Raw genomic sequence first — 45,513 nt, 5'->3', positions numbered from 1 at the left:
TGCGCTGGAAGACCCCGTTCCAGAGCATCTGTCATGCCTGGACCAAAGACCCAGACCGCTTCAAAATCGACCCGCACCACCTCATACCGGGACCATACACCTAGCCTACGATACTAGGTGGGAGTTACCGCCCGGTGCGGACGTGTGCCGGCGCACGCGGCACATGCGGATCTGCTGTTGCGAGAGGCCGGTTGCTAATGGGGGGCACAGGCCGTCGAATGTCCTTAGACTCAAGCAGTGTGTAGCTGCTGCTACGACCAATCTACGCTAGGCGCAACACCCTGATGCAAGCTTAGCAAATCGGATAGACGCTGATGAAGAATTATGTTGCTGTGCTCAGCGCGTCAATCTTTCTGGCCCAACTACTCGGTTCGGCACACGCGCAAACCGCCATGTTAGCTCCCGAATTCCAAGCCCCAGAGATCAGCGAAGACGCCGCTACCCCGGATCGCATGACTGATGTGGATCCGGCCATGCTGGCGCGCTGCGATGCTGAGGCCGTGCGGAGAAAGCTGAGGGGCGAGGTGCGCAGGGTGTTCGTCGAGTCCTGCGTTGAGCCGGAGGGGGACGATTGAGCCCACCTTGATGATGGGTGCATCCGAGATGCGGCTACTGGCGTGTTGGCTCAACGCTGGCGAAACCATCCAGGTTATCCGCCGGATCAAGCAGGGCGTGCTCGGAGTTGAGCTAGATGCCGATGAGGCGGCTTGATGTGGCCGGCGCGAGCTGTGGGAGCAGAGTATCCATGAGTACGGCGGGAGCCGATGAGGCTGAAGTTTTTGGTATACCTCAAGTGAGCCAGCATGCTGCGAAGCAAACATCGGCTCCGAACAAAGCATCAAAATCAAAGGGACTAAAAGCAAGCCGATCTGACAAGCGTAAGCCTGATCCAGTCGAATACATTTCTGAAGGTGCTAAAAAGGCGCGGCGAGCTGCGGAGATTATTATGAATATGGCAGGACCTAACAACAAAGATGTCTGTGAGCTTTATGACTTGTTTCTGCGTGTGGATCCTATTGAAGTTGCAGGCGAGCTGGCTGGAGCGTGCGAGAAGGTGAGGGGTCACGCTCTCAAATCCTGATACAATCTCCGGCTCAGTGGGCTCGCCGTAGTAGCGAAGTGGTGCGTGGCGGCCGGGCCAGAGCCGCACTCAGACCCGGCCGCCATCTACAGCGACCAGCGCGCCGCAGGCTCAAAGGCGGGCGCCAGTCGCTGCGTTCGCCCGCTCGGATCTGTGACGACGAGAGCGGCCGATCTCGGAATGGAGAGGAGCGGCGACCACGACAGGTCGGACGCAGCCGCCGCTCTCGCCGGTTCGGGGGCACCCTGTTCGGCTCGCCGGCAAGCTCGCGCGTCGCGGTTAATACGCGGTGCTGACTCCTGCCCGGCTTCGGGTGCAGTGCTTGCATAGCCTCAGGAGGCCAGGAACCACGATGGGATCTGACGACCTCAAGAACCCGCTGTTCCGCGTCCTAACCTATCGGGACGGGCAGGTGTCATCACCGAGACGGTGCAGACGCCGGAGGCTGCCCAGATCCGGTTCGCGTCGGCGGTCGACCTCTGCCGCACACGCGACGACGTGCCCGCGCACCGGGTCGAGCTCTGGCAGGGGCAGGAGCTGCTGGAGGTGTGGCGCGACGAGACGGACTAGGGCGCCGCGCGTGAGGTGTGGCAGCCAAGCCGGAAGGTCTGGATCACTTCGGCCCGGCCACTCAGACATGCCATCACCGCATTCCAGCCATCTGGCATGTGGCATACCAAGTTGCGTTGTGCAGCGCCATATATGTTGCATCGCACAACGCCACTCGGGAACGCGTGAGATGATTGCCCTCGCCCTGCTCAGCCTCGTCGCCGCCGCTGCCGTGAACGCGTCGCTGGTCCTGGTCGCCGCCGATCGCATGACCCCGAATGCTTCGGCCCCGGTCCTGCCGCTGGTCGCCAGCAACGAGAACGAGATCCTGGCCGCCAAGCTCGCGGCCTAAGCCGCGTCACGCCGCAACGGCTCACCAACCCCGCCCTCCACGGCGGGGTTTTGTTTTTCCAGCCCGGGCGACAGCGCGCCCTGATGCTCGGCAATCTCGATCGCCTCCTGCAGTCCGGGCCCGGCGGGGTGTCCATTGTGGTCGAGATACTGCTTGACCCGCGCGAGGAGGCGAAGCGTCCGGCTCTGGGGCTCGTAGCTCCGACACAGCAGGTCGGCGCTGATCTGGAAGGCGAGATCCTCTGCGAGGTCGGAGATCAGCGAGAAGCCCTCGCCGAGGCTGTCTGGATCACTCATGTACGCCACCCGGGTACTCAGAGCGCCATTGATTGGCGCCCCAGGCTTCGTAAGCCATTGAGCGGCATCGAGGAACGTTAGGCTACGTTAGGGCGGCCGGGCACGGGTGATCGGAAGGTCGTATCCGGCTGCCCACTACAGTAACCGGGCAGCGGATGCTCAGGAGCCTCGAAGCGTGTGGTCAGCCGCGGCGCATTGATGCCCACGCACTCGGCCGAACAGTGATCGACGGCGACAAACACCGCGACCGGGCCCTCGCCAGTCCAGGTGGTGGTCAGGTCGCTGCTCCACATCGTGTCCACCTTCCTCGGGATGGTGGTGCCTTCGTGGGTGCGCGGGCCGCGCGGCGCGCTGATTTGGAGCTTCGGACCATGAGGGCGACCGACGAATTCAGCCCATGGACCAGCGGCCGTCAGGATCTGCAGCATGCTGGCTGCCCCGCCAGGGCCAAGCCGGGACGGCCAGTGCTGAGCGAGCACACTCCGCGCCGCTCACCTTCGTCAGGCGCGCTGCACGGCGCTTCGCGGAAGTCCGTCAAGGAGCTCGCTTCGGCGCGCGTAAGCGAGGCCGGCGAGCAGCATTAGGAGTACGGCGGCGGGCAGCATCATCGGCACGGGATCGCCGGCCCGCAGGTGGCTACCAACCGCGCCGATCATGATCGCGGCCAGCCACAGTGCCCCGAGAGCCGTCCAGCCACGTATCCAGAGCAGGACGGCACCGACGAGCTGGCCCGCGCCGACGGCGTACATGAACCAGAGCGGGTAGCCGAAGCGGGCGAAGCCCGAGACCTCGAAGGGAACGGCGGCGAACTTCATCCCGGCCGCGAGCAGGAAGACGGCCGTGAGCAGGCCGCGCAGGACGAGGCCCCCGGTGCGCAGGCGGTTTGGTGTGGTCACCATCGTGAACTCCCCAGGATTGCGGCCGTGCTCCAGCCGCGTGATGCCGGGCCGGAGCGTCGGCGGGACTTGTCGGAAGGCTCGCCTCAGCGGCTGACCGCGAGCACAAGGACGATGTTGCAGGCGGGCAGGAAGGCGATGCCGGCCAGAACGGTGACGGCGAGCATGGCTACTCGAGAGCAGGGCCGCTCAGCCGATGTACGGCCAAGCCCGCAGGGGGCAGGTCATCTCCGCCGCGAACGGTACGTCAGTTGCCGGCTCGGTCTGCAGGGCAGCGACATCGGTCGCGGCGAGAGCGGGAGCAACGTGGCTCCAGACGACGAGCACGGCAGCCGCCGCGATGATCCGGATGATGTCAAGCATGAGCAGGTCCCCTTTCGCGGTCGTCGACGACCGTTCGTGGCGAGGATTTCTAAAGCTGGGCCGTTGCAGCGCGATTGCGTCGATTATTGCTCCGCTTGCGACGCTTCAGCATGCGCACTCGTGGCCCCTGCCACCCTGCGCGCCCTCAGCCTCGCCGAGACGGACGCCGCGGCCCGCGGCGGGTGCGCCGCATGAGCCGATCCGTCCGCCAGCCCACACCGCCCCAGAACCCCGTAGAAGCCGCTGTGCGGGCCTTGGACGCCCTCCTGCGGGCTGCCGAGCTTTCTCATTCCGGACCCGCCAGAGCCGCCTACGGGGCTGCTATTCGCCGCCGGGGTCTATCTCTCGCCGAGGCGGACGGTCCCGAGACCTTGCGCCGAGCCCTCGACCAGATCAGCATTGTTTCAAGGCCTCAGCGGCAACTGGACCGCCCACGTAAGCCTCAGACTTGGCAGGCTGGAAGCAGCGCAGGGAGTTCGGAAAGGACCTACTTCGGCGGTGGGCAGCAGGATCCAACGGACTAGGCCTTGACCGGGCTCCGCGCAGTTGGCAGCGCTTGCTTTTATGTTGCACGGCGACAAATACTGAGAATGTAAAATCCTACTTGACACCAACATGAGTGAAGTCAAGCCTAGCAGCGGGAGACCAGGATCTTTCGCCCAACGAGGCGGGGCATCAAATGACATGTCTTTGCGCTTGCTCGCGACCACGCGACGAGAAAGAAATTCCTACGCTTAGTTATCGCGCGTACTTGATGGACCTTGACGACCACATCATCGGCGTTGAACAAATAGACGCACAGGATGACGTCGAGGCGATGCTCAAGGCGCCCGCCTTCACCGCCAGCTCCGCCGTGGAGATTTGGGACCGCGCGCGGCGCGTGATCGGGCTTCGGCAGCGGTTCGGCAGGGTCAACACATCGGCCATCTAACCATAATACGTCAGCACACCCGGCCTGTACCAGCCAAGAAGCGACCGAAGGATCCGCGGGTGCGCCTCACCCCGCGCCTCGTGAGTCGTCAGTTGAGGCAGAAGTGCGGTGCGTTCGGCGTTGCAGGAAGGGGCATCGTGGCCCCCAGATCGAGGCCACCTGTGATGAGCCTATCCACTTCGCCTTCTCGCGCCGAGACCAGCTCGGCCGCGTCAGCCCAACGAGGGTTCCCCCTGGCCGGCCTGCTCTGGGCCATGCGCTTCGACGAGGCAGGACGTGGTCACCTCGTTGACCCCCCGGAGGACCTCTCAGACCTCGGCGGTTTCGGGCAGGGCTTCCTCTGGCTCCACTTCGACCTCACCACCGCCCAGCTCGACGCGATATTCAGGGACGGGCAACTCGGTCCGCCACGGCTCGCCACCTGCGTCTTCAGCACCGACGAGCACCAGCGCGTGACCGTCGAGGGCAGTTACATCGGCGGTGTGGTCGCTGACCTCACCCGGGACGAGGAGCGCGAGGCGGACGCGGGCACAGATGGGGTCACCGGCCGGCTGCACTTCGTGCTCGGACCGCGCCTGCTGGTCAGCGGCCGGCGTGAACGGGTGGAGAGCCCGGATGCCGCCCGCGCCGCTGCGACGGAGGGCGCACGGTTCACTTCACCGATCCTCCTGCTCGAGCGACTAATCGGGTACGTGATTGCCTCGATCGCCGCCTCGGGATCCAACCTCGCGGACGAGGTGGACGCGATCGAGGACCACATCCTCGAGGAGCGCGTGCGGGGCGACCGTCGGCGGCTTGGCCCCATACGCCGAGACGCCGTGCGCCTGCACCGGCAACTGCTCGGTCTGCGCGCGGTGTTCCATCGGTTGGAGGAGGATGGCACCACCGAACAGCTGCCCGATCTCGCCGTCACGACGGCCGCCCGGATCGCGCAGCGGCTCGACGCCCTCGACCGTGATATGAACCTGATCGCGGAGCGGAGCCGCCTGCTGCAGGAGGAGTTGTCGGCGCGCCTGGCGGAGCAGTCGAACCGGCAACTTTACACCCTGTCGATCCTGACGGCGTTGTTCCTTCCTCCGACGCTGATCACAGGGGTATTCGGCATCAACACTAAGGGGCTGCCCTTTGCTGAAAACGAGCACGGCTCCTGGATCGTGATTGGGTTGGCACTCCTGTCAGCCGTACTCGCGTATGGCGCCATCCGGGTTCTGGGCATTCGTGCGCCGCGTGAGTAGTGCGCCTCGGGATCTGCGCGACCGCCTCCGACGTGGAGGTGCTGGCGACGGTGCCCGACACGCCCGAGGGCGTCGCCATCCTCGACTTCGTGGCGGCGGCCACCCTGCGCGCCCTCAGCCTCGCCGAGACTGAGGCCGCGGCTCGCGGTGGGGACGCTGCATGACCAACCTGTCAGTCGATGGCTGCAGGCGGAACGATGTAGCCGTTTGCGTCGACGGCGATGATGCGCGGTTCGCGCGCGGGCGCCGTGAAAGCCACCCCGGCCTCGTCGCGCCGTCGCCATGTCAGGCGGACGCGCCACGTCCGCTTCTCTCGCTTGAACGTGAGATCGAACTCGCGCGGGAGAAAGAGCGTCCCATTCACGATCAGCTTTGCACCATCGCGAGACCTGTTCGGGATCAGGCAGTCGACGGTAAGATCGTTGAAGGCGATACTCCCCCCCAGGAAGGTCCGATCGCGCGGAGCATTTCGGCGCTCTTGCATGTGTTTCTACCTCGTTTCGAGACAGGGGCGTCGGCCTCCTCACCGTTGCGCAACCGCGGTGCCACCGGCGCAGCTCAGCCGCTGCCTGAAGAGAAGGCTGCTGTTCCTCGGCTACCAAGCCGAGGGTCTCACCGCGTCCGGTTCGTCGAAACCGCCGGGCCGTTCTCCATGCAGGCGGCCACCATTCCCGGCTGGCGAGAGGAGCCCCGATGAGCAGTACCGCCACCCCAGCAGCCGCATACCAGGCCGCCGTGCACGACCTGCTCGCCCTGGCCGAGGCGATCGCCGTGACAGACCCGCCAAACGCGGTTCGAACTGCCTGATGGAGGAGATCGGCGCCCGCCTGGCCAGAGAACCAGCGCGCTTCCGAGTTCTGGTGCAACTCGCCGAGTCGGGCGACGCTACGAACGATGCCACGAAGCCCTGGCCGGATGAGCGGAGGACGGTTGATCTTGGCACTCTGACGGTCAACAAGGTAGTGGCTGATAGCGCGAGCGCCGAGAAGGCACTGCTGCTCATGCCCAACGCGTTGACCGACGGGATCGAGGCGTCGGACGATCCACTGATCGATGCGCGGGCGCAGGCCTACGCGGTGTCATTCAGCCGCCGGTCGCAATAGGCGAACGAGCGTACCAATGAGCCGGAGAGGCCGGCTAGGTGTATGGTCCCGGTATGAGGTGGTGCGGGTCGATTTTGAAGCGGTCTGGGTCTTTGGTCCAGGCATGACAGATGCTCTGGAACGGGGTCTTCCAGCGCAACGACTTGAGATGCTTGGCGAAGTTGTAGGCTGTGACGAAGGCCAGGACGTGTGCCTTCAAGCTCTCCAGATCTTCATAGTGGAAGACTCTGACGGTCGCATCCTTGATGGTCCGGTTCATGCGCTCGGCTTGACCGTTCGTCCAAGGATGGTAGGGCTTGGTCAATCGATGCTCGATGCCGTGCTCGAGACAGACGCGATCGAAGATATGTGGACCGAGAAAGCGCCGACTCGGCCCAGTCCTGTTCTTCGGCAGGTCGGCGAAAGCCATGCCATTGTCGGTCAGGACCGTGTGTATCTTGTAGGGAAAGACTGCCACGACCTTCCTGAGGAAGGCTGATCCTTCCATCTTACCCGCGCTGTCGTGGAACTCGACGTAGGTGAACTTCGAGACGCGGTCGATGGCCAGGAACATGATCAGCTTGCCGTCGGCATGGCGCAGCTCGCAGCTGTCGATATGCACGTAGCCGATGTCGTAGGTCTTGAAGCGTTTGCGTGTCAGCGCCGTCTCGGCTGCCGGGAGGCGGGAGATGCCATGCCGTTGCAGGCATCGATGCAGGGCAGAGCGGCTCAGGCTGGGGATAGTCTCGCGCAGGCAGCCCAGGACATCATCGAGCGGCAGCAGCGTCCGCCGCCGGAACTCGACCACGATCGCCTCCTCGGCCGGCGTCATGACCGTGCTCCTGGGCTTCTTCGGCCCCATCGGCGCATCGGTCGTCACCGCCCGCCTGCGCCATTTGGCGACCGTCTTCGGGTTCAAGCCGTACTGGGCGGCAAGGGCGCGGCTACTTTCTTTCGACGCTTGGAGCTCGGCTCGAACACGCGGCGTCGTTCGGGCGCTGCCGTGAAGAACTCCTGCCATAGTGCATCCTCCACCAAACGCGTCAGCGCCGATGATGCACCATCACACTCCGGGACTGCACACCTAGCGGGTGATGGCCATTGTATCGGCAGCATCCGATGAGGCCCGCACGACACAGCGCTCGGGACCTGAGGTCACCGTGAAGGGGTGAAGGGTTGGAACGAGGCACCTTCACCCCTAAACAACAGCAGTCTTTATCCCGGGCGTCTTCAGGCGAGACGTCCTTGCTCCAGCACAATGGCCGAACCATGTCTGACAGCTTCACGGTCCACCGTCCCCGCTACCTCATCCCCGCGTTCGGCCGGCTGTACGACCGCCTCTCTGACGTGGCCTGGCTGGTTCTGCGGGTCACGGTTGGAGCGAGCCTGATCCCGCACGGGATGCAAAAGCTGTTCATGGCCTTCAATGGACCGGGTATGGACAAGTTCATCGCCAGCCTCGCCGGCCGGGGCTTTCCAGCCCCGACACTCATGGGGTGGCTTGTGGCGCTGACCGAGCTCGTGGGCGGCACGCTTTTGGCACTTGGCCTGCTGACCCGTCCGGCCGCCGCGGCGGTGTTCGTGTTCATGATGGTGGCGGTGTTCTCGGCGCACTTGCCGAACGGGTTCTTCTGGACCGACAAGGGCTTCGAGTACCCGCTGATGTGGGGCATCGCAGCACTGTTCTTCCTGATCCGTGGCGGAGGACCCTACTCGGTTGACCGAGCTATCGGCCGTGAGATCTGATCGATCACTCGCCCTCAACGCCGTGCTTTGATCCGGTGCTCTCGCCTGAGCGACTGGGAGTATTCCGATAATTCTAGCGCAGCTCCGTCATATTCTCAGATGTGGTGACGGATGAGCCGTGCGTTCCTTGGTGTGGGAAGTTGGTCCGGATTATCTGGACTGAGTCATCGGCGATTGCCATCAGTTATGACTGAGGTTCGCGCGCTCGAGCTACCTAGCCGGAGCGCGAGCATGCGTCCATGCTCACTTGACCGTTGCGACGCACGTGCGGCTGCGGCACTTTTCGCGAAAACAGGAGGAAGCGTCAGATGCAGTTCGCTCACCGGCACATGGAGCACTGAGGTAATGCGCTCGCTCCTGTTCGCCCTCGTGCTCCTCGCTCTGCCCGGCGCTGGCTTGGCAGAGGAAACGCCGCTCCAGCGCCTCGCGCTCGGAGACCTGCCGCTGGAAAGCGGCGAGGTCATCCGTGACTTCAGCATCGCCTACACTACTGAAGGCACGCTGAACGCGGCGAAGTCGAACGCTGTCCTGATGGTGACGGCCATCAGTGGAAACCACCACCGGATCGACTTCATGATTGGGCCGGGCAAGGGTCTCGATACCGACCGGCTATTCGTCATCAAGACGAACGCGATCGGCAACGGGCTGACCACCTCACCAAGCACGAGCACGAGCCAGCACGGGCCCGACTTCCCGCACTTCAGCATCCGCGACATGGTCGAGAGCCAACACCGGCTGCTTCAGCACCTCGGGATCACGCACCTCGTGGCGGTCGCGGGTGCCTCGATGGGCGGGATGCAGGTCCTGCAATGGGGCGTCAGTCACCCCGAGGTGATGGACGGGCTCGTCGCCCTCACGCCCATGGCCCGCACGACGGCGTGGTCCATCGCGGTCAACCACGCGACGCGCCAAGCCCTGATGCTCGATCCGGCCTTCCAGGGCGGTCGTTATACGAAGCAGCCCGAGGCGGGCTGGCGGATGCGGGCGGACGTGCTGCAGGTGCTCGCCACCCGCACGCCCGAAGCGATGCGGCGGCAGTTCGCCGAGCCGATGGACGTCGTCCCGTGGATCACCGCGCAGGAGGACGCGGTCGTGAAGTCCGGCTTCGACGCGAACGACTGGATCGCACAGACCTGGGCCTACGACCGCCACAACGTGGGAGACACAAAGGTAGAGGGTCGGGCGGTCTTCGGTGGAGACCCTTTGCGCGCGCTGCGCAGCATCAAGGCGAAGGCGCTGCTGATGTCGGGCATGCTCGACCTCTACAACCCGGTCGAGAACGGCATCGAGGCGGCGCAGGCAATCCCGGACGGGCGGCACCTCACGATCCCGAGTGTTCAGGGGCATGTGGCGGCCTCGCCCGGCTTCAAGCCCGCCGACCTCGCCTTCATCAACGCTACGGTGCGGAACTTCATGCAGGAGGTCACCAAAGATTGGACTACGACGCGGTAACATCCAGGCGTCAAGCCGCCTCGGCGAGGAAGAGTTTGATCGTGCCGAGGAAGGTGGCGGATCGCGATCTGCAAGTCCACAAAGCCGTGGCGTGAACGTGATTTTCGTGTCCGGCGCGCGACCTCCTCGTGCTCCGGCTCGCATTCACGTCGAGCCGGAGCACGCGCGCACGCTGACCTCGACCGGAAAGCCGGCGACGCGGATGTGCTCGACTCAGGCTGCGCAGCACTCACAGCTCGGATCCTCCACTTATTGGAAGCCAGAGAGGCCGTCCACGCCGCCTTCCTCCGGCCGTTGCGGATCACCTCACCCGTGCGGGTTCATCGTTCCCAGCACGCCCACGTCGAGCAGCACCAGCAGGCCGATGACCTGCTCGGCCGCGATCGAGCCGACCAGGGACCGAAGGAGCAACGCGGAATTCGCCTCGCGCACCTGCGGCAGGAAGCGGAAGCGGTTGAGTGCCGCTAACCCGATCATGAGCGCCACGAGAGCGATCTTGAGCGCGAGGACGTGCACGTAGGCGTCGGTGAAGGCCACCGATGCGCCGAGCACGTGCCACGTGTTGATCGCGCCGGTCACGGCGATGCCGGCGACTGCTAGCATCGCGACATTCGAGAACCGACGCAGCGCCTTTTCGGCGGCCGGCAGGTCGCCGCCTTCCCGATAGGAGGAGCGCACGACCTCGGCCAGCGGCATCAGGCCCCCGAGCCAGAGCGCGGCGCAGAGGGCGTGCAGGGCAAGGCTCACGGACCCGAGCGGGCCCCACGCCGCGGCGTGTCCGCTCCAACCTTCGCAGGCCAGCAGCACCGCCGCAGGAACGGCGACGAGGCTCGGGCGGACGAGAGCCGCGAGGATCAGCACGAGTGCCGTTCCGAGCCGAACCAGCCAGACCACCCGGAAGCCGCTCTCGATCAGGACGATCTGCACCGTCGTGAGCACGTCGCCCGTATCATCCAGCGAAGCCGCGAAGGCCCACAACCACGCCAGGAGACCGACGAGGGCCGCGGCCGAGAGAACAGCCGCCTGCCCGCGTGACAGGGCATCCCGACCGGCTTGGCCGACGTAGAGGGGAAACACCGACGCGCCGAACAGGATGACGAGGGCGACGTAGTAGACCGCCCTCGCTGCCGGCACCACAGCCTGAACCGGGTCCACGGGTCAGGGCCTGATCTCGAAGGTGAAGCTTCCCTGGGTGCGATGCGTATCTACCGACACCACGTGCCATGTGACCCGGTAGGTGCCGGGAGGAAGGCCGCGGGCCAGCGCGACGCGCATCTCCGCGCCTTGCGCCTGGACGCGACCAGCCGTGACGGAGTGCCCGTCCGCCGCCGTGACCTCCATGCCGGAGAAGTGCGGCTCCACGCCCTCGCTGAAGCTCAGCCGCACCTCGCTCGGCGGCACGGGCACGGTGCTGCCGACCCGCGGGCTGGCCGTGACCAGTTCGGCGTGAGCCCAGGCCGGACCGCCTGCCGCGGTCAGGATCAGGGCGATGAGCAGGGGAGTGAGCCACCTCAGCATCGACGTGCTCCTAGAAGAGCGGGCGACCGATCGTGTTGGGGAAGATGTCATCGAGGTAGAAGTGGATCTGTCCGAGCACGCCAACGTGCCGGCCGCTCTGTCGGTTCACCGGGATCAGCACCTCCAGCCCGAACTGCACCTTCTGACCCGCCCAGATCACGCCGGGGTTGATCGTGCCGGTAGTGGGCAGCCGGGCGAAGTTGTTGCTGACCGGGGTGCTGAACGAGGCTTCCACCAGCGGGATCAGGTGGTTGAAGAAATCGGGTAGGCCGAGATCGACGACGTTCGCCTTGAGGTACGGCAGGCTGTACTGGAGCGTGGCGCCCCAAACGATGCTGCGCGGGTTGTACTCGGTGTCGAAGGTTGGCAGCCCGCTGTCGGCGTCGATCCCGCTGAACGTGACCGTCCTCGACACACCGGGGATCGCGTACCCGACCTGCCCGGTGATGGCGAACGGCCGCGCCCACGAGAGGCTGTCCGGCAGGTCGCCCGCGCCTTTCCCGAACCAGAGCGTGGGCGTGTAGACGTTGAAGTTCTCGGCCCCGATGCGGGTCGCACCGGTTCCACCCCACTCCACGCTGAGGCCGGCGGACAGGATGAACTCGTGCTCGGGATTAGTGATGGCCTGATACTTGAAGGTGGTCTCCAGGTTCTGCCAGCCGCTGCCGCCCGGGCGGATGTGCGACCACGTCTCGCCGAACGAGACGCCGAGGTACTCGGTGAAGCGCTTCGAGTACTCGAACGAGAGATCGACCTCGCGGGCGTTGTCGCCGTTCTTGAAGATCGCGAAGGTGGGCAGCGAGAGTTCGTCTGCCACGAAAGGATCATCGACGGCGAGCGTGGCGGGGAAGAAGCGATTGCCGACGACGCCGTGGGCGAAGGCTGATCCTGCGCTGGCGAGCAGCAGCAGACCGCCCCCGACGCTGGTCAGCCGGCGAGAGTTGAAGGGCATGGGAATTCACCTGTCGGTTCGCTGAAGGCACGGCGGGTGCGATCAGACGAAGCGCGGCGGCGCGCGCTGCTGGACAGGTGGCCGGGGGAGCGCGATCGGAGGACTGAGGCCGGGAGGAGCCCTGATCCGGTCAGCGGCCTGGGCGTCGTACCGCACGGCGGATGTGGGCGGGCTGATCGGCAGGGTCGCAGACGCGAGCCCACCGCAGCGGATGCAGCAGAGGTCGTGGTGCTCGGCGTGGATCGGCTGCGCGGGCAGCGACGCGGTGGCGTCGGCGTGGGCGGGGCAGATGACCGCGCTGACCTCCTGGGCGGGCCCGACGACGACGTGGCTGACGGTCGCGCGCAGGGCGAGCAGCCCTTGAAGCGCCAGCACGTAGGCCAGGACGATGGCCAGCATTGTTCGTGGCCAGCGCTTCGAGGGGGAGAGCAGCCGCATTCCGCCAGCCTTAGCCGTGGGGTGGCGCGGCACAACGCGGTTTGATGCTGGCTGCTGTTGAACGGCGGATGCGTGTTCGGGCCGCAACACCGCGGATGACCGCTCTTCCCCGGGCCGCTGTTGGTCACCTCACGCGTGCGGGTTCGTCGTTCGCGGCGCGCCCACGTCGGGCGAGGCCGCAGCGGCGGTGGCAACGGGGGCGAGGATAGTTGTGGGCAGCAGGGGGCGGCTCACGCGGGGAGGCTCGGCGAACGCAAGACAACGGTTCCATACGCCCGCGTTTCACGAATTGGCGCGAAGGCTGCAGGGGGGGTCGCCGATGTCGGAAGGTCCGTTGTTGGGTGGCGAGCGGGCATTCCGGCGACCATCATCGAAGGTCCGGAAGTGGCGGATTGTGTTGAAAAACTCGGGAAGCGGCCGATGCGGTGCTCCACACTAGGCCGCGCGGAGAAGAGCCATTCGCGCGGACGCGCGCAACCCGATGCAAGTCGGCGTATGGGGAGCCGGAAGGAGAAGCTTCTTCCACACGGCGAGGCATAGGGCGAGGCGTCAGGCGTCGCCTCTGAGTTTTTTCAATACGATCGGCGCGTTGCCGACCCACGACGTTCGTCGCCAGACCGTGCGTTCGCACCGTCCGCGGCCTGCGCGACGGGCCGCAGCGTCAAGCCTAGCCATGGCAGAGCAAGCCTCCACCATCCTCGCGGCCCGATGGAAGTCACGCGGGCTGATGGCACAACGGAGCGAGCCCTCACGCCCTTGCCGGTCGGATGCGGACGTACCCTGAACGGATAAGAGGAACGGCGGGGAACACCATGGGGAACATGGGGAACACCTCGACCACCGAGGTCAACCGAAGCAGCAGCGGGATCAAGGAGTTGGATGGAGCGGGCGATCGGGATCGAACCGACGACATTCAGCTTGGGAAGCTGACGTTCTACCACTGAACTACGCCCGCGCGGCCGCCGTGCGGCGCCGCCCGACCACGGAGCGCCCGAGGCGCCGTGCCGGATTGGTCGGGACCCTAAGCAAACTCGGCGGCTTTGTCCACGGGGGTTTTCGCCGTGGCTGGACGGCGGGCGCGAGATAGGGCAGGTGCGGCGCCGAGACGACCACCTTCACCGGAACCAGGGCGCGCCATGATCGAGTCTCCCCCCCCTGCGCCGGGCACGCGGCCGAAGCTCGTGCTCGCCTCGGGATCGCCGCGGCGCCTCGCGCTGCTGCAGCAGGCGGGCATCGAGCCGGACGCGCTGCTCCCCGCCGACCTCGACGAGACGCCCCTCAAGGGCGAGCGCCCGCGCGAACTGGTGCGCCGCCTCGCCCGCGCCAAGCTCGACGTGGCCCTCACGGCCGCCCGGCACGGGGAGGATCTGCGCGGCGCCTACGTGGTCTCGGCCGACACCGTGGTGGCGGTCGGGCGGCGCATCCTGCCCAAGACCGAGGTCTCGGACGAGGCCGAGGCCTGCCTGCGGCTGCTGTCCGGGCGCACCCACCGCGTCTACACCGCCGTCTGCATCGCGGGGCCGCGCGACCGCACCCGCGAGCGCCTCGTCGAGACCCGCGTGCGCTTCAAGCGCCTGAACGCCCGCGAGATCGAGGCTTACGTCGCGAGCGGCGAGTGGCGCGGCAAGGCCGGCGGCTACGCCATCCAGGGGCTCGCCGGCAGCTTCGTGGTCAAGCTCGTCGGCTCCTACAGCGCCGTGGTCGGGCTCCCGCTCTACGAGACGGTCGGCCTCCTCGAAGGGGAGGGATTCCCGGTGCGCGCCGCCTGGCGCGCCGCCGCCTGAGGCCCGCATGGGAGCCGACCCGCCCGCCCCCGAGGCGAAGCGCCCGCCCTGCCCGATCTGCGGCAGGCCGGCGGCGGAGCCGTTCCGGCCCTTCTGCTCGAAGCGCTGCGCCGATGTCGACCTGCAGCGCTGGCTGAGCGGCCGCTACGCCATTCCCGCCCGCGAGGACGAGGGGCCCGGCGAGGAGGACAGCGGCGAATCCTGACCGTACCGTCATCCGCGCTTCAAGCGCCGGTGCTTGAAACCCCGGCGCGGCACGGGAGGGGCGGATGACGGAGCGAATCACTCTGACGCGGCGGGAGACCGTGGCGGGCGCGGCGGCCCTCGCCCTGGCGCCGCGCGGCGCCGGCGCCCAGGGGGCGGAGGTCGGTGCGGAGGTCACCGGGGTCGTCTACGAGGACCGCGCCGGACGCGGCCGGCGCGGGCCCGACGATCCGGGCCTCCCGGACGTGCTGGTCTCGAACGGCCGCGAGGTCGTCCGCACCGACACGCAGGGCCGCTACCGCCTCCCGCTCTCCGACGAGGGCATGGTCTTCGTCATCAAGCCCAGCGGCTACGCGCTGCCGCGGGACGCGGACAACATCCCCCGCTTCGCCTACCTGCACCAGCCGAACGGCAGCCCCGCCGCGCTGAGCCTGCGCTATCCCGGCATCGCCCCGACCGGGCCCCTGCCGGCCTCCGTCGATTTCGGCCTCACCCCGGCGCAGGAGGGCGGCGATTTCGACGTGATCCTGTTCACCGACCCGCAGCCCGAGAGCCAGACCGAACTCGACTACGTGCGCGACACGGCCGTGACCCGGGCCATGGGGATCGAGGCGGCCTTCGGCATCACCGCCGGCGACGTGCTGTTCGACGACCTCTCCCTCTACGGCCGGCACAACCGCATCATGGGCCGGATCGGCCTGCCGTGGTTCCACATCGGCGGCAACCACGACCTCAACTTCGAGGCGACGGACGCGCGCCACAGCCGCGAGACCTTCAAGCGGGTCTACGGCGCGCCCTACTACGCCCTCCACCACGGCGGCGTGCTGTTCCTGCTCCTCGACAACGTCCACTACCTCGGCGCCGCGACCGGCACGCCGGAGCGGGGCGGGCGCTACGAGGGCCGGTTCGGCGAGGCGCAGCTCGCCTTCGTGGAGGCGGTGCTGCGCGAGACGCCCCGCGAAAGCCTCGTGGTCGTGGCGATGCACATCCCGCTCGCGACCGATCTCGGGCCGGACGACCCGTCGCTGAGCACCGTCGACCGGCAGTCCCTGCTGCGGCTGCTCGCGGGCCGCCCCTGCTTCAGCGTCTCGGGCCACACCCACACGACCGAGCACCACTACCTCGACGCGGCCGGCCGCCCCGGCGCCACCGGGCCCGACGCCCATCATCACCACGTGCTGACCGCGGTGTCGGGCTCCTGGTGGAGCGGCCCGCCCGACCGCCGCGGCATCGCCACCGCGGACAGCCGCGACGGCGCGCCGCACGGCTTCCACGTCCTCAGCATCCGGGGCGGGCGCCACTACACGACCCGCTACGTGCCGGCGAGCGAGGATGCCGGGCGCCAGATGCGCATCGTGCTGGAGAGCCAGTTCCACAGCGACGACCTCGCGCGGCTGCCCGACACGCGGCTCTACGCCCTGTTCGGCTCGCCGGTCCCGGCCGAGAGCGCGGCGGCCTCCCTGCTCGTCGTCAACGTCTTCGACGGCGGTCCGCGGACCAGCGTGCGCTTCCGCATCGGCGACGGCGCGCCGCTGCCCATGACCCGCACAAGGCGGCCCGACCCGTTCGTGGCCGCCCTCTACGCGCGCTTCTCGGCCGCGCGGAAGTCCTGGGTGAAGGCCGAGCCGTCCTCGCATATCTGGACCGCGCGGCTGCCGCGGGACATCGCCCCCGGCACCCACCGCCTCAGCGTCGAGGCGACCGACGAGTACGGCCGCCTCCACCGGGACGGGATCGTGCTCGAAGTGGTCGCCGGCGAGGGCCGCCCGCGCGGCATCTGACGGCCTGCCGTCAGAGCCGGCTCGGCAGGCTGATGACCGCGTCCACCGTGTCCTTGATCGCCTTGCCGGCGGGCGCGAAGTCCGGGATCGGCACGCCCAGGAAGGTCCTCTCCTCCGGGGCAGCGGGCGCGGCCTCCGGGGCGGCGGGCGCCGGCTTGGCCGCGGCCACGCGCGCGGACTCGGTCCTCTCGCGCTTGGCCGCCTGCTTCGGCACCGGCTTCGCGGGCTTCGCGGCGGCCTTGGCCGGAATGGGTGCGGGCTTGACCGGGTCGGGCGCGGCCTCGCGCATCGCCTCGGCCTTGGGCGGCGCCGGAGGCGACGCGGGCGCCTCCCTGGGCGGGGCGGCCGGTTCGGGTGCCGGGCGCTCGAAGCGCTGGGGCGGGTTGAGCGTCCCCGTGATGAGACTTTCGGCCCGGGCCGGGGCGGGCGCGGCCAGGGCGGGCGCGGCCGGGGCGGGCGCGAGCGGTGCCGGCGAGGGGGCCGCGGGCGCTTCGGCGGGCTTGGGCGTCGCGGCCGGCGCGAGCGCGACGACGCGCGCGGGCGGCGCCTCCGGCGCGATCGCCGGCGTCTCGGCGCGCAGGGCCGGCACGCCGTCCTTGATCTCCGGCATCTCCCGGATCGGCCCGACCCGGATCCCGCTCGGGCGCGGGGCGGTGAGCGCCGACAGGGCCGGGTAGGCGAGGGCGCCCAGGGTGGCGAGGCCCAGGAGGCCGGCCGCGCCGAGCATCAGCGGCCCGCGCAGCCGGGAGCGCGCCGCCGCCTGCGGGCGCCGATCCGAGGGATCGATCTCGACGGACATCATGCTCACTCGACTCCGACTTTTCCGTCTTTCCCCGCTTGACAGCATCACGGCGAATCAGGCGCGAAGATGTCGGGCGGTGGCCGACCTTCGCGAAATAGCGGTGACGCCTCACGAATCGGTTAGCGTGGCGGTTCGCCGCCCGCGGGCCGGCGTACTGTTTCGCGACATCGCGGCCTATCTCGGGTTCATGCAGTGGAGCGATGAGGGCCTCGTCCTCGGGGCACGGCGGCTGGGCGAGACGGGCGTGGTGCTCGAACTGATGACGGCCGCGCACGGGCGCCACCTCGGCCTCGTCCATGGCGGGCGCTCGCGCCGGATGCAGCCGGTGCTCCAGCCCGGCAACCGGGTGCGCGCGGTCTGGCGGGCGCGGCTCGACGACGGCCTCGGCAGCTTCGCGGTCGAGCCGCTGGACAGCGCGGCCGCCCGCCTGATCGGGTCACGCCTCGCCCTCTACGGCCTCGCCCACGCCGCCGCGCTCCTGCGGCTCCTGCCGGAGCGCGACCCGCATCCGGGCCTCTACGAGGCCGCCCGGGTGCTGATCGACCACCTCGCCGACGCGGCGATCGCGCCACCCCTGATGGTGCGGTTCGAACTCGCCGTGCTCGCCGAACTCGGCTTCGGCCTCGATCTCTCGGCCTGCGCGGCGACCGGCTCCAACGCCTACCTCGCCTACGTCTCGCCCAAGAGCGGCCGGGCGGTGAGCGCCGCCGCCGGCGAGCCCTGGCGCGACAGGCTGCTCGCCCTGCCGGACTTCCTGGTGGCGCGCGAGGCCGGCGGCACCGGCGCGACGCCCACCGCCCGAACCGTTCGCCAGGGATTTACCTTGACGGGATATTTCCTCGACCAGCACGTCTGGGCGCCGCGCGGCCTCGCGCCGCCCGAGGCGCGCGAGCGATTCGTCGCACTCGGCACCGCGGATGCGGGCTGATGTTCGTGTTATGTTCCGCGCTTCCGAGCCGGACATCGTAGAGCTGAGGGGGGACAAGCGGGAGTCATGGGCAAGCCGTTCGAGCCGCCATCCGACCGCGACGGGATCGAGAACGTCGAGCTGAAAACGGCGCTGGAGGAGCGCTACCTCGCCTACGCGCTCTCGACGATCATGCACCGCGCGCTGCCGGACGCGCGCGACGGGCTCAAGCCCGTCCACCGGCGCATCCTCTACGCGATGAGGATGCTGCGCCTCGACCCGGGCACCGCGCACAAGAAGTGCGCCCGCGTGGTCGGCGACGTGATCGGCAAGTACCACCCGCACGGCGACACGGCGGTCTACGACGCGCTGGTGCGCCTCGCGCAGGATTTCGCGCAGCGCTACCCGCTGGTCGACGGCCAGGGCAATTTCGGCAACATCGACGGCGACAACCCGGCGGCCCAGCGCTACACCGAGTGCCGGATGACCGAGGTGGCGCGGCTCCTCCTGGACGGGATGGAGGAGGACGCGGTCGATTTCCGGCCGAACTACGACGGCCAGGAGGAGGAGCCGGTCGTGCTCCCGGCCGCCTTCCCGAACCTGCTCGCCAACGGCGCCCAGGGCATCGCGGTCGGCATGGCGACCTCGATCCCGCCCCACAACGCCGCCGAACTCTGCGACGCGGCGCTCTACCTCATCACCCACCCGACCGCGACCTCCGCGCAGCTGACGAGCTTCGTGAAGGGCCCGGACTTCCCGACCGGGGGCGTGGTGATCGACTCGGCCGAGGCCATCGCGGAGGCCTACCGGACCGGCCGCGGCGCCTTCCGGATCCGCGCCCGCTGGACGCGGGAGGATCTCGGCCGCGGCCTCTGGCAGGTGGTGGTCACCGAGATCCCCTACGGCGTGCCGAAGGCGCGGCTCATCGAGAAGATGGCCGAGCTCCTCACCGAGAAGAAGCTGCCGCTCCTCGCCGATGTCCGGGACGAATCGGCGGAGGATGTCCGCATCGTGCTGGAGCCGCGCTCGCGCACGGTGGACCCGGTCGTGCTGATGGAATCGCTGTTCCGGCTCACCGAACTGGAGAGCCGCTTCTCCCTCAACATGAACGTGCTGATGAACGGGCAGGTGCCCCGGGTCGTCGGCCTCGCCGAGGTGCTGCGCGAGTGGCTCGACCACCGCCGCACCGTGCTGCAGCGCCGCTCGCGCCACCGCCTCGGCCAGATCGAGCGGCGCCTGGAGATCCTGGGCGGCCTGCTCATCGTCTATCTCGACCTCGACCAGGTGATCCGGATCATCCGCGAGGAGGACGAGCCCAAGGCCGAGCTGATGCGCCATTTCCAGCTCACCGAGGTGCAGGCGAACGCCATCCTCGACACCCGCCTGCGTAGCCTGCGCAAGCTGGAGGAGATGGAGCTCAAGCGCGAGCAGGCTGCCCTGACCGCCGAGAAGGCGGATCTCGACGCGCTGCTCGACTCCGAGCCGCTGCAGTGGAAGTCGATCGCCGGCCAGGTGCGGGCGGTGAAGAAGACCTTCGGGCCCGAGACGGCGCTCGGCCGCCGCCGCACCACCCTGGAGAACCCGCCCGACACCTCCGACCTCGACCTCGCCGAGGCGATGATCGAGCGCGAGCCGATCACCGTGATCGTGTCGCAGAAGGGCTGGATCCGGGCGCTCAAGGGCCACGTCGCCGATCTCTCGACCGTGCAGTTCAAGGGCGACGACGCGCTCAAGCTGAGCTTCCCGACCGAGACGACCGCGAAGCTCCTGGTTCTCGCCACCAACGGCAAGGTCTTCACCCTGGACGCGGCCAAGCTCCCGGGCGGGCGCGGCTTCGGCGACCCGATCCGCCTGATGGCCGATCTCGACGAGGGCAGCGACATCGTCACGGTCTTCCCCTTCCGGGCGGGGGCGAAGCTCTTGTTCGGCACGAGCGACGGGCGCGGCTTCACCACGCTCGCGGACGGGCTGGTGGCGAATACCCGCAAGGGCAAGCAGGTCGTGGCCCTCGACGGCGCCGCCACGGTGACCCACTGCGTCGAGGCCGGGGCGGGCGACCACGTGGCGGCCTGCGGCGAGAACCGCCTGCTGGTGGTCTTCCCGCTCACCGAGATCCCCGACATGGCCCGCGGCAAGGGCGTCCGGCTGCAGCGCTACCGGGAGAGCACGCTCGCCTATCTGAGCGTCTTCAGGCTCGCCGAGGGCCTGAGCTGGCCCGACAGCGCTGGGCGCACGCGCACCGTCGTCGGCGAGGAACTGGCGAAGTGGGTGGGCCACCGCGGCACCGTCGGCGCGATGGCGCCGCGGGGCTTCCCGCGCAGCAACCGGCCGTAGCCGAGACGGAACCAGCGGTCATGGGACATGACCGCTGGGATCATCCGACATCCGGTTGATGGCTTCGCCATCTCCCATTTCGGCAAGGCGGATGTTGTCTTCGCTCAGGCGCCGTGCGGGCTCGTGATCCGGGATCCGCTTCGATCAAGCGGATCCCGGATCAGACCCGCACGTCCCCGCCCACGATGCGCCCGTGCAGCTCCGCGTCGAGCGGCACGTAGGCCCCCTGCGCGGCGTCGTCGAAATAGAGCGGGTCGCCCGTCCGCGCCGGATCGAACCCCGCCTCGACCAGCGCCTGCTTCTTCTGCTTGAAGGTCTCGGTGATCTCGAAATCCCGGCACAGCCGCAGGAAGAGCGGGCGCGCGTAGGCGGGCAGTTCGGCGGCGAGATGCGCCCGCAGGCCGGCGAGCTCGAAGCCCTCCGCCACGGTCAGCGCCGCCATGCCGGCGCGCCCCTCCGTGCCCGGGACGGCGACCCCGTACACCACCGCCTCGGTCACGCCCGGCGCCCGCGCGAGCGCCGCCGCCACCTCCGTCGTCGCCACGTTCTCGCCCTTCCAGCGGAAGGTGTCCCCGACCCGGTCCACGAAGCTGTAGAAGCCCTGCCGGTCGACCCGCATCAGGTCCCCGGTGCGGAACCACGCGTCGCCGGGGGCGAACACGTCGCGCAGGACCTTGGCCTCGCTCGCCGCCTCGCTGGTATAGCCCTCGAAGCGCTGGCTGCCGACCTCGCGCGCGAGGCGCCCGATCAGCTCCCCGGCCTCGCCCGGCGGGCAGCGCAGGCAGAGCCCGTCCGGGCCGCGGGCCGGCGCGCCGGTCTCCGGATCGTGCCGGACGAGGGCGGCCGGGGAGGAATGCGCCAGGAAGGGCGGCACCCGCCCGACCGCACCGACCCGGCCCTCGACGTTGCAGAGAGAGAGGGTGCCCTCGGTCGCGGCGTAGAATTCGAGGATGCGGGGGATCGCGAACCGCGCCTGGAACGCCTCCCAGATCTCGGGGCGCAGCCCGTTGCCGGTGGCGAGGCGCAGCGCGTGGGCGCGCTCCAGCGGGTGGGCGGGCGCGTTCAGCAGGTAGCGGCAGAGTTCGCCGATGTACTGGATGATGGTGCAGCGTTCCGCGACCACGTCGTCCCAGAAGCGACGGGCCGAGAAGCGCTCGCGCAGCACGGCGGCGCCGCCGCCCACGATCACGCTCCCGGGCGCCACCACGCCGCCGACGCTGTGGTACATCGGCAGGCAGCTGTAGAGCCGGTCCGTCGGTCCGGTCGCGTTGAGGCCCGCGAACCAGTGGCTCCAGGTCATCACCCGGTGGTGGCTCACCCGGGCGGCCTTCGGCAGGCCGGTCGTGCCCGAGGTGTAGATGTAGAGGGCGGTGTCCGCCAGCGTGACGCCGCGCTCCTCGGCCGCCGCGAAGGGGCCCGGGTCGAGCGCCGCGAGGGCTCCCGCGAGGTCGTCCGCCCAGAGCAGGCGCGGCCGCTCGGCGAGGTGCGGCGCGGCGCCCTCGCAGGCGGCCCGCAGCTCCGGCCCGACGATCAGGTGCGAGGGCGAGGCCGCCGCGATGCAATGGGCGAGGCCCGCCCCGGTGAGGTGGGTGTTGAGCAGGGCGACCCGCACGCCGACCCGGCTCAGCCCGAGCCAGGCCGCCATCGTGTCGGGCCCGTTCGGCAGCATCAGGCCGACCGCGGCGCCGGGCCCGAGACCCTGCGCCAGGGCCCAGCGGGCGTAGCGCCGGCACAGCGCGGCGAGGCCCGCGTGGCTGAGGCGCCCCCGCTCGCCGATCAGGGCCGGGGCCTCGCCGTGGCGCTCGCCGAGTTCGTCGATCACCCGCGGCAGGGTGCGCCAGGGCTGCTGGCCGATGCGCGCCGTGCGCTCCAGCGCCCCGAGCCACCCGCCCGCGGCGGATGAGCCCGCCCGGGCCACGGCCGCACCTGCGCTCATCATCCGCCGAACTCCCCGCCCGCACCCGCTGCCCCGACCCTGCGGCGCAAGGCTTAAGCAAGGCTTGCGGCGCGTGCGACGCCGCGCGCTCCCGCGCTCCGAGCGATCTGCGAAAGACATTCTTCAGCATGCGGCCGGTTCCCGCCCGACGAGCCCGGTTTTCCGCGCGGGCGGGAAGCAAGCCGCAAGGATATGGCGGTCAGTCTTCTGCCCGCGACGGCCTGCACCGGAGCGATCGTCCGATTCTGAGACATCCGGGTCGGTTCGGCGCTTGCAGGGCGGGGCGCACGAGGTTTCCCAAGGACGACGCCATGCGGCCTGAGACGATCGCGATCCATGCCGGCTACGAGGACGATCCGACGACCAAGGCCGTCGCCGTCCCGATCTACCAGACCGCCGCCTACGCCTTCGACAGCGCGGAGCACGGCGCCGCGCTGTTCAACCTGGAAATGCCGGGCTACCGCTACAGCCGGATCGCCAACCCGACCAACGCGGTGCTGGAGCGCCGGGTGGCCGAACTGGAGGGCGGGGTGGCGGCGCTCAGCGTCGCGACCGGCCAGGCGGCCCTGCACTACGCCATCGCGACGCTGGCCGATTGCGGCGGCAACATCGTCTCGGTGCCGCAGCTCTACGGCACCACCCACACCCTCTTCGCGCATGTCCTGCCCCGCCAGGGCATCCACACGCGCTTCGCCGCGAGCGACGCGCCCGAGGCGGTCGCCCGCCTGATCGATGCCGACACCCGCGCGGTCTATTGCGAGAGCATTGGCAACCCGGCCGGCAACATCTGCGACATCGCCGCCCTCGCCGAGGTGGCGCACGCCCACGGCGTGCCCCTGGTGGTCGACAACACGGTCGCGACGCCGATCCTGATGCGGCCCCTCGACCACGGGGCCGACATCGTGATCGCCTCGCTCACCAAGTTCATGGGCGGGCACGGCACCACGCTCGGCGGCATCATCGTGGATGGCGGGCGCTTCCCGTGGCTCGCCCATCCCGAGCGGTTCCCGATGTTCTGCAAGCCGGACGCGTCCTATCACGGCCTCGTCTACGCGGAGCGGTTCGGGGCGAGCGCCTTCGCCGAGCGGGCGCGCAGCGTCTACCAGCGCACGACCGGCGCGGTGCTGGCCCCCTTCAGCGCCTTCCTGCTGCTGCAGGGCATCGAGACCGTGGCCCTGCGGGTCGAGCGCCACGTGGAGAATGCCCGCAAGGTCGCCGAATTCCTGCGCGACGATCCGCGGGTCGCCTGGGTGAACTACGCCGGCTTCCCCGACAGCCCGCACTACCCGATGGCGCGCAAGTACCTCGGCGGGCGGGCCTCCTCGCTCCTCACCTTCGGGGTGCAGGGGGGCTACGCGGGCGGGGCGGCCTTCTACGACGCCCTCACGCTGGTCAAGCGGCTCGTCAATATCGGGGACGCGAAGTCGCTCGCCTGCCACCCGGCCTCGACCACCCACCGGCAGATGTCGCCCGAGGAGCAGCGCCACGCCGGGGTGCTGCCGGAGACGATCCGGCTCTCGGTCGGCATCGAGCACAGCGACGACATCCTGGCCGACCTCGACCAGGCGCTCGAGGCCGCGGGCCGCAGCCTGCTGCGCGCCGCCGAGTGAGCGGGAGCCGCCGCGCGATGCTCAAGCCCGCCACCCCGCCGCTCGCCCGGGCGGGCCGGCCGCGGCCGGCCGCGCCCCGCGACCGCCTCACCGTCGGTCTCCTCAACAACATGCCGGACGCCGCGCTCGCCGCGACGGACCGCCAATTCGCCGCCCTGCTCGGGCGCGAGGTGCGCCTGCTGCGCTTCCACCTGCCGGAGATCGACCGCGGGCCCGAGGCCCGGGACATGCTGGCGCCCCTCTCGGCGCCGGCCGACGCCCTGGAGGGCGCCGGGCTCGACGCGCTCATCGTCACGGGCTGCGAGCCGCGCGCGGCCGACCTGCGCGACGAGCCCTACTGGCCGGCCCTGGCCGGCGTGATCGACTGGGCGCGCGACCACACGGTCTCGACGCTGTTCTCGTGCCTCGCGGCCCACGCGGCGGTGCTGCACCTCGACGGCATCGCCCGGCGGCGCATGGCGCGCAAGCGCTCCGGGATCTTCGCCTGCCGGCCGGTGGCGGCCCACCCGCTCCTCGCCGGGATGCCCGCGGTGCTGCCGGTGCCGCATTCCCGCTGGAACGACCTCGCCGAGGCGGATCTCGCCGCGTCCGGCTACCACGTGCTGACGCGCTCGGACGAGGCGGGGGTCGACCTGTTCGTGAAGCCCGAGCGCAGCCTGCTGGTCTTCCTGCAGGGCCACCCCGAATACGACCCGGACAGCCTCGCCCGCGAGTACCGGCGCGACCTCAAGCGCTTCGGGCGCGGCGAGCGGGCCGAGCCCCCGGACCGCCCCGTCCACTACTTCGACCCTGAGATCGAGGCGGCGCTCGACGACCACGCCCGGGGCGGGTGGGCGGGCGAGCCGTCCTGCGCGCCGCCCGCCGCGCCGGCCTGGCCGCCGGTGGCCGCGCAGCTGTTCCGGAACTGGCTCTCCCTCGTGGCGACCCGCCGGGGCGCCCGGGCCGGCGCCGCGGCGGCGCCGTGACCGTCCGGCCACCCGCCCGGCTCGCCCGGCTGCTCACCGGCTCGGCGGCCCTCGCGGCCATCCGCCTCGGCGGCGCGGGCTTCGGCTTCGTCGCCCAGGCCTTCCTCGCCCGTTTCGTGGGCGCCCACGACCTCGGCCTGTTCTACGCGGCGACGAGCCTCGCGATCGTGGCCGGTCTCCTCGCGACCCAGGGCTACACGCAGATCGCCTCGCGCTTCGCGGCCCGCTACCGGTCGCCGGCCCGCCGGCGCCTGTTCGCCGCCTTCGTGGCGACGGCGCGCCGGGACAGCCTCGCGGCCGCCGCCCTGTTCTCGGGGCTGATCGCCGGGGCGAGCCTGCTCGCGCCGGGCCTCGACGCCACGACGCGCCATTGCGGGCTGCTGGCGGGCCTGCTCGTCCTGGCGACGACGAGCCTCACCCTGTTCACCAATCTCGCCGGCGCGATCCGGCTGTTCGGCCTGTGCTACGTGCCCGAGGGGATCGTGCGGCCGGCCGTCTTCCTGGTCCTCGTGGTCGGGCTGCGCCTCGCCTGGCCGGGAGCGACGGGCGACGCCGTCACGGCCCTGTTCACGGGACTGACCGTCCTGATCGCCGTGGTGCAGCTCCGGCTGCTCCTGCCCCACCTGCCGCCCCGGCGCGCGCCGGGACGGAGCGCGCGCCGGCTCAGGCGGCGCTGGCGGCGCGAGGCGCATTCCCTGATGCTGCTCTCGATCTACACCAACATCTTCGCGGATCTCGGCATCCTCTGCGTGACGCCGTTCCTGCCGAAGGCCGAGGTGGCGGTGTTCGGCCTCTGCCTCAAGCTCGCGCTCCTGGTCGGCTACGTCGTCCAGGTGACGCAGCAGATGGCGGTGCCGGACCTCGCCGATGCCCGCCGGGCCGGCGACCACGCGGCGATGCGCCGGATCGTGCGCCGCTCGCTCGCCCTGCCCGGCGCCGCGACGCTGGCAGCCCTCGCCGCGGTCCTGGTCGCGGGCGCGCCGCTCCTCTCGCTGTTCGGCCCCGAATTCCCGCACGGCGCCGCGGCGCTCGCCATCCTGGTCGGCAGCCAGCTCCTGCGCGCCCTCGCCGGACCGAGCGCCCACCTGGTGACCCTCACGGGCGCGCAGGGGCTCAACGCGCGGCTCTGCGTTCTCGCCCTGCTGGTCCTGGTGGCGGCCAATCTCGCGCTGACGCCCGCCTTCGGCGTGACCGGCGCCGCCGGCGCGGTCCTCGCGAGCTACGCCGCCTGGATCCTCGCCACCGCGCTCGTCCTGCGCCGGCTCGGGGAGATCCGCACCGACGCGCTCTCGCTCCTGCCGGGCGCGCGGAGGGCCGCGCCGACGCGGGAGGGCGTCCGGGGCCGCGCCGTCCTGAGCGGGGGGTGAGGGCCGGACGCGCCCGCGCGGCCGGCACCTCCGGGCGCGGCGCGCCGCCGCGCGCCGGGGAGAGCGGATCACGCCCGCCCTTGCCAGCCGGCCGCGCCTGCCTCACGCAGGGGCCGAGGCCGCCGGACCGGCGGCGGGGAGGGACGGTGATGAAGGCGCTCCTGTGCAAGACGCTCGGCGGGCCGGAGGATCTGGTGATCGCGGATCTGCCGGATCCCGTGCCGGGGCCGGGCGAGGTGCGCGTCCGGGTGACCGTGGCGGCCCTGAACTTCTTCGACACGCTGATCATCGCCGGCCGCTACCAGGTCAAGCCGGACCTGCCCTTCTCGCCGGGCGCGGAGGCCGCCGGGATCGTCGAGGCGGTCGGGCCGGGCGTCGAGGGCCTGCGGGTCGGCGAGCGCGTCATCGCCCATCTCGGCCACGGCACCTGCCGGGAGACGATCCTGGCCCGCCGCGAGGCCCTGAGCCCCATCCCCGACGGGGTCGGCGACGAGCAGGCCGCGGGCCTCACCGTCACCTACGGCACCTCCCTGCATGCCCTGCAGGACCGCGCCGCCCTGCGGGCGGGCGAGACCCTCGTCGTCCTCGGGGCCTCCGGCGGGGTCGGGCTCGCGGCGGTCGAGCTCGGCCACGCCATGGGCGCGCGCGTCATCGCCTGCGCCTCCTCGGCGGACAAGCTGGAGGCGGCCAGGGCCCACGGCGCCGACCTCGTCCTCGACTATTCCGAGGAGAACCTGCGCGAGGGCCTGCGCCGGCTCGGCGGCGCGGCCGGGATCGACGTGGTCTACGATCCCGTCGGCGGCGACTTCTCGGAGCCGGCCCTGCGCTCCCTCAACTGGAAGGGCCGGTTCCTGGTGATCGGGTTCGCGGCCGGGCCGATCCCCAAGATCCCGCTCAACCTCGTGCTCCTCAAGGGCATCGACGTGCAGGGCGTGCACTGGGGCGCCTTCGTGAGGAACGAGCCCGAGGCACACGCCCGCAACCAGGCCCGCCTCCTCGCCCTGGTGGCCGAGGGCCGCCTCACCGCGAAGGTGCACGGCGTCTACCCGCTGGAGCGCGCCGCGGAAGCCCTCGGCGTGCTCTCGCGCCGCGAGGCGGTCGGCAAGGTGCTGCTGCGACCCTGAGCGGGCGCCCGCGCGGCGTCCGGCCGGGCCCCGCGCCGCGCGGCTGCCGCCGGGCCGTCGCGGCGATGCGCCGCGGCGCTTCGGGACTTTCGGAAATTCCTGAAATGGCGAGATAGGACGCAGGTGTCGGCCTCGAACGGGGATACGTCATGCTGTCGACCTTGGACGCCCTGCTGCTCGCCCGGATCCAGTTCGGGTTCACGGTGGCGTTCCACATCATCTTCCCGGCCTTCTCGATCGGGCTCGCGAGCTACCTCGCCGTGCTCGAAGGCCTCTGGCTCGCCACCGGGCGCTCCGTCTACCTCGACCTCTTTAAGTACTGGGTGAAGATCTTCGCCGTCGCCTTCGCGATGGGCGTCGTCTCGGGGCTGGTCATGTCGTACCAGTTCGGGACGAACTGGTCGGTCTTCTCGGACAAGGCCGGGCCGGTGCTGGGGCCGCTGATGGCCTACGAGGTGCTGTCGGCCTTCTTCCTGGAGGCGGGCTTCCTCGGCGTGATGCTGTTCGGGATGAGCAAGGTCGGGCCGCGCCTGCACTTCCTGGCGACGCTGGCGGTGGCGGTCGGCACCTTCTTCTCGGCCTTCTGGATCCTGTCGGTGAATTCGTGGATGCAGACGCCGCAGGGCTACGGCAGCAACGCGGCCGGCCAGCTGATCCCGCTGGATTGGTGGGCGATCATCTTCAACCCGTCCTTCCCGTACCGGCTCGTGCACATGGTGCTGGCCGCCTACCTGACCACCGCCCTGGTGGTCGGGGCGGTGGGCGCCTGGCACCTGCTGCGCGACTGCCGCCGCGCCGTCGGCGGCCCGAGCGAGGGCGCCCGCACCATGTTCTCGATGGCGATGTGGATGGCGGCCCTGGTGGCGCCGGTCCAGATCGCGGCGGGCGACGCGCACGGGCTCAACACGCTGGAGCACCAGCCCGCCAAGGTGATGGCGATGGAGGGCCATTTCGAGAGCCACCCGGCCGGCGCTCCCCTGATCCTGTTCGGCCTGCCGAACCAGGCGGCGGGCCGCGTCGACTACGCCCTGGAGATCCCCCGGCTCTCCTCGCTCATCCTCAAGCACGATCTCGACGCGCCCCTGAAGGGCCTCGACACGGTGCCGCGCGAGAACTGGCCGCCGGTCCCGGTGGTGTTCTGGTCCTTCCGGGTGATGGTGGGGCTCGGCTTCCTGATCCTGTTCCTCGGCCTGCTCAGCCTCGTCGCGCGGCTGCGCGGCCGGCTCTACGAGTGGCCCCTCCTGCACCGCTTCGCGGTGGCGATGGGGCCGGCGGGCTTCGTCGCCGTGGTGGCGGGCTGGATCACCACCGAGGTCGGCCGCCAGCCCTTCACGGTCTACGGCCTGCTGCGCACGGCCGACTCCGCCTCGCCGCTCTCGGCGCCCGCCGTCGCGGGCTCCCTGATCGCCTTCGTGCTGATCTATTTCGCGGTGTTCTCGATGGGCGTGCTCTACATCCTGCGCCTGATGAGCAAGCCGCCCTCCTACGGCGAGCCCGGCGTCGAGGCCGGCAAGCCGATCCGCACGGCCGGCATCACGCCGGCCCCCTCGGTCGATCCCGACCGCGCCATGCAGCCGGCCGAGTGAGGAGGAATCCGTGGTGGAGCATCTCGACCTGACGGTCGTCTGGGCCTTCGTGATCGCCTTCGCGGTGTTCGCCTACATCGTGATGGACGGGTTCGACCTCGGCATCGGCATCCTGTTCCCGGCCTTCCGGCCGGGCGAGGAGCGCGACACCGCCATGAACTCGGTCGCCCCGGTCTGGGACGGCAACGAGACGTGGCTGGTGCTCGGGGGAGGGGGCCTGTTCGCGGCCTTCCCGCTCGCCTACGCGGTGCTGCTGCCGGCGCTCTACGCGCCGGTCATCGCCATGCTGCTCGGCCTGATCTTCCGGGGCGTCGCCTTCGAGTTCCGCTGGCGCGATCCGGGCCACCGGGCCTTCTGGGACCTCGCCTTCACGGGGGGCTCGCTGGTCGCGGCGCTGGCCCAGGGCATCGCCCTCGGGGCCATGCTCCAGGGCATCGCGGTCGAGGGCCGCGCCTATGCGGGCGGCTGGTGGGACTGGCTGTCGCCCTTCAGCCTCCTGGTCGGGCTCGGCCTCCTCTGCGGCTACGCCCTGCTCGGCGCCACCTGGCTGGTGATGCGCACGCGGGGGCCGCTGCAGGAGCGGGCGCGCCGCCTCTCGGCCCGGCTCGGCGCCGCCACCATCGCGGCGATCTTCCTGGTCAGCGCGGTGACGCCGTTCCTGGAGGGCCAGTACTGGCAGCGCTGGTTCGCGATGCCGCACGTGCTCCTGACCGCGCAGGTGCCGCTCCTCGTCGGCCTCGCGGCCTTCGCATTCTTCCGCGCCCTGCGGCAGGGGGCGGAGCGGGCGCCCTTCCTGATCGCCCTCGGCCTGTTCCTGCTCTCCTTCGTGGGGCTCGGCATCAGCATCTACCCGGACGTGGTGCCGGGCCGGATCTCGATCTGGGACGCCGCCGCGCCGCGCGCCAGCCAAGTGTTCATGCTGGCCGGGGCCTCCGTGCTGATCCCGATCATCCTGGCCTACACCGCCTACGCGTACTGGGTGTTCCGGGGCAAGGTCGACGCGACGGGGTACCATTGATGGCGGCGCCCCCCGACGCGCCGGCGCCGCTCTGGCGCCGGCTCCTCTGGTTCGCCACCCTTTACGGCGCAAGCCTCCTCGCCCTCGGCCTCGTCGCCTCGGTGCTGCGGGCCTGGCTCAGGGCCGGGTGAGGACGCCATGCAGCTGCCGCCCCTCGTCCAGACCTTCGTCCTGCATTTCGGCGAGATGGGCTCGCGCTGGGGCATCAACCGGACGGTGGGCCAGATCTACGCGCTCCTGTTCGTCGCGGAGCGCGCCCTCAACGCCGACGAGATCGTCGAGCGCCTCGGCCTGTCGCGCTCGAACGTCAGCATGGGCCTGAAGGAGCTGCAGGCCTGGAACCTCGTGCGGCTGCTGCACCGGCCGGGCGACCGGCGCGACTACTTCTCGACGCCCGAGGACATCTGGCAGATCGTCCGAACCCTGGTCGAGGAGCGCAAGAAGCGCGAGGTCGACCCGACGCTCACCATGCTGCGCGAGATCCTGATGCAGGAGCCGCGCAGCCCGGAGGAGCGGCACGCGCAAGGACGCCTCGCCGAGATGCACGACCTCTTCGAACTCTTCGCGAACTGGTACGGCGAGGTGCGGCGCCTGGAGACGGAGAGGCTCGTGCAGCTCCTGCGGCTCGGTGCCCGGGTCCAGAAGGTGCTGGAGGCCAAGGACCGCGTGCTCGGCGCGGTGCCGCGCCGCCGCAAGCCCGACCCGGCCTGACCGCTGCGTCATCCGCCATCCGGTTGATGGATTCGCCCTCTCCCATGTCGGCCATGCGGATGTCGGTGTCGCTCAGGCGCCGCGCGGGCTGGTGATCCGGGATCCGCGTCGATCGAGCGGATCCCGGATCACGCCGCACCCGCGAAACCCGTGCAGCGCGGGCTTGGCTGTGGCATGATCCGGCCATCCTTCCACGCCTGGATGCGAACGGGCATGTCGCCGATCGAACACGCTTTCTCGGACCCGAACAGCCTCGCGGCGGCCGGCGAGGCCGCGCTCAACGAGGCCCTGAGCCGCCTGCCGCAGGCGGAGCGCGAGGCCTACTGGGCCTCGGTGCGCCGCTGCTACAACGCCCCCTACAACGACGCCCCCGGCAAGGGCTCGGCCCCGCTCCTGGTGCCGGCGCGGCCCGGCGCGGAGATGCACGCGGGCTGAGCGCGCCGCCCTCGCGCGACCCACGCCCCCTCCGGCCCCGGAGGGGGCTTTTGCCGACGCCCCCTCCCGCCCCGGAGGGGGTTTTCGTTTGCGCGCCCCCGCGCCGGCGCCCGCTGCCAAGCCGCGCCGGATTCGACTGATTCGCGATTGCGCTTACACCGCGTTAACCATTTTTTAAGCTTTCTGGACGATAACCGGAGCTGTCCAGCCTTCTGGATGTCGAGTGGTCTCTGTCCACTCTGTTTGATGCCTCCCTGTACGACTCATCGCCGCCCTCCGGGGCGGCTTTCTTTTTGAGCCCGGGCCCGCCCCGCCGGCGCGGGAGCCGGGCGGGGTCTCGCGCGTTCCGATTAAGGTTAATCCTTCGTTACCGGGGCGGGACCGCCCGCGCGGCGCTATTGTTGCGACGGTCGGGACCGAGACAGGGCGCTGTCCCGCAGCGGGACGCGCGACGCCGAGGGCGGAGGAGGGATCATGGTCGGGATGGACGTGATGTTTCGGGACCCGCGCGACACCGTGAATTTCGGCGAGACCTTCGTGTCCTCCGAGGCCTTCCGCACCCTGTTCCGGGAGGGCATGACGCTGGTGGAGGAGACCGCGGCCTACCTGGACGGTCCCGGCCGCGACGAGTCGCGGCTGCTGTCGCGGCACGCCGCCCTGACCTACGCGAGCGAGAGCATGCGGCTGACGACGCGGCTGATGCAGATCGCCTCCTGGCTGCTGGTCCAGCGCGCCGTGGCGGAGGGGGAACTGACCCTGAGCGAGGCCCAGCAGGAGAAGACCCGCGTGCGCCTGGGCACGAGCGAGAGCCAGGACCTGCCGGCCGCGGCCGTCGCGGAGCTGCCGCTGACCCTCCAGGCGCTGATCGGGCACGCGAAGCGGCTCCACGCGCGCATCCGCCACCTCGACAGCCTGATCTCGGACGACCGTCCCACCCCGGCCCCCCGCGAGAGCCCGGTCTTCGCCCAGCAGGACCTCCTGCGCGCCGCCTTCCGCTCGGCGTGACGCGACGCGCGGGGAGGGGCCCGGCCGCCTTCCCGCCGGGACTGCGGCCCAACGAAAAACCCCGGCCGCTGGACCGGGGTTCTCTCGTTCCGGGGGCTCGGCCCGCCCGGACCTTACACCAACGGCTCAGGGTGCCGACGCGTCGGGCCGTTGCTCCATCTCGAATTTTCGATTTCAAGCCAAAGGCTTGGCGAAAATTCGAGAGCACCGCCACCGGTCATGAGAAACGAGCGGTGGGATTACTTCTTGCCGAAGGTCAGGTTGCCGAAGCGCGAGTTGAAGCGCGAGACGCGGCCGCCGCGATCCATCAGCTTCTGCTCGCCGCCGGTCCAGGCCGGGTGGGTGGTCGGGTCGATGTCGAGGTTGAGGGTGTCGCCCTCCTTCCCCCAGGTCGACCGGGTGGTGTACTCGGTGCCGTCCGTCATCACCACTTTGATGAAGTGGTAGTCGGGGTGCTCGGTCGGCTTCTTGGCAGCGGTCTTCGCCATGACGTGTTCCTCGATGCGGCCCACCCGCAAACGCTCCGCTGCGGGCCGCGGCCATTGATCGCGCGTAATCGGATGAGCGGCGGCCTATACCTCACCCGACGGCGCCAAACAAGCGCAGCTACCGGATTCACACACGTCCCATGGCTTCCGACGACACAGCCCGCTCCCGGGCCACGCTTCCCCGGGCCTCTCTCGGCGCGCTGAAACCGCTCATCCCCTTCGCCCTGCGCTACCGCGGCCGCATCGCCGCGGCCCTCGTCGCCCTGGTGGCGGCCGCCGGCGCCACCCTGGTCGTGCCGATCGCGATCCGCCGGGTCGTCGATCTCGGCTTCGCGCACCAGGGTGCCGCGATGATCGACGCCTATTTCGGCGCGCTGATCGGCGTCGTCGGTCTCCTCGCGCTGGCGAGCGCGGGCCGCTACTACTTCGTCGTGACGCTCGGCGAGCGGGTGATCGCGGACCTGCGGGCGGCGGTGTTCGCGCGGCTGACGGTGCTCGACCCCGCCTTCTTCGACCAGGCCCGCAGCGGCGAACTGGTCTCGCGCCTCACGGCCGACGCCGCGCAGGTGAAGTCGGTCTTCGGGGTCTCCCTGTCGATCCTCCTGCGCAACGCCTTCCTGTTCCTGGGCGCGGTCGCCATGATGGTGTGGACGAGCCCGCGCCTCTCGGTCCTGGTCCTGGCCGCGATCCCGGTCATCGTCTTCCCGCTCATCCTCTCGGGGCGGGGCGTGCGGCGCCGCTCGCGGGCCGCGCAGGACCGGCTCGCCGACGCCTCCGCCTACGCGACCGAGGCGGTCGGGGCCGTGCGCACCATGCAGGCCTTCGGGATGGGGCCGGCGACGGCGGCGCGCTTCGCGGCCGCCTCGGAGCAGGCCTTCCTCGCCGCCCGCGGCTCGGCGCGGGCGCGGGCGCTCCTCACCGGCGTCGCCATCTTCCTGGTCTCGGCGAGCGTGGTCGGGGTGCTGTGGTACGGGGCGCAGGGCGTCGCGCGCGGCACGATGACGGCGGGCCAGCTCTCGCAATTCGTCCTCTACGCGGTGTTCGGGGCGAGCGCCCTCGGCCAGCTCTCCGAGGTCTACGGGGAGCTCACCCTGGCGGCCGGCGCCGCCGAGCGCCTGGGCGAGATCCTGCGCACGGAGCCGGCCATCACCGCCCCGGCGGATCCCCTGGCCCTGCCGGAGCCGCCCCGCGGCGAGGTCGCCTTCGAGCGGGTGCGCTTCGCCTACCCGGCGCGGCCGGACCGCAGCGCCCTCCACGACGTCAGCTTCACGGTGGCGCCCGGCGAGCGCGTCGCCATCGTGGGCCCGTCCGGCGCGGGCAAGAGCACGGTGCTGCAGCTGCTCCTGCGCTTCTACGATACCGATTCGGGACAGGTGCGGGTGGACGGCGTCCCGGTGAACCGGGCCGATCCGGACGCGCTGCGGCGGCGCCTGTCCCTGGTGCCGCAGGATCCGACCGTGTTCAGCGGCAGCGTCCTCGACAACATCCGCTACGGCCGCCCGCAGGCCAGCGAGGCCGAGGTGGCCGCCGCCGCCGCCCAGGCCCACGCGGACGGGTTCATCCGCGCCCTGCCGGAGGGCTACGCCACGCTGGTGGGCGAGCGGGGCGTCACCCTGTCGGGCGGGCAGCGCCAGCGCATCGCCATCGCCCGGGCGATCCTCAAGGACGCGCCGATCCTGCTCCTCGACGAGGCGACCTCGGCCCTCGACGCGGAGAGCGAGCGCGCGGTCCAGGCGGGCCTCGACGAGCTGATGCGCGGGCGCACCACCCTGGTGATCGCCCACCGCCTCGCGACCATCCGGGCCGCCAACCGGATCCTCGTCCTCGACGACGGTCGCGTGGTGGAAGAGGGCACACACGACGGGCTGCTCGCCCGGGGCGGCCTCTACGCCCAGCTCGCCGCCCTCCAGTTCGGCGATGCCGGGGGAGAGGGCCGGGCGCGGCTCGTGGCGGTGTAGCGGGCGTCGCCCCCCTCGCGCGCTCCCGGCCGCCGCGGGCCCCGCCGCGGTGGACCCTGGCCGGGCCGATGCTTATCTTGGGGGAGCGAGGATGAAGCCTCAACCGCCCGGGCCTTGAACCCGGCTGCCGGAGAGAACCGAATGCCCACCAGTTTCAAGGTGATGTCGCTCACCGAGGCCGCCGCGGAGCGCGTCAGGCGGATCATCGCCGACGCCGACCGCCCGATCGCGGGGATCCGCGTCGGCGTGAAGAACGGCGGCTGCGCCGGGATGAGCTACACGATGGAATACGCCGAGGAGCGCCGCCCGGGCGAGGACGTCGTCGAGGATCGCGGCGTGCGCGTCTTCATCGATCCGAAGGCGGTGCTGTTCCTGCTCGGGACCGAGATGGACTTCCAGACCACGAAGCTGTCGTCGCAGTTCGTGTTCCACAATCCGAATCAGACCTCGGCCTGCGGCTGCGGCGAATCGGTCGCGATCACGCCGGCCAAGCCGGAGGCCCTGCAGGAAGCCGGGGCCTGAGCGGCCCGGACCTCACGCCACCTGCGTGAGGTCCGGCACCGCCGTGTCCACGACGACGCGGTTGCGCCCGCTGCGCTTGGCCGCGAACATGCACTGATCGGCCCGCTCCAGCAGCGACACGGCCGTGTCGCCGGGCCGGTGAGTCGCGACGCCGACCGAGATGGTCACGCGACCGAGCGACTCCCCGCTGGAGCGCTTGACGAGTTCCCGGCCCATGACGCTCGTGCGGATGCGCTCGGCCAGGGCGACGGCGTCGCCCTCGCTGCCGCAGGGCATGATCACGCCGAATTCCTCGCCGCCGAAGCGCGCGATGGTGGCGCGGCCGTCGACCATCTCGCGCATCGTCAGGGCGACGAGGCGCAGGACGCGGTCGCCGGTGAGATGGCCGTAGACGTCGTTGAACCGCTTGAAATGGTCGATGTCGAGGATGATGAGGGCGGTGGGTGCCGCGTTGGCGGCCGCCTCCTCCACCGACTTGCGCAGCACCTGCTCGAACAGCTTGCGATTGCCCAGGCCGGTGAGCGGATCGGTGAGCGATTCGACCCGCACCGCCTCCAGGGTCTCGTGCAGCGCCTGGATCTCCTCGCGGCTCTCGCGCATCCGCGCCTCGAGGGTGCGGTTGTTGGCGGAGACGTCCCGCGTCGCCACGATCAGCGAGGTCACGAGTTCCCGCAGCCGGCCGCGATTGACGGTCGGCGCGACGATGTCCTGGCTGAAGGCCTGCAGCGAGGCGCCGTAGCGGGCGGTGGAGCCGAGCGCCACGTCGAGCATCTCCAGCACCTGCTCCATCTCGCCGAGCAGGCTCGCGCCCGCGCGCTCCGTCTCGATCAGGTGGCGGCGCGGATCGATGTAGGTGTCGTAGAGGATGCTGATCGCGTCGTCGCGCAGGTGGCCGTGCTCCGCCGTCAGGCGCTTCACCGCCTCATTGAGCAGCGGCTGCTGACCGGACACGTAGGTGTACCAGACGGCGTAGCTGCGCGGGCAGGCCGAAGACCCGTAGGCCTTCATGAGCTCCAACGCCCGCTGGCCTATCGCGAAACTCCGGTCCGTGTCGGGTCGGGACACGTCGCTCATCCGGCTCCTCCGTGCACCGCACCGGACCCGAGGTCCGATTGGCCCAGAGGGTCTACGACGCGCGAGTGGAGAGACGGTTAAAGGTCGCGCGATCGGAGACGCGCCGTGCCCGACGTCTTCGTCTACTCCCGCTCCTTGCGCTTCTTCAAAACAACCGGCCGAAGCAGGAAGGCGGGAACATGGGCGCCGAGCCCGATCTCGGCCTCCGGCATTGCGTCGTCTTCGTCGCGGCGGCGGGCGGCGGCGCGGCGCGGATCCTTCGGGCGCTCCTCCGGCCGGGCAGCGCGCGGGCGCTCCTCCGGCCGGGCAGCGCGCGGGCGCTCCTCCGGCCGAGCGGCGCGCGGGCGCTCCTCCGCGCGGGGCGGGCGGGCGCGCTCCTCAGGGCGCGCCTCGCGGCTCCGCTCGGGCCGGCGGCCGCGCTCGCCGCGCTTGGAGCGGCCCTCGCGCTCGCGCGTGCGCCGCTCCCGCGGAGCGCCCTCCTCCTCCTCGGGCAGGGAGGCGAGGTCGCCGTCCGCCCAGGGGATCGGCTGGCCGATCAGCGACTCGATGGCGGCCAGCGCCTTCTCGTCGCCGCGGCCCACCAGCGTGAAGGCGGCGCCGCTGCGCCCGGCCCGCCCGGTGCGCCCGATCCGGTGGACGTAGTCCTCGGCGTGGTGCGGCACGTCGAAGTTGAAGACGTGGCTCACCGCCGGGATGTCGAGGCCGCGCGCCGCCACGTCGCTGGCGACGAGGAGCGGGACCTCGCCGGACCGGAACGCGTCCAGGGCCGCCATGCGGGCGCGCTGGTCCATGTCGCCGTGCAGGGCCGCGACGTTGAAGCCGTGATTGGCCAGCGAGCGTTGCAGCTGCGCCACGTCCCGCTTGCGATTGCAGAAGATGAGGCCGTTGCGCAGCTCCACCGCGCCGCGGATCAGCCCGCGCAGGGTCTTGCGCTTCTCGTGGCCCTCGCCGCCGGTCGCGACGAGGCGCTGCGCGATGGTCGAGGCGGTCGAGGCCGGGCGCGCCACCTCGATCCGCACCGGGTTGTGGAGAAAGTCGTCGGCCAGCCGCTGGATCTCCGGCGGCATCGTCGCGGAGAAGAACAGGGTCTGGCGCGTGAACGGCACCAGCTTCACGATTCGCTCGATGTCCGGGATGAAGCCCATGTCGAGCATCCGGTCGGCCTCGTCGATGACCAGGAGCTCGACCCCGGTGAGCAGCAGCTTGCCGCGCTCGAAATGGTCGAGCAGGCGGCCGGGCGTCGCGATCAGCACGTCGACGCCGCGGGTGATCTTGGCGTCCTGGTCGGCGAAGGAGACGCCGCCGATCAGCAGCGCGACGTTGAGCTTGTGGTTCGTGCCGTAGCGCTCGAAATTCTCCACGACCTGCGCGGCGAGTTCGCGCGTCGGTTCGAGGATCAGCGTGCGCGGCATGCGGGCGCGGGCCCGGCCCTGCTCAAGCCGGGTCAGCATCGGCAGGGTGAAGGCGGCCGTCTTGCCGGTCCCGGTCTGCGCGACGCCGAGCACGTCGCGGCGGGCGAGGACGTGCGGGATCGCCTGGGCCTGGATCGGGGTCGGCGTCGTGTAGCCGGCCGCCGAGACCGCCTGCAGGACCTTTTCGCTCAGACCGAGTTCAGCGAATGACATCAGGAGTGAGAACCGTTGCGCGCGGGCCGGGCAACCGGCGCGAGGAATGTCCGTCGCGGCAACGGCCTGGACGAAAGGAAGTTTCGCGCCCGGTGCGCGCGTCGGACGCGCGCCTGCCATTGCTGCAGCGCGGGGGATCGCGCCGGCGGGTGCGACACGCCCGATGGAGCCGGCTTTGTCAAGGGGTTGAGATGCCACACGGCCGGCGCGAGCCGGTCAGCGGCCGCTCCGCTCGCCGCAGGGATCGAGGCGCAAGTCGCTCCTGAGGCCGATCGCGCCGGTCACCTCCGGCTCGCCCGGCAGCGCGGCGGTCGCGACCGCCGGCGCACCGGCCCTGCGCGGCGCGGCCATGTAGTGCGTGAGCGCCACCGAGAGGATCGTCACCAGGGCGGCGGCCTGCCCGGTCCGGACCAGCAGCGTGCGGGTGGGGGAGCGGGCGTCGGACCTCTTCATGCCGGTCGATCTCTCCGTGGACGATCGCGTCACCTTGAAGCATTAAGGTTAATCTCGCGTGATCGGCGCAATCGAAGATCTCCGGAGCGCGCGAACCCTCGCTTCATCATTTGTTGACGGTTGTCGATCTATTGCTGAGTCACGTTGCGGGACAGCGACGGACCGGACGTGAGGCCGGGAACGGAAGCCGTGCCGGCGCTCGCCAACAGGACCATGGCAATGAAGAAGATCCTCCTCTCCACCGCGGCCCTCGCGGGCCTGACCGCCGCCGCCTCCGCGGCCGACCTGCCGCGTCGCGCGGCGCCGCCGCCGGTCTTCACGCCGGTGCCGGTCTTCACCTGGACGGGCTTCTACGCCGGTTTCAACGCTGGCTACGGGTTCGGCACCAGCGACAACAACAACTCGACCCTGATCGGCGTGAACGCCGCGACCGGCCTCGTGCCCCCCGGCACGACCGCGGTCCTCGGCTTCCGCAACCGCGACAACAACGACGGCTTCGTCGGCGGCGGTCAGGTCGGCTACAACTACCAGTTCACGCCGGGCGCGGGCGTCGTGATCGGCATCGAGGCGGACGCCCAGTACGCCGATTTCGGCCGTGAGCGGAACCGCTTCAGCCTCGTCACCAACAACCCGGCGGTGACCGGGCTGGCCGCCCAGCAGGTCTTCAACCCGAACGGCCTGTCGGGTCTGGACTACTTCGGCACGGTGCGCGGCCGCCTCGGCTACGCCTTCGACCGCACCCTCGTCTACGCCACCGGCGGCTTCGCCTACGGCGGCGGCGGCGGCACCAGCTTCGGCCTGCCCAACCGCGACGACTTCCAGACCGGCTGGACGGTCGGCGGCGGCGTCGAGTACGCCCTGCCCACCGACTCGTTCCTGAACTTCTTCAAGTCGAACGCGGTGACCCTGAAGGTCGAAGGTCTCTACGTGAACCTCGACCGCGGCAACGGCCTCAACGGCGCCTTCGCGGTCAACAACGCCGGCACCCTGATCACCGTGACCAGCCCCGGCGTGGTGCTGGTCCCGGGCAGCGGCCTGGTGCGTCGCGACACCGAGTTCGCGGTGGTGCGCGCCGGCCTGAACTACAAGTTCGGCACCTACTGAGCCTCGGCTCGGTCACCGGCCGGACTTGCCCCGGCCGGACTTGCCCCAGCCGGACTTGCCCCAGCCGGACTTGCCCCGGCCGAACCTGCCCCGATCGAACCCGAAGCCCGGCCCACAGGCCGGGCTTCTCGATTCGGGGGCAGCGGGGCCGCCTCCAGGGCCGGCCCGAAGGCCGGCCCTGGAGGCGGGCTTATCATCCCAAATCCGCTTGATCCCTTCGGGATGGCGGATTTGGGCTTCGCTCAGGCGCCGCGCAGGCTTGTGATCCGGGATCCGCTTCGATCAAGCGGATCCCGGATCACTCGATCCCGAGCTTCGTCTTCAGCAGGGCGTTGACGGCCGCCGGGTTCGCCTTGCCGCCGGTCGCCTTCATGGTCTGACCGACGAACCAGCCAAGCAGCGTCGGCTTGGCCTTGGCCTGCGCCACCTTGTCGGGGTTGGCCGCGATGATCTGGTCGACCGCCGCCTCGATCGCGCCGGTGTCGGTCACCTGCTTGAGGCCGCGGCTCTCGACGATCGCGCGCGGGTCGCCGCCCTCGCCCCACACGATCTCGAACAGGTCCTTGGCGATCTTGCCCGAGATGGTGCCGTCGGCGATGAGGTCGATGATCGCCCCGAGCTGCGCGGCCGAGACGGGCGAGTCCTCGATCCCGTGGCCCTCCTTGTTCAGGCGGCCGAACAGCTCGTTGATGACCCAGTTCGCCGCCGCCTTCCCGTCCCGGCCCTTCGCCACCGCCTCGAAGTAATCGGCGGAGGCGCGCTCGGCGACCAGCACCGTCGCGTCGTAGGCCGAGAGCCCGTACTCCGCCACGAAGCGCGCCTTCTTGGCGTCGGGCAGTTCCGGCAGTTCGGTCCTGAGCCCGTCGATGAAGGCCTGCTCGATCTCCAGGGGCAGCAGGTCAGGATCCGGGAAGTAGCGGTAATCGTGCGCCTCCTCCTTGGAGCGCATCGAGCGCGTCTCGTTCCGGTTCGGATCGTAGAGCCGCGTCTCCTGCTCGATCCAGCCGCCATCCTCCAGGATCGCGATCTGGCGACGGGCCTCGGTCTCGATCGCCTGGCCGATGAAGCGGATCGAGTTGACGTTCTTGATCTCGCAGCGGGTGCCGAAGGGCTCGCCCGGTCGGCGCACCGAGACATTCACATCGGCGCGCAGGTTGCCCTTCTCCATGTCGCCGTCGCAGGTGCCGAGGTAGCGCAGGATGGTGCGCAGCTTCGTCACGTAGGCCTTGGCCTCCTCCGACGAGCGCAGGTCCGGCTTCGACACGATCTCCATCAGCGCCACGCCCGAGCGGTTGAGGTCGACGAAGCTCAGGGAGGGGTGCTGGTCGTGCAGCGACTTGCCGGCGTCCTGCTCCAGGTGCAGGCGCTCGATGCCGACCCGGATGGTCTCGCCGTCGGGGAGGTCCACCAGCACCTCGCCCTCGCCGACGATCGGGCTCTTGTACTGGCTGATCTGGTAGCCCTGGGGCAGATCAGGATAGAAGTAGTTCTTGCGGTCGAACACCGAGCGGTGGTTGATCTGCGCCTTGAGGCCGAGGCCGGTGCGCACCGCCTGCGCCACGCATTCCCGGTTGATCACCGGCAGCATGCCGGGCATGGCGGCGTCCACCAGCGAGACGTGCGCGTTCGGCTCGGCGCCGAAGGCGGTCGAGGCGCCGGAGAACAGCTTCGAGCGGCTCGTCACCTGGGCGTGGATCTCCATCCCGATCACCACTTCCCAGTCGCCCAAGGCGCCCTTGATCAGCTTCTTGGGGGTCACGGGAGCGTTCATGGGCGGGGCCTCCGAGTGTCGCGCGATCCCGCTTCCGGGGAGCGGTTCATGCGCGCCTGAGCATCATCCGCCGAGGGGGTCACCGGTCCGGCGGCGGGACGGATGCGAAATCACGACGCGGGGCAGGATTGCCCCGCGCGATCCCGCTTACTAAGCAGAGTGGCGCGGGGCAACTCTGCTTAGCTCTTGGTCTTGCATCATTTTCGCTGACGCGGTCCTACGGTTCGCCGCCGAACCGGTGACCACTTCGGCGAATGATGCTGAGGAATCCGCCGTCCCCGCGGTCAAGCGCGTCAGGTCCGGCCCGCGAGGAGGCGCCGCGCCGCGTAGGCGGCAAGGGCCCACAGGAAGGCCGCGACGCTGCGCACCGGGAAGAAGGTCGGCAGGTCGTGGCCGATCGGCGCCGGCCAGGGCAGCCCGATCCCGGTCAGCACCCAGGAGACCAGCACCGAGACGGCGAGCGCCACGATGGCGACGAGGAAGAGCTTGCCGAACTGGTCCGCCTTCCACCCCAGATAGAGCGCGAGGCCGATCAGCACCGGGTCGAGCCCGGCCATCAGCCAGACCGAGGGCGGGTAATACGGGACGGTCACCCGCTCAGGCCCACCAGCGCGGCGGGAGCGCGATCCGGCCGGCCGCCTCCTCGATGACCTGCCCGGCGGCGAACAGCGTCTCCTCGTCGAAGGGCCGGCCGATCAGCTGCAGGCCGAGCGGGAGGCCCTGGCCGTCGAGGCCCGCCGGCACCGCGATGCCCGGCAGCCCCGCCATGTTCACCGTCACGGTGAAGACGTCGTTGAGGTACATCTCGACCGGGTCGGCGTTCTGCTTCTCGCCGAGGCCGAAGGCCGCCGAGGGCGTCGCCGGGGTCAGGATCGCGTCGACCCCGTTCGCGTAGACGGTCTCGAAGTCGCGCTTGATCAGGGTGCGGATCTTCTGGGCGCGGACGTAGTAGGCGTCGTAGTAGCCCGCCGACAGCACGTAGGTGCCGATCATGATGCGGCGCTTGACCTCGCGGCCGAAGCCGGCCGCGCGGGTCTGCTCGTACATCCCGACGATGTCCTTGCCCGGCACGCGCAGCCCGTAGCGCACGCCGTCGTAGCGGGCGAGGTTCGAGGAGGCCTCGGCCGGCGCCACGATGTAGTAGGCCGGCAGCGCGTACCGGGTGTGCGGCAGCGAGACCTCGACGATCCGCGCCCCCGCGGCCCGCAGCCACTCGGCGCCCTGGTGCCAGAGCCGCTCGATCTCGGCGGGCATCCCGTCGACGCGGTACTCCTTGGGGATGCCGATGGTGAGCCCCTTCACCCCGCGGGACACCGCCGCCTCGTAATCCGGCACCGGCCGGTCGACGCAGGTCGTGTCCTTGGGGTCGTGACCCGCCATCGAGGCGAGCATGATCGCGCTGTCGCGCACCGTGCGGGTGATCGGCCCCGCCTGGTCGAGGGAGGAGGCGAAGGCGACGATGCCCCAGCGCGAGCAGCGCCCGTAGGTGGGCTTGATGCCGACCGTGCCGGTGAAGGCCGCGGGCTGGCGGATCGAGCCGCCCGTGTCGGTGGCGGTGGCCCCCAGGCAGAGCCGGGCCGCCACGGCCGCGGCCGAGCCGCCGGAGGAGCCGCCCGGCACCAGGGGCGCCTCCGAGTCCCGGCGGCGCCAGGGCGAGACCACCGGCCCGTAGGCGCTGGTCTCGTTCGAGGAGCCCATGGCGAACTCGTCGAGGTTGAGCTTGCCCAGCATCACGGCGCCGTCGCGCCAGAGATTGTGGCTCACCGTCGATTCGTAGTGCGGGCGGAAGCCCTCGAGGATCCGCGATCCCGCCGTCGTCGGCACGTCGTGGGTGCAGAACAGGTCCTTGATGCCGAGCGGCAGCCCTTCGAGGGCGCGCGCCTCCCCGGCAGCGATCTTGCGGTCCGCCACCTCGGCCATGGCCAGCGCCCGCTCGGGCGTCTCGATCAGGTAGGCGTTCAGCGCGCGGGCCCGCGCCACCGCGTCGAGATGCGCCTGCGCGATCTCGCGGGCCGAGAACGCCTTCCGCCGCAGCCCGTCGCGGGCCTCCGCCAGGGTGAGTTCGGTCAGGTCTGCCGGAATCGTGCTCACGTCGAAAATCCTCGCCGCCCGGGGCGCTGCCAGCCGCTACTCGACGACCTTCGGGACCAGGAAGTAGTTGTCCTCGGAGAGCGGCGCGTTGAAGACGATCTCGCGGGCGTAGCCGCCATCCGTGACGGCGTCATCGCGCTGCTTCATGGCCATCGGGGTGACGGAGGTCATCGGCTCGACCCCCGAGACGTCGACCGCGCCGAGCTGCTCGACGAAGGCCAGGATGGCGTTGAGCTCGTCCTGGAGCGGCGGCACCTCCGCGTCGCTCACCGCGATCCGCGCCAGATGCGCGATGCGCCGAACCGTCTGCGCGTCGACCGACATGACACCCCGCTTCGCGTGGAGGATCCGGCCCGTCCGGCCGTCCGCGGGGCGCTATAGCACCGGCTTTCGCGCCGTCGCAACGGCAGCGGGTCCGGAGCGGAGCGTGCCCGCCCGGTCGCAGCGCCGCCGGGCCGCCGCGCGCCCCGGCGAAGGGCGGGCGCCGCCCGCGCCACGCCCGGACAGCTCATCCGTCGAGACGCACAGCAAACGGCAACGATAAACCGGCTCCTTGGACGTCGAGCGACTTGGCGCCGAGGTCGAAAACGGCCGCTTCCGCTGCGGCGACCAAGCATTGCCCAGTTCGTCGTGACTGTTGACAGCGCCGCGATGACGAGTCAGTGGACGGCGTAGCCGGAGCGGGTGGCCCGCCCGGCCGCACTCATCCGCGAACCACCACCGACGATGCCAAGCGACAGTCACAGTCGATCGACCGCGCCGCGTGCGCCGGTTCCCGCTCGCTCGGCCGCCTGATCGAGGCGCTCTTGGCTGGCGTGATCGGCGAAGCGGCCGGTCGACACCAGATGCGCGATGACGGATCCGAACTCGTTCCCCGCCGGTCCCGGCGGAACCGCAGCGGCGCGCCCCGCCGGTCGCGCGCGTCGGCAGCCCTGCGCGGCGCGCCGCTCGGCCCGGCCGGTCCGCCGCCGGCCGCTCTCCCGCTCCCATCCGTGAGGTCGCGATGCTCGATGCGCGTTCGATCGTCGATGCCACGCGCCGCGCGCCCCTCGGCGTCGGCCGCGTCGGCGCCATGCTGATTCCCAACGGCTACGATGTCGCGGCCTTCCTGGTCGTCATCGGCGGCCTGATCGCGACGCTGCACGGCGTGCACGAGATGCGCGCGCCGCTCGCCGCGCTCGACGGCGAGCCGGTGCGCCTCGATCCCTGGCTGCTGCCCGACTACGCCCTGCGCACGACCTTGCGCCTCTTCGCCGCCATGGCGGCCTCCCTCGTCTTCACCGTCCTGGTCGCCCCGCTGGCGGCCAAGAGCCGGAAGGCCGAACTCGTCATCGTTCCGGCCCTCGACATCCTGCAGTCGGTTCCGGTGCTCGGGTTCCTGAGCTTCACGGTCGCCTTCTTCCTCGGGCTGTTCCCGGGCCGGCAGCTCGGGGCGGAATGCGCGGCGATCTTCGCGGTATTCACCGCCCAGGCCTGGAACATGGCCTTCTCGTTCTACCAGTCGCTCAGGAACCTCCCGCGCGACCTTACCGAGGTCACCCGCCACTTCCGGCTCTCGCCCTGGCAGCGCTTCGTCCGCCTCGAGGCACCCTTCGCGGTGCCGGGGCTGGTCTGGAACGCGATGATGTCGATGTCGGGGAGCTGGTTCTTCATCGTCGCGTCCGAGGCGATCTCGGTGGGGGACACCAGGATCACCCTGCCGGGGATCGGCGCGTGGCTCGCCCTCGCCATCGACCGCAAGGACCTCGCCGCCATCGCCTGGGCGGTGGCCGCCATCGCGGCGGTGATCCTGCTCTACGATCAGCTGGTATTCCGGCCGATCGTCGCCTGGGCCGACAAGTTCCGCTTCGAGCAGACCGCCGCGCAGGCGGTGGATTCAAGTGGTCGTCGCAACGGCTTGGCGGAGGGCGGTTGTGATGGCAGGTCGGCGGCGTTCGGATCGGGCACTTCGCGAGAAGCTGCGGTCA

General features: G+C 70.4%; 47 protein-coding genes, 1 tRNA gene and 3 pseudogenes. 30 read left to right on the top strand and 21 right to left on the bottom strand.

Features of this window, described 5'->3' with window-relative positions:
- The 5 genes and pseudogenes from MET2598_RS41220 to MET2598_RS42185 all read left to right on the top strand — a co-directional run.
- A pseudogene (locus MET2598_RS41220) lies at nt 1-104 on the top strand (IS481 family transposase); the annotation flags it as partial.
- Between the two features lie 210 nt (nt 105-314).
- Entirely contained in the window at nt 315-575 is a 261-nt protein-coding gene (locus tag MET2598_RS0117075) for a hypothetical protein (protein WP_018261684.1), read from the top strand.
- 170 nt (nt 576-745) lie between these two features.
- Entirely contained in the window at nt 746-1,081 is a 336-nt protein-coding gene (locus MET2598_RS41215) for a hypothetical protein (RefSeq protein WP_157182187.1), read from the top strand.
- Between the two features lie 429 nt (nt 1,082-1,510).
- Nucleotides 1,511-1,651, top strand: a complete 141-nt coding sequence (locus tag MET2598_RS42845; RefSeq protein ID WP_018261682.1) for a hypothetical protein — start codon at nt 1,511-1,513, stop codon at nt 1,649-1,651.
- Nucleotides 1,652-1,820: 169 nt separating this feature from the next.
- On the top strand, nt 1,821-1,982 hold the full coding sequence (locus MET2598_RS42185) for a hypothetical protein (protein WP_018261681.1): 162 nt from the start codon (nt 1,821-1,823) through the stop codon (nt 1,980-1,982).
- Here MET2598_RS42185 and MET2598_RS0117055 read toward each other — a convergent pair.
- The 4 genes and pseudogenes from MET2598_RS0117055 to MET2598_RS42180 all read right to left on the bottom strand — a co-directional run bounded on the left by MET2598_RS0117055 (nt 1,979) and on the right by MET2598_RS42180 (nt 3,537).
- Nucleotides 1,979-2,278, bottom strand: a complete 300-nt coding sequence (locus MET2598_RS0117055) for a hypothetical protein (RefSeq protein WP_157182186.1) — start codon at nt 2,276-2,278, stop codon at nt 1,979-1,981. The genes MET2598_RS42185 and MET2598_RS0117055 overlap by 4 nt on opposite strands.
- 158 nt (nt 2,279-2,436) lie before the next feature.
- Nucleotides 2,437-2,637: pseudogene (locus tag MET2598_RS41210) on the bottom strand (IS3-like element ISMtsp5 family transposase); the annotation flags it as partial.
- A 141-nt stretch (nt 2,638-2,778) separates the two neighbouring features.
- Complete coding sequence (locus MET2598_RS0117050; RefSeq protein ID WP_018261679.1) at nt 2,779-3,177, bottom strand: DoxX family protein; 399 nt, start codon at nt 3,175-3,177, stop codon at nt 2,779-2,781.
- A gap of 186 nt (nt 3,178-3,363) precedes the next feature.
- Nucleotides 3,364-3,537: a hypothetical protein gene (locus MET2598_RS42180; protein ID WP_018261678.1), complete on the bottom strand. Its 174-nt coding sequence runs from the start codon at nt 3,535-3,537 to the stop codon at nt 3,364-3,366.
- A 754-nt stretch (nt 3,538-4,291) separates the two neighbouring features.
- Here MET2598_RS42180 and MET2598_RS0117035 point away from each other — a divergent pair.
- The 3 genes from MET2598_RS0117035 (at nt 4,292) to MET2598_RS41205 (ending at nt 5,867) form a co-directional block, all read left to right on the top strand.
- Nucleotides 4,292-4,468 (top strand): hypothetical protein, encoded by a 177-nt coding sequence (locus MET2598_RS0117035; RefSeq protein WP_236728738.1) that lies wholly within the window; start codon nt 4,292-4,294, stop codon nt 4,466-4,468.
- Between the two features lie 254 nt (nt 4,469-4,722).
- Complete coding sequence (locus tag MET2598_RS0117030) at nt 4,723-5,703, top strand: transporter (RefSeq protein WP_018261676.1); 981 nt, start codon at nt 4,723-4,725, stop codon at nt 5,701-5,703.
- Entirely contained in the window at nt 5,703-5,867 is a 165-nt protein-coding gene (locus MET2598_RS41205; RefSeq protein WP_018261675.1) for a hypothetical protein, read from the top strand. Before MET2598_RS0117030 ends, MET2598_RS41205 begins: the two co-directional genes overlap by 1 nt.
- An 8-nt stretch (nt 5,868-5,875) precedes the next feature.
- On the opposite strand, the gene MET2598_RS0117020 is transcribed toward MET2598_RS41205, so the two are convergent.
- Nucleotides 5,876-6,187 (bottom strand): PilZ domain-containing protein, encoded by a 312-nt coding sequence (locus MET2598_RS0117020; protein ID WP_018261674.1) that lies wholly within the window; start codon nt 6,185-6,187, stop codon nt 5,876-5,878.
- 289 nt (nt 6,188-6,476) lie between these two features.
- On the opposite strand from MET2598_RS0117020, the pseudogene MET2598_RS0117015 reads away from it, so the two are divergent.
- A pseudogene (locus MET2598_RS0117015) lies at nt 6,477-6,806 on the top strand (catalase); the annotation flags it as partial.
- Between the two features lie 34 nt (nt 6,807-6,840).
- On the opposite strand, the gene MET2598_RS0117010 reads toward MET2598_RS0117015, so the two are convergent.
- Nucleotides 6,841-7,806 carry an IS481-like element ISMtsp16 family transposase gene (locus MET2598_RS0117010; RefSeq protein ID WP_026190780.1) on the bottom strand — a complete coding sequence of 322 codons (966 nt, stop codon included), beginning with the start codon at nt 7,804-7,806 and terminating at the stop codon, nt 6,841-6,843.
- Nucleotides 7,807-8,054: 248 nt separating this feature from the next.
- Here MET2598_RS0117010 and MET2598_RS0117005 point away from each other — a divergent pair, with 248 nt between their 5' ends.
- Nucleotides 8,055-8,531 carry a DoxX family protein gene (locus MET2598_RS0117005; RefSeq protein ID WP_018261671.1) on the top strand — a complete coding sequence of 159 codons (477 nt, stop codon included), beginning with the start codon at nt 8,055-8,057 and terminating at the stop codon, nt 8,529-8,531.
- Nucleotides 8,532-8,876: 345 nt separating this feature from the next.
- On the top strand, nt 8,877-9,983 hold the full coding sequence (locus tag MET2598_RS0117000) for an alpha/beta fold hydrolase (protein ID WP_018261670.1): 1,107 nt from the start codon (nt 8,877-8,879) through the stop codon (nt 9,981-9,983).
- A gap of 306 nt (nt 9,984-10,289) precedes the next feature.
- Here the strand turns inward: MET2598_RS0117000 and MET2598_RS0116995 are convergent, their stop codons facing one another.
- From MET2598_RS0116995 to MET2598_RS0116975, 5 genes are all read right to left on the bottom strand, one after another.
- Nucleotides 10,290-11,117 (bottom strand): CopD family protein, encoded by an 828-nt coding sequence (locus MET2598_RS0116995; RefSeq protein WP_236728737.1) that lies wholly within the window; start codon nt 11,115-11,117, stop codon nt 10,290-10,292.
- A 24-nt stretch (nt 11,118-11,141) separates the two neighbouring features.
- Nucleotides 11,142-11,501 (bottom strand): copper homeostasis periplasmic binding protein CopC, encoded by a 360-nt coding sequence (copC, locus tag MET2598_RS0116990; protein ID WP_018261668.1) that lies wholly within the window; start codon nt 11,499-11,501, stop codon nt 11,142-11,144.
- Nucleotides 11,502-11,511: 10 nt separating this feature from the next.
- On the bottom strand, nt 11,512-12,453 hold the full coding sequence (locus MET2598_RS0116985) for a hypothetical protein (RefSeq protein WP_018261667.1): 942 nt from the start codon (nt 12,451-12,453) through the stop codon (nt 11,512-11,514).
- A gap of 42 nt (nt 12,454-12,495) precedes the next feature.
- Nucleotides 12,496-12,891: a hypothetical protein gene (locus MET2598_RS0116980; protein WP_210163406.1), complete on the bottom strand. Its 396-nt coding sequence runs from the start codon at nt 12,889-12,891 to the stop codon at nt 12,496-12,498.
- An 880-nt stretch (nt 12,892-13,771) separates the two neighbouring features.
- A tRNA-Gly gene (locus tag MET2598_RS0116975) sits at nt 13,772-13,846 on the bottom strand.
- A gap of 181 nt (nt 13,847-14,027) precedes the next feature.
- Here MET2598_RS0116975 and MET2598_RS0116970 point away from each other — a divergent pair.
- The 3 genes from MET2598_RS0116970 to MET2598_RS0116960 all read left to right on the top strand — a co-directional run bounded on the left by MET2598_RS0116970 (nt 14,028) and on the right by MET2598_RS0116960 (nt 16,660).
- On the top strand, nt 14,028-14,675 hold the full coding sequence (locus tag MET2598_RS0116970) for a Maf-like protein (protein WP_012334044.1): 648 nt from the start codon (nt 14,028-14,030) through the stop codon (nt 14,673-14,675).
- 7 nt (nt 14,676-14,682) lie between these two features.
- Nucleotides 14,683-14,880 carry a DNA gyrase inhibitor YacG gene (locus MET2598_RS0116965; RefSeq protein ID WP_012334045.1) on the top strand — a complete coding sequence of 66 codons (198 nt, stop codon included), beginning with the start codon at nt 14,683-14,685 and terminating at the stop codon, nt 14,878-14,880.
- A gap of 64 nt (nt 14,881-14,944) precedes the next feature.
- Entirely contained in the window at nt 14,945-16,660 is a 1,716-nt protein-coding gene (locus MET2598_RS0116960; RefSeq protein ID WP_018261665.1) for a calcineurin-like phosphoesterase C-terminal domain-containing protein, read from the top strand.
- Nucleotides 16,661-16,670: 10 nt separating this feature from the next.
- Here the strand turns inward: MET2598_RS0116960 and MET2598_RS0116955 are convergent, their stop codons facing one another.
- On the bottom strand, nt 16,671-17,462 hold the full coding sequence (locus MET2598_RS0116955) for a hypothetical protein (protein WP_018261664.1): 792 nt from the start codon (nt 17,460-17,462) through the stop codon (nt 16,671-16,673).
- Between the two features lie 187 nt (nt 17,463-17,649).
- On the opposite strand from MET2598_RS0116955, the gene recO reads away from it, so the two are divergent.
- Nucleotides 17,650-18,390, top strand: coding sequence for a DNA repair protein RecO (gene recO, locus MET2598_RS0116950; RefSeq protein ID WP_026190779.1), 741 nt, complete (start codon nt 17,650-17,652; stop codon nt 18,388-18,390).
- A gap of 66 nt (nt 18,391-18,456) precedes the next feature.
- Entirely contained in the window at nt 18,457-20,703 is a 2,247-nt protein-coding gene (parC, locus tag MET2598_RS0116945; RefSeq protein WP_018261662.1) for a DNA topoisomerase IV subunit A, read from the top strand.
- A 160-nt stretch (nt 20,704-20,863) separates the two neighbouring features.
- Here parC and MET2598_RS0116940 read toward each other — a convergent pair whose 3' ends face one another.
- Complete coding sequence (locus MET2598_RS0116940) at nt 20,864-22,642, bottom strand: long-chain-acyl-CoA synthetase (RefSeq protein WP_018261661.1); 1,779 nt, start codon at nt 22,640-22,642, stop codon at nt 20,864-20,866.
- Between the two features lie 308 nt (nt 22,643-22,950).
- On the opposite strand from MET2598_RS0116940, the gene MET2598_RS0116935 reads away from it, so the two are divergent.
- The 10 genes from MET2598_RS0116935 to rcdA all read left to right on the top strand — a co-directional run bounded on the left by MET2598_RS0116935 (nt 22,951) and on the right by rcdA (nt 32,460).
- The gene (locus MET2598_RS0116935; RefSeq protein WP_018261660.1) at nt 22,951-24,249 is read left to right on the top strand and encodes an O-acetylhomoserine aminocarboxypropyltransferase/cysteine synthase family protein; all 1,299 of its coding nucleotides are present in this window, start codon (nt 22,951-22,953) and stop codon (nt 24,247-24,249) included.
- Nucleotides 24,250-24,266: 17 nt separating this feature from the next.
- Nucleotides 24,267-25,214: a homoserine O-succinyltransferase MetA gene (metA, locus tag MET2598_RS0116930; protein ID WP_018261659.1), complete on the top strand. Its 948-nt coding sequence runs from the start codon at nt 24,267-24,269 to the stop codon at nt 25,212-25,214.
- Complete coding sequence (locus tag MET2598_RS0116925) at nt 25,211-26,581, top strand: lipopolysaccharide biosynthesis protein (protein WP_026190778.1); 1,371 nt, start codon at nt 25,211-25,213, stop codon at nt 26,579-26,581. Before metA ends, MET2598_RS0116925 begins: the two co-directional genes overlap by 4 nt.
- A 149-nt stretch (nt 26,582-26,730) precedes the next feature.
- Nucleotides 26,731-27,705, top strand: coding sequence for an NADPH:quinone oxidoreductase family protein (locus tag MET2598_RS0116920; protein ID WP_018261657.1), 975 nt, complete (start codon nt 26,731-26,733; stop codon nt 27,703-27,705).
- 149 nt (nt 27,706-27,854) lie between these two features.
- The gene (locus MET2598_RS0116915; RefSeq protein ID WP_018261656.1) at nt 27,855-29,291 is read left to right on the top strand and encodes a cytochrome ubiquinol oxidase subunit I; all 1,437 of its coding nucleotides are present in this window, start codon (nt 27,855-27,857) and stop codon (nt 29,289-29,291) included.
- Nucleotides 29,292-29,301: 10 nt separating this feature from the next.
- Nucleotides 29,302-30,309: a cytochrome d ubiquinol oxidase subunit II gene (cydB, locus tag MET2598_RS0116910; RefSeq protein WP_018261655.1), complete on the top strand. Its 1,008-nt coding sequence runs from the start codon at nt 29,302-29,304 to the stop codon at nt 30,307-30,309.
- Complete coding sequence (locus tag MET2598_RS0116905; RefSeq protein WP_012334057.1) at nt 30,309-30,440, top strand: DUF2474 family protein; 132 nt, start codon at nt 30,309-30,311, stop codon at nt 30,438-30,440. The genes cydB and MET2598_RS0116905 overlap by 1 nt, the downstream gene beginning before the upstream one ends.
- Nucleotides 30,441-30,447: 7 nt before the next feature.
- Nucleotides 30,448-31,020, top strand: coding sequence for a GbsR/MarR family transcriptional regulator (locus MET2598_RS0116900; RefSeq protein ID WP_012334058.1), 573 nt, complete (start codon nt 30,448-30,450; stop codon nt 31,018-31,020).
- 213 nt (nt 31,021-31,233) lie between these two features.
- Nucleotides 31,234-31,455, top strand: coding sequence for a hypothetical protein (locus MET2598_RS0116895; protein ID WP_018261654.1), 222 nt, complete (start codon nt 31,234-31,236; stop codon nt 31,453-31,455).
- A 474-nt stretch (nt 31,456-31,929) separates the two neighbouring features.
- Nucleotides 31,930-32,460 carry a protease adaptor protein RcdA gene (gene rcdA / locus MET2598_RS0116890; RefSeq protein ID WP_018261653.1) on the top strand — a complete coding sequence of 177 codons (531 nt, stop codon included), beginning with the start codon at nt 31,930-31,932 and terminating at the stop codon, nt 32,458-32,460.
- A gap of 239 nt (nt 32,461-32,699) precedes the next feature.
- Here rcdA and rpmE read toward each other — a convergent pair whose 3' ends face one another.
- Entirely contained in the window at nt 32,700-32,948 is a 249-nt protein-coding gene (rpmE, locus tag MET2598_RS0116885) for a 50S ribosomal protein L31 (RefSeq protein WP_012334061.1), read from the bottom strand.
- A 140-nt stretch (nt 32,949-33,088) separates the two neighbouring features.
- On the opposite strand from rpmE, the gene MET2598_RS0116880 reads away from it, so the two are divergent.
- On the top strand, nt 33,089-34,906 hold the full coding sequence (locus tag MET2598_RS0116880; RefSeq protein WP_018261651.1) for an ABC transporter transmembrane domain-containing protein: 1,818 nt from the start codon (nt 33,089-33,091) through the stop codon (nt 34,904-34,906).
- Between the two features lie 141 nt (nt 34,907-35,047).
- Nucleotides 35,048-35,428, top strand: coding sequence for a Fe-S cluster assembly scaffold SufA (gene sufA, locus MET2598_RS0116875; protein ID WP_012334063.1), 381 nt, complete (start codon nt 35,048-35,050; stop codon nt 35,426-35,428).
- A 12-nt stretch (nt 35,429-35,440) separates the two neighbouring features.
- Here sufA and MET2598_RS0116870 read toward each other — a convergent pair whose 3' ends face one another.
- The 3 genes from MET2598_RS0116870 to MET2598_RS0116860 all read right to left on the bottom strand — a co-directional run bounded on the left by MET2598_RS0116870 (nt 35,441) and on the right by MET2598_RS0116860 (nt 38,580).
- Entirely contained in the window at nt 35,441-36,502 is a 1,062-nt protein-coding gene (locus MET2598_RS0116870; RefSeq protein ID WP_012334064.1) for a GGDEF domain-containing protein, read from the bottom strand.
- 122 nt (nt 36,503-36,624) lie between these two features.
- The gene (locus tag MET2598_RS0116865) at nt 36,625-38,127 is read right to left on the bottom strand and encodes a DEAD/DEAH box helicase (protein WP_018261649.1); all 1,503 of its coding nucleotides are present in this window, start codon (nt 38,125-38,127) and stop codon (nt 36,625-36,627) included.
- Nucleotides 38,128-38,343: 216 nt separating this feature from the next.
- Entirely contained in the window at nt 38,344-38,580 is a 237-nt protein-coding gene (locus MET2598_RS0116860) for a hypothetical protein (RefSeq protein WP_018261648.1), read from the bottom strand.
- 219 nt (nt 38,581-38,799) lie between these two features.
- Between MET2598_RS0116860 and MET2598_RS0116855 the strand changes: the two genes are divergently transcribed.
- Nucleotides 38,800-39,684, top strand: coding sequence for an outer membrane protein (locus MET2598_RS0116855; protein WP_018261647.1), 885 nt, complete (start codon nt 38,800-38,802; stop codon nt 39,682-39,684).
- Between the two features lie 298 nt (nt 39,685-39,982).
- On the opposite strand, the gene gatB is transcribed toward MET2598_RS0116855, so the two are convergent.
- The 4 genes from gatB to gatC form a co-directional block, all read right to left on the bottom strand.
- Nucleotides 39,983-41,455, bottom strand: a complete 1,473-nt coding sequence (gatB, locus tag MET2598_RS0116850) for an Asp-tRNA(Asn)/Glu-tRNA(Gln) amidotransferase subunit GatB (protein ID WP_018261646.1) — start codon at nt 41,453-41,455, stop codon at nt 39,983-39,985.
- A gap of 293 nt (nt 41,456-41,748) precedes the next feature.
- Entirely contained in the window at nt 41,749-42,048 is a 300-nt protein-coding gene (locus MET2598_RS0116845) for a hypothetical protein (protein WP_012334069.1), read from the bottom strand.
- A 4-nt stretch (nt 42,049-42,052) separates the two neighbouring features.
- Nucleotides 42,053-43,546, bottom strand: a complete 1,494-nt coding sequence (gene gatA / locus MET2598_RS0116840) for an Asp-tRNA(Asn)/Glu-tRNA(Gln) amidotransferase subunit GatA (RefSeq protein WP_018261645.1) — start codon at nt 43,544-43,546, stop codon at nt 42,053-42,055.
- A 36-nt stretch (nt 43,547-43,582) separates the two neighbouring features.
- Entirely contained in the window at nt 43,583-43,870 is a 288-nt protein-coding gene (gatC, locus tag MET2598_RS0116835) for an Asp-tRNA(Asn)/Glu-tRNA(Gln) amidotransferase subunit GatC (RefSeq protein WP_012334071.1), read from the bottom strand.
- A 679-nt stretch (nt 43,871-44,549) separates the two neighbouring features.
- Here gatC and MET2598_RS36720 point away from each other — a divergent pair.
- A partial coding sequence (locus MET2598_RS36720; protein WP_018261644.1) for an ABC transporter permease subunit occupies nt 44,550-45,513 on the top strand: 964 nt, incomplete at its 3' end.

The organism is Methylobacterium sp. WSM2598, assembly GCF_000379105.1.
Taxonomy (GTDB): domain Bacteria; phylum Pseudomonadota; class Alphaproteobacteria; order Rhizobiales; family Beijerinckiaceae; genus Methylobacterium.
Note: the sequence above shows the minus strand (reverse complement) of the source record. Positions and strands in the feature narration are given on the sequence as shown.

What these genes read in the sequence shown, in the direction of transcription:
- MET2598_RS0117075 (WP_018261684.1), top strand. Translation starts at nt 315, where the DNA reads ATGAAGAATTATGTTGCTGTGCTCAGCGCGTCAATCTTTCTGGCCCAA.
- MET2598_RS41215 (WP_157182187.1), top strand. Translation starts at nt 746, where the DNA reads ATGAGTACGGCGGGAGCCGATGAGGCTGAAGTTTTTGGTATACCTCAA.
- MET2598_RS42185 (WP_018261681.1), top strand. Translation starts at nt 1,821, where the DNA reads ATGATTGCCCTCGCCCTGCTCAGCCTCGTCGCCGCCGCTGCCGTGAAC.
- MET2598_RS0117055 (WP_157182186.1), bottom strand. Translation starts at nt 2,278, where the DNA reads ATGAGTGATCCAGACAGCCTCGGCGAGGGCTTCTCGCTGATCTCCGAC.
- MET2598_RS0117050 (WP_018261679.1), bottom strand. Translation starts at nt 3,177, where the DNA reads ATGGTGACCACACCAAACCGCCTGCGCACCGGGGGCCTCGTCCTGCGC.
- MET2598_RS42180 (WP_018261678.1), bottom strand. Translation starts at nt 3,537, where the DNA reads ATGCTTGACATCATCCGGATCATCGCGGCGGCTGCCGTGCTCGTCGTC.
- MET2598_RS0117035 (WP_236728738.1), top strand. Translation starts at nt 4,292, where the DNA reads ATGGACCTTGACGACCACATCATCGGCGTTGAACAAATAGACGCACAG.
- MET2598_RS0117030 (WP_018261676.1), top strand. Translation starts at nt 4,723, where the DNA reads ATGCGCTTCGACGAGGCAGGACGTGGTCACCTCGTTGACCCCCCGGAG.
- MET2598_RS0117020 (WP_018261674.1), bottom strand. Translation starts at nt 6,187, where the DNA reads ATGCAAGAGCGCCGAAATGCTCCGCGCGATCGGACCTTCCTGGGGGGG.
- MET2598_RS0117010 (WP_026190780.1), bottom strand. Translation starts at nt 7,806, where the DNA reads ATGGCAGGAGTTCTTCACGGCAGCGCCCGAACGACGCCGCGTGTTCGA.
- MET2598_RS0117005 (WP_018261671.1), top strand. Translation starts at nt 8,055, where the DNA reads ATGTCTGACAGCTTCACGGTCCACCGTCCCCGCTACCTCATCCCCGCG.
- MET2598_RS0117000 (WP_018261670.1), top strand. Translation starts at nt 8,877, where the DNA reads ATGCGCTCGCTCCTGTTCGCCCTCGTGCTCCTCGCTCTGCCCGGCGCT.
- copC (WP_018261668.1), bottom strand. Translation starts at nt 11,501, where the DNA reads ATGCTGAGGTGGCTCACTCCCCTGCTCATCGCCCTGATCCTGACCGCG.
- MET2598_RS0116985 (WP_018261667.1), bottom strand. Translation starts at nt 12,453, where the DNA reads ATGCCCTTCAACTCTCGCCGGCTGACCAGCGTCGGGGGCGGTCTGCTG.
- MET2598_RS0116980 (WP_210163406.1), bottom strand. Translation starts at nt 12,891, where the DNA reads ATGCGGCTGCTCTCCCCCTCGAAGCGCTGGCCACGAACAATGCTGGCC.
- MET2598_RS0116970 (WP_012334044.1), top strand. Translation starts at nt 14,028, where the DNA reads ATGATCGAGTCTCCCCCCCCTGCGCCGGGCACGCGGCCGAAGCTCGTG.
- MET2598_RS0116965 (WP_012334045.1), top strand. Translation starts at nt 14,683, where the DNA reads ATGGGAGCCGACCCGCCCGCCCCCGAGGCGAAGCGCCCGCCCTGCCCG.
- MET2598_RS0116960 (WP_018261665.1), top strand. Translation starts at nt 14,945, where the DNA reads ATGACGGAGCGAATCACTCTGACGCGGCGGGAGACCGTGGCGGGCGCG.
- MET2598_RS0116955 (WP_018261664.1), bottom strand. Translation starts at nt 17,462, where the DNA reads ATGATGTCCGTCGAGATCGATCCCTCGGATCGGCGCCCGCAGGCGGCG.
- recO (WP_026190779.1), top strand. Translation starts at nt 17,650, where the DNA reads ATGCAGTGGAGCGATGAGGGCCTCGTCCTCGGGGCACGGCGGCTGGGC.
- parC (WP_018261662.1), top strand. Translation starts at nt 18,457, where the DNA reads ATGGGCAAGCCGTTCGAGCCGCCATCCGACCGCGACGGGATCGAGAAC.
- MET2598_RS0116940 (WP_018261661.1), bottom strand. Translation starts at nt 22,642, where the DNA reads ATGATGAGCGCAGGTGCGGCCGTGGCCCGGGCGGGCTCATCCGCCGCG.
- MET2598_RS0116935 (WP_018261660.1), top strand. Translation starts at nt 22,951, where the DNA reads ATGCGGCCTGAGACGATCGCGATCCATGCCGGCTACGAGGACGATCCG.
- metA (WP_018261659.1), top strand. Translation starts at nt 24,267, where the DNA reads ATGCTCAAGCCCGCCACCCCGCCGCTCGCCCGGGCGGGCCGGCCGCGG.
- MET2598_RS0116920 (WP_018261657.1), top strand. Translation starts at nt 26,731, where the DNA reads ATGAAGGCGCTCCTGTGCAAGACGCTCGGCGGGCCGGAGGATCTGGTG.
- MET2598_RS0116915 (WP_018261656.1), top strand. Translation starts at nt 27,855, where the DNA reads ATGCTGTCGACCTTGGACGCCCTGCTGCTCGCCCGGATCCAGTTCGGG.
- MET2598_RS0116905 (WP_012334057.1), top strand. Translation starts at nt 30,309, where the DNA reads ATGGCGGCGCCCCCCGACGCGCCGGCGCCGCTCTGGCGCCGGCTCCTC.
- MET2598_RS0116900 (WP_012334058.1), top strand. Translation starts at nt 30,448, where the DNA reads ATGCAGCTGCCGCCCCTCGTCCAGACCTTCGTCCTGCATTTCGGCGAG.
- MET2598_RS0116895 (WP_018261654.1), top strand. Translation starts at nt 31,234, where the DNA reads ATGTCGCCGATCGAACACGCTTTCTCGGACCCGAACAGCCTCGCGGCG.
- rcdA (WP_018261653.1), top strand. Translation starts at nt 31,930, where the DNA reads ATGGTCGGGATGGACGTGATGTTTCGGGACCCGCGCGACACCGTGAAT.
- rpmE (WP_012334061.1), bottom strand. Translation starts at nt 32,948, where the DNA reads ATGGCGAAGACCGCTGCCAAGAAGCCGACCGAGCACCCCGACTACCAC.
- MET2598_RS0116880 (WP_018261651.1), top strand. Translation starts at nt 33,089, where the DNA reads ATGGCTTCCGACGACACAGCCCGCTCCCGGGCCACGCTTCCCCGGGCC.
- sufA (WP_012334063.1), top strand. Translation starts at nt 35,048, where the DNA reads ATGCCCACCAGTTTCAAGGTGATGTCGCTCACCGAGGCCGCCGCGGAG.
- MET2598_RS0116870 (WP_012334064.1), bottom strand. Translation starts at nt 36,502, where the DNA reads ATGAGCGACGTGTCCCGACCCGACACGGACCGGAGTTTCGCGATAGGC.
- MET2598_RS0116865 (WP_018261649.1), bottom strand. Translation starts at nt 38,127, where the DNA reads ATGTCATTCGCTGAACTCGGTCTGAGCGAAAAGGTCCTGCAGGCGGTC.
- MET2598_RS0116860 (WP_018261648.1), bottom strand. Translation starts at nt 38,580, where the DNA reads ATGAAGAGGTCCGACGCCCGCTCCCCCACCCGCACGCTGCTGGTCCGG.
- MET2598_RS0116855 (WP_018261647.1), top strand. Translation starts at nt 38,800, where the DNA reads ATGAAGAAGATCCTCCTCTCCACCGCGGCCCTCGCGGGCCTGACCGCC.
- gatB (WP_018261646.1), bottom strand. Translation starts at nt 41,455, where the DNA reads ATGAACGCTCCCGTGACCCCCAAGAAGCTGATCAAGGGCGCCTTGGGC.
- gatC (WP_012334071.1), bottom strand. Translation starts at nt 43,870, where the DNA reads ATGTCGGTCGACGCGCAGACGGTTCGGCGCATCGCGCATCTGGCGCGG.